Genomic DNA, 42,656 nt, shown 5'->3' with positions numbered 1-42,656 from the left:
AGTCAGCGCATCTGGTGACTGAAACTCCGCATTCGCGAGCAAGCCCGCTCCCACATTTTGATCGCGTACGATCTTTACAGCGCGAACGGCAGCGGAGTCTTGACCTGCTGGCGTTGCGCCAGGCGCACTTGAAACTCGCGCGGGTCGTGAATCAGCACGTCCTGCCCGGCGAACGATTCAGCCGCAATCAGGCGTGACAGCCAGAACCGCACACAGGCCACACGCAGCATGGTCGGCCACAGCTCTGCTTCCTTGGCGGTGAACGGCCGCAAGCCCGCATAAGCCCCCAGCAACGCCCGTGCCCGTTGGCCGTCGATCACGCCGTCGGCGTCCGAGCACCAGTCGTTCAGGGCGATCGCCACGTCGTACAGCATCGGCCCCGAGCAGGCGTTGTAGAAGTCGATCAGCCCGGTCAGGTGCGTGCCTTCGAACATCGCGTTGTCGCGAAACAGGTCGGCGTGGATGTTTGCCCGGGGCAGCGCGAGGATCTGCGCCTTGTGCGCCTCGATCTCATCCAGCGCCGCTTGCAACAGGCCGCGTTGTTCCGCGTCGAGGTGCGAGATCAGCTGCGCGCCTTCGCTGAGCATCCAGTCCAGCCCGCGATCGGTCTTGCGTTCCAGCACCTTCTCGCCTTGGGTGGCCAGGTGCAGGTGGCCGAGCAATTCGCCCACTTGCACGCAATGCTGGGCGTTGGCGTCCTTGATGTGCTTGCCCGCCAGGCGCGGTTGCAGCAGCGCCGGTTTGCCCGCCAACTCGCGCAAGGCCACGCCGTCGGTGGTACGCAGGGCGTAAGGCACTGGCAAATCAGCGTCGTGGAGCACGTCCAGCAGTTCGATGAAGAACGGCATTTCCTGCACGGGGCCGCGCTCGACCAGGGTCAGGACAAATTCGCCCTGTTCCAGGCTGATGAAGAAATTGGTGTTTTCACTACCAGCGGCAATCCCCTGGAAATCAAGCAGGCGGCCGAGCCCGTAAGGGGCAAGAAAGGTTTCCAGCTCGGGCCGAGCCAGGGGGGTGAACACAGACATGGTTAAAACTGCCGTTACGGGCGCTGCGGGGAGCAGCGCCGATTAAAGTTAAGAAATCATTTCCATTCGAAGATCTTCCATGACGGGATCAGCATATCCGGCTGGTCAGAGCGGATGAAGTTCGCATCGGTTCCGTCCGCGCGCACCAGGAAGTAAGGCGGAAAGCCTTTCTGGGTCACCTTGATCGCGTACAGGAAGCCATTCTGGCGGTATTCCTGAATGGTCTTGTCGCCTTCCGTGCGAATGGTGACTTCCGGGTCGCCCGAAGGGGCAGTATCTGCCGCCATGGCCACCATCGGAGTGAGTGCAATCAAGCCGGTCAACAACAGGCGATTTACTGTACGCATGATAACCTTGTCCCTTTGTCGTCATTGGTCCGGCTATTCTAGCGCCTGACCCGCCGAAAAGGTTGATCCTGCTCATGAGCCAAGCCCCCCTCGTCCTGGTGGACGGTTCTTCTTACCTGTACCGCGCCTTTCACGCGCTGCCGCCGCTCACCACTTCCAAAGGCCTGCCTACCGGCGCGGTCAAGGGCGTGTTGAACATGCTCAAAAGCCTGCGCAAGCAATACCCGAACAGTCCGTTCGCGGTGGTGTTCGACGCCAAGGGCGGGACATTTCGCGATGAGCTGTACGCCGAATACAAGGCCAACCGCGCGAGCATGCCCGATGACATGCGCGTGCAGATCGAGCCGCTGCACCAGAGCGTGATCGCCCTGGGCTTCCCGCTGCTGTGCGTCGAAGGCGTCGAAGCGGACGACGTGATCGGCACCCTGGCCCGCAGCAGCGCGGCCGCCGACCGTCCGGTGGTGATTTCCACCGGCGACAAGGACATGGCGCAGCTGGTCGACGGGCACATTACCTTGGTCAACACCATGACCGGTAGCGCCATGGACGTTGAGGGCGTGAAGGAGAAATTCGGTGTCGCTCCCGAGCAGATCATCGATTACCTCGCGTTGATGGGCGACTCGTCCGACAACATCCCGGGCGTTCCGGGCATTGGTCCGAAGACGGCTTCCGGCCTGTTGGTTGGTGTAAATGGCGGTTTGAAAGAGCTCTACGAGCAGCTCGATATCGTGCCGACCTTGCCGATTCGTGGTGCCAAGACCCTGGTCGCCAAACTGGAAGAGCATAAGGCGAGTGCGTTCCTGTCCTACGAGCTGGCGACGATCAAGATCGACGTGCCGCTGGATGTGGGCCTGGATGATTTGCACCTGATCGAGCCGGATCGCGAGAAGCTGCTGGAGCTGTACACGCTGCTGGAGTTCAAGAGCTGGATTGACGAGATTCAACGCGATGCCAAGCGCGTCGAGTTGAGCGCTGCTCCTTCGGCCGCGGTCGCCGAGGAAGCGGTTGAGGTGGTCGCGCCGGTTTCTGTGGAGCCGGTGTACGAAACCATCCTCACCCAGGCCCAGTTCGATGTCTGGCTGAAGAAGCTCAACGACGCCAAGCTGTTCGCCTTTGATACCGAGACCACCGGGATCGACGCCCAGAAAGCGCAACTGGTGGGTGTGTCGTTTGCCGTGCAGGCCCATGAAGCAGCCTACATTCCGCTGACCCACTCCTACATCGGCGCGCCGGAACAGCTGGATCGGGACACCGTGCTGCTGGCCCTGAAGCCGTTGCTCGAAGACCCGGAAAAACTCAAGGTCGGCCAGCACGCCAAGTTCGACATGAACATCCTGGCCAACTGCGCCATCGGTGGTGACCCGGCACTCGGCATCACCGTGCGCGGCATTGCCTTCGACACCATGCTTGAATCTTATGTGCTGAACTCCGTGGCGACGCGCCATGACATGGACAGCCTGGCGAAGAAGTACCTGGACCACGACACCGTCAGCTTCCAGGACATCGCCGGCAAAGGCGCCAAGCAGCTGACCTTTGACCAGATTGCCCTGGAGCAAGCCGGCCCTTACGCGGCGGAAGACGCGGATGTGACCCTGCGTTTGCACCAGGAACTGCACAAGCAGCTTGCCGCTATTCCTACCCTGGCCAGCGTATTGTCCGACATTGAGATGCCGCTGGTGCCCGTGCTGGCGCGCATTGAGCGTCAGGGCGCCCTGGTGGATGCCGCCTTGCTGGGCATCCAGAGCATCGAGCTGGGCAACAAGATGGTCGACCTCGAGCGCCAGGCGTATGAGATCGCCGGCGAGGAATTCAACCTGGGCTCGCCCAAGCAGTTGGGCGCGATTCTCTACGAGAAACTCGGGCTGCCGGTGTTGAAGAAGACCGGCAAGGGCCAGGCCTCGACGGCCGAGGAAGTCTTGGCCAAATTGGCTGAAGACGACTACCCACTGCCGAAAGTGCTGATGCAGTACCGCAGCATGAGCAAGTTGAAAAGCACCTACACCGACCGTTTGCCGGAGCAGATCAACCCGCGCACCGGTCGCGTGCACACCTCCTATCACCAGGCCGTAGCAGCAACCGGGCGCCTGTCCTCCAGCGATCCAAACCTGCAGAACATTCCGGTGCGTACCGCTGAAGGCCGGCGTATCCGCCAGGCATTTGTCGCGCCCAAGGGCTACAAGCTGCTGGCGGCGGACTACTCGCAGATCGAGCTGCGCATCATGGCGCATTTGTCGAAGGACGAAGGCTTGCTGAATGCGTTCCGCGACGACCTGGACGTGCACACCGCCACGGCGGCCGAGGTGTTCAAGGTTGAGTTGGCTGAGGTCACGTCCAATCAGCGTCGCAGTGCCAAGGCGATCAACTTTGGCCTGATCTACGGCATGGGCGCCCAGAAGCTGGGTAAGGACATCGGCGTCGACACCAAGACCGCCAAGGCTTACATCGATGTGTACTTCGCCCGTTACCCGGGGGTGCGCGAGTACATGGAGCGCACCCGTGCCCAGGCGGCTGATCAGGGTTATGTGGAAACCCTGTTCGGGCGCCGCCTGTACCTGCCGGAGATCAATTCCAACAAGCCTCAGGAGCGTGCTGGCGCCGAGCGTACGGCAATCAACGCGCCGATGCAGGGCACTGCGGCCGATATCATCAAGAAGGCCATGGTCAAGGTCGACAACTGGCTGACGGACTCGGGCCTGGACGCCAAGGTCATCCTTCAGGTGCACGATGAATTGGTGCTGGAGGTGCGTGAGGACCTGGTGGCTGAAGTCAGCGCAAGGATTCGTGAACACATGAGCGAGGCGGCAAAGCTGGATGTGCCGCTGGTGGTAGACGTCGGCGTGGGCGACAACTGGGACGAAGCGCACTAAACCTGGGGCCTGGGCCGCGGCATCATGCCGCGGCAGCGCTTTAGATCGGAAAACGCGGCGGGTTATTTCCAATAGTTTTTTGAACGTGCCGGAACTTAACCCGTGAATTGCTACTCAGAGTTACTGAATGGGTGGTGAAGCCCTTCAATGCTCCTATGTTGTGTTAAGTGTTGGCAGATATCTGGACCCCGCCCTAGCGGTCCGGAACTTGGACCCCGAACTTCCCCTCCCCATACGAAGTCCGGGGTTTTTTTTGCCCCGAGTGTTTACTCGGCGGCTTCCGAACCCTTGTCAGCCAGTTCCATCCAACCTGCCAATACAGTGTAGGCATCTTCCAGGCCCATGCGTTTTGGCGCCGAGAACAACTGGATAGTCACCGCATCACCCCAACCCTTACGGATTTCCGCCTGCACTTTGAGCAGGGTGTTTTTCGCTGCGCCGTAGGTCAATTTATCGGCCTTGGTCAGCAAGACGTGCATCGGCATGCCGCTGGCGACGGCCCAATCGAGCATCAACAGGTCGAAGTCGGTCATTGGATGACGGATGTCCATCATCAGAATCAAACCCTTCAAACTCTCCCGGCCACCCAGATACGCTTCGAGGTGACGCTGCCAGTGCAGCTTCAGCGGGATAGGTACTTTTGCATAACCGTAGCCCGGCAGGTCGACCAGACGCCGATCATCGTCTAGCTTGAAGAAGTTGAGGAGCTGTGTGCGCCCCGGGGTTTTCGAGGTGCGGGCCAGGCTGGCGTGGGTCAGGGTGTTCAGCGCGCTGGATTTGCCGGCGTTGGAACGGCCGGCGAATGCGACTTCGAAGCCTTCGTCATCGGGGCATTGGTCGACTTTGGCGGCGCTGAGCATGAAGGTGGACTGTTGGCACAGGCCGAGGATGGGATTCTTGAGTTGCATGAGTTTTCCGATGTGGGCGGTGCCGGGAATAGGTGCGGCAAGCGGTGTCGTTTCCGTTTCAGTAGCGCCAGTATATAATGCCGCAGATTTTGTGTGTGCTTTGTCCCAGCGAAGGATGAAGTTCACGGGAGCGATAGACCTTTATTGCGCATTAGAACGCAAAACGCTCTCAAACCCTGAAAAGGTCGATGTATGACCAAGTGGCTGCTGGCCTTCGGTTTCTTGATGCCACTTTACAGTGCGCAGGCTACACAGGAACCGGAGGCTGTGTACAACCGCTTTTGCGGGGCCTGCCATGCCGGACAGCTGCCCAACGCCCCTGGACGGGGTGACCAGGCAGCCTGGAAGCCAAGATTGGCTCAAGGTATGGACACGCTGGTGCAACACGTGACCCAGGGTTTCAAGGCGATGCCGCCGCGTGGTTTGTGCATGGACTGCAGTACCGAGGATTACCATGCCGTCATTCAGTTGATGGTGAGTGAACCCGGTCCATAACTCTTTAACCCTTAGCCGTAGTTGGATTAGCTGATGAACAAACTGATCGTGAGTCTGCTGTTGACCCTGGGCATCACCGGTGTTGCCCATGCCGCAGGCGACGCCACTGCTGGCCAGGCGAAAGCCGCCGTATGTGGTGCTTGCCATGGACCGGACGGTAATAGCCCGGCGCCTAACTTTCCAAAACTGGCCGGCCAGGGTGAGCGTTACCTGACCAAGCAGATGCACGACATCAAGGACGGCAAGCGTACGGTCCTGGAAATGACCGGCTTGTTGACCAACCTCAGCGATCAGGACCTGGCGGATATCGCGGCGTATTTTGCCAGCCAGAAAGGCAGTGTGGGAGCTGCTGATCCGAAACTGGTGGCCCGCGGTGAAGAATTGTTCCGCGGCGGCAACCTGGAAAAAGGCATGCCTTCCTGCCTCGGCTGCCACTCGCCTAACGGCGCAGGCCTTGCTGCCGCTGGCTTCCCGCACTTGAGCGGCCAGCATGCCCAGTACATCGGCAAACAGCTGACAGACTTCCGCGAAGGCAATCGCACCAACGACGGCGATACCAAGATCATGCAGAGCATCGCCGCGAAACTCAGCAACAAGGACATCGAAGCCGTGTCCCAATACATCCAGGGCCTGCACTAAGTGCCCCGGCTACGTTAACGCTCGATTAATCCGTCGATGCAAGCATAAAAAGGGTGGCCCAGGCTGCCCTTTTTTGTGGCCGGTGCCGTTACACTAACGAACTCATGCCCGCGTAGACCTGTCACAACAAAGGTCGCGTGAGGCGACTTTATTTGTCCAGGAGTAAAGCATGCGTAATCTGATCCTCAGCGCCGCTCTCGTCACTGCCAGCCTTTTCGGCATGACCGCACAAGCTGCCGATAATGTGCCGCTTGAAGCCGGTAAAACCTACGTTGAGCTAGCCAATCCTGTGCCGGTTTCCGTACCGGGCAAGATCGAAGTGGTGGAGCTGTTCTGGTATGGCTGCCCGCATTGCTACGCTTTTGAGCCAGTCATCAATCCGTGGGTCGATAAGCTGCCTCAGGACGTGAACTTCAAACGTATTCCTGCCCTGTTCGGCGGCCCATGGGACGCTCACGGCCAGCTGTTCATTACCCTGGACACCATGGGTGTAGAACACAAGGTTCACGCGGCTGTGTTCAATGCCATCCAGAAAGAAGGCAAGCGCCTTGTGAAGCCTGAAGACATGGCCGATTTCGTCGCCACCCAAGGCGTCGACAAAACCAAGTTCCTGGAGACATTCAACTCGTTCGCTGTGAAGGGCAAGATGGCCCAATACAAGGAACTGGCCCAGAAATACGGCGTGCAAGGCGTACCGACGCTGATCGTCAACGGCAAATACCGCTTTGACATCGGCAGTGCCGGCGGCGAAGAGCAGGCGCTGAACGTGGCCGACCAATTGATCGCCAAAGAGCGCGCAGCCAAGTAAGGGGCCCGTCATGCGTCGCTGGGGTACTGAACGTGTCGTTGGCCTGCATGACCCGAAGGTCAACGAACATCACCTGGAATCCACGGGCCTGCCGGCTGACAGTCGGTTGCGCCTGCTCAGTTTCAATATCCAGGTGGGTATCAGTACCGAGAAATACCGGCATTACCTGACCCGTGGCTGGCAGCACCTGCTGCCCCACAATGGGCGTGCCGGCAATCTGCAAAAGATCGGCGACCTGCTGGGTGACTTCGACCTGGTAGCTCTGCAGGAGGCCGATGGTGGCAGCCTGCGTTCCGGCTACATCAACCAGGTCGAGCACCTTGCCCAGCTCGGTGCCTTTCCCTACTGGTATCAACAACTCAATCGCAACCTCGGCAAACTCGGCCAGCACAGCAATGGTGTGCTCAGCCGCCTGAAGCCGTGGGCGATCGAGGATCACCCGTTACCCGGTCCAAAAGGCCGCGGGGCGATTCTCGTGAGGTTCGGCGAAGGGCCGGAAGCGTTGGTCGTGGTGATGATGCACCTCGCGTTGGGGGCACGAACCCGCACCCTGCAGTTGGCCTACATCCGCGAGTTGATTGGCAACTACAAACACCAGGTGCTGATGGGGGACATGAACACCCACGCCACAGACCTGCTACAGAATTCCCCGTTGCGCGACCTTGGGTTGCTGGCGCCGCAAGTCGAAGCCACCTTTCCCAGCTGGCGACCGCAACGTTGTCTTGATCACATCCTGCTCAGCCCGACCCTGACACTCGAAAGTGTGCAGGTACTGGCGCAGCCCATCTCCGATCACCTGCCCGTCGCGGTAGAGATTCGTCTGCCGGGTTCGCTCACGGCTGATGCATTGCCCGCGTTGAGCCCCGGCCCTCGCGGACCCCTTGCATGAGCGACGACGCCCAGCGTTGGAAAGAGAAATACCTTAAAAGCGTCGAGCAACAAGAAAAGCTCGAGCGTCGCTGGGCCGCCCGCCTCGACCTGCTGCGCCGAGGGCTGGTGCGCAGCACCCTGGCGGCAGAAGGGACCGACCGAGCGGTTGACCAATGCATGAAGGAAATGCGCGATGTGGTGCGCACCGACGACATGGACGCCGCCCTCGCTGCATTGCTGCCGCGCCTGGAAAAGGCCGTGCTGGATTCGGAGCAGCGCCGCGAAACCCGGGTTGACCAGATCGGCAGCGCGTTGACGGCCCTGGTCACTCAGTTGCAGAAACTGCCCTTGCCACGGGACGTGAGTCGCCCGCTGAAGGCTTTCGCCAAGCAGCTGGACGGTCGGGTTGGCCAGGCGCGGGAGATCCCGCTGTTGCTGAGCGAGCTGAGCGGCCTGCAGGGGCAGGCGCTGAGTAACCTGGAGCCGGAGGGCGAAACCAGCCGTTCGAGCCCGGGGCTGTTGCAGCGTCTGTTTGGCACCAAGGACGCAATCGACACGCCGGAGGTTGAAGCGCCCACGCCATCCCGCCCGGCTTCTCCGGCGCCTGCTGCGCCAAAGCCCAGGCCGGTGGATGAAGTTGAAGCGCCGGCGCAATCGGCGGAACTGGCCCAGGCGCTGCGGGCTTTTGCACCGCAGCCGAAGGTCCCGGCCCCCATCGAGTCGCCCCCTGAGCCGGTATCGCCAGTAGAGGCTACCGACGCTGTCAGCGAAGCAGTGCCTGTTGCTCCGGCCGTCGCGGTCACAGCGCCTGTCGTCGAGGCACCCGCTACGATTATCGAAACGCCAGAACCCGAGCAACCGATCGAAGCGGAGGTTGAGCTTGAGAGCGCTCTCGCCGCCATGGTCGAGGTGCCAGAGGTGCAGGCCCGTGAGCCGGAGCGGACAGAGATCGGCAGTCTTTCCCTGCCCCCGGTCCTGGCCGATGAACCGCAAGAATCGCCCGAGCAGGCAGAGCTGAACGCAGACGAGCTGCAAGCGGATCAAGCCTACGCCCTGCCCGACACCCCCGAGCCGTCTTACAGTTCGGTGGCCAAGCACATCGAAGATACCCTGCTCGGCTTACTGGAAGACCTCTCGCTGCCCGAGCGCCATCGGCCCCAGGCCGAAGCCATGCGTGAACGCCTGGCCCACGGATTGAACTGGTACGAATTGCTGCCGATCCTCGATGACCTGGCGGTGTTGATGCTGGCGATCACCGACAGCGGCCAGCACGAGTTTGAAGCCTACCTCAAGCAACTCAACGATCGTCTCGAGGCGTTCCAGGGGCACCTGCAGGTCGCCAGTGACGGCCACGCCGACAGCCGCTCGGCGGCCAGGGAACTGGATACCCAGATCCGCGAACAAGTGGATGGTTTGCAAACCAGCATGCAGGACGCCGCAGACCTCGACAGCCTCAAGCACGTGCTGGAGAGCCATCTCGAAGGGTTGCTGGGCACCATGGATGAACACCGCCACCAGCGTGACCAGCGCGAACAGGAAGTGGCTGCACGGCTCAAGGGCCTGGCCGAACGGGTCGCCAATATGGAGCAAGAGGCTCAGGGCTACCGTGAACACCTTGAGGTTCAGCGCCAGAAAGCCCTGATCGATCCGCTCACCGGACTACCCAACCGCGCGGCCTGGAGCGAGCGTCTGGAGCAGGAGGTCAACGCCTGGCACCAGCGTGGAAATAACCTGTCACTGGCCATGCTGGACCTCGATCACTTCAAGCGCATCAACGACGGCTATGGTCATCTGGCGGGCGACAAGGTGCTGAAAATCATCGCCACGGTGCTTCGCAAACGCCTGCGGCCGAACGACTTCATCGCGCGTTTTGGCGGTGAAGAGTTTGTGCTGCTGATGCCCAACTCGTCGCTGTCCGATGCGTTGGCGGTGGGCGAAACCCTGCGTGCAGCCATCCAAGCCTGCCCGTTTCACTTCAAGGGCGAGCCGGTGACGATTACGGTGTCCATGGGCATGGCGCAGTTTCAGCCGGGAGAACGCAGTGACCTGGCGCTCAAGCGCGCTGACGAGGCGTTATATCGTGCCAAGGCGGCGGGGCGTAACCAGGTGCAGGCGGCCTGACCGGAAATGTTCCATTTTGTTTAAAACATCGCATTTGGCCGCCTGGCAGCAAACGGTACGTTACACTGTTGCATTATCGTCTTAAGCGTACTATTTGCTGCCATGAAACTTCTGTGTTCTGCCTTTCTGTTTCTCCTGCTCGCCGGTTGCGCGAGCGGCCCTCGCCTGGACACCAGTCATCCGTCGGTGAACCACGACAATCGTGTGCAGTTTGTCGTCGTGCACTACACCTCGGCGTCCCTTGAGCGCTCCCTGGCGCTGTTGACCCATGGCCAGGTCAGCAGTCATTACCTGATCGGTGATGACGCCTCGGCCACCATCTATAAGCTCGTGGATGAAAGCCAGCGCGCCTGGCATGCCGGAGAAAGTGAATGGATGGGCCGCACCTGGCTCAACTCCAGCTCCATCGGGATCGAGATCGTGAACCCGGGTTATCGGGATTTGCCGACGGGCCGCGTCTGGTATCCCTATTCCGAAGCGCAGGTGCAGTCACTGGTGGTGCTGCTCAAGGACATCAGCAAACGCAACGGCATCGACCCGCGAAACATCATCGGCCATAGCGACATTGCCCCGCTGCGCAAGCTGGACCCGGGGCCGTTGTTCCCCTGGAAGCGCCTGGCGGATGAAGGGCTGGGCATGTGGCCGGACGCCAAGGCGGTGGCCCGTTACCAGGTGCAGTACGCAGCCGATCTGCCGAGCATTACCTGGTTCCAGGAAGAGTTGGCGAAGCTGGGCTATCCGACGCCGCAGACGGGCGAGCTGGATGTGGCGACGCGGCATGTGGTGGCCGCGTTCCAGATGCATTTCCGGGCGTCGCTGTTTGATGGGACGCCGGATGCCGAAAGTGCTGCGATCCTGCGGGCGTTGAATCACCAATAACGGTTGGCGCGTTGGTCCTACAGGGGCAACGCCATGTAGAACTGCGTCCCCTGCCCCGGCCGCGAGTACACCCCCATGCGGCCACCGTGCAATTGCACGATCTCCTTGCACAGCGCCAGGCCCAGCCCGGCGCCGCCTTTCTTGCGGCCTACCTGCACAAACGGTTCGAAGATTCGTCCCTGCTGGCCGTAGGCAATGCCTTCACCGTTGTCTTCAACGCTGACAATCACCCGTTCGCCATGACGACGCGCCTGCAAGCGGATCTGCCCACCGTCGGCTGTGTGCCGCAGGGCATTGCCCAGCAAATTGTCGAGCACTCTTTCCAGCTGCGCTCGATCGGCATGCAACCTCGGTAGCGGGGATTGTTCCTCAACCAGCAGCTCGATGTTCTGCGCATTCGCCTGCTCCGCGAAGCGGGCGCGGGCATGTTCGAGCAGGTCGCTGATGTCACACGGGCCCAGGGTGAGTTTCTGCAAGCCATTCTGGTAGCGCGAGAAGTTGAGCAAGTCGTTGATCAACTGCATCAGGCGCTGCATTTCCTCGTTGACCGTATCCAGCAGGTCCGCTTCGCGCGACTCCGCAGGAAACTTCGCCCGTTCCCGGAACAAGCCGAAGGCCATGTGCATGCCCGTCACCGGCGTGCGTAATTCATGGGACGCGCGCAACACAAACTCACTGCGCACTCGTTCAAAGGCACGCTGCTCGGTAACGTCATGCAGCACCATCACCGCGCCCAGAATGTGACCCTGGGTATGGCTGACCGGCGTCAGGCTGTACGTCAGCAGGCGCAGCTCACCCTCTACCTCTACTTCCAGGTCTTCAGGTGCGCGCTCCAGGTTGCCGCCGCGCAGTACCAGTTGCAGCTGTTCATCCAGTTCCGGGCGGCCCAGGGCGTCGCCAAGGCCTTGGCCCAGGCGATTCTCGTCCCAGCCGAGTTGACGTTGTGCCACCGGGTTAAGGTGTTCCAGGCGACCCTGGCGGTCGATCATCAGCAGGCCGTCGTCGATGCTGTCGAGCACCGCCTGCAGGCGTTGCTGCCCGGCGAGTAGCTCGTCGACATTGGTTGCCTGATGCTGGCGCAACGCCTCGGCCATGATGCCGAAGCGTCGGGTCAGCAGGTTCATTTCCGCTGCGGATGAAATGGGCAGCGTGACTTCGAAGTTGCCCTGGCCGATCTTGTCGGCGGCCTTGGCCAGCGCTTCGATCGGCCCGCCAAAGCGGCGGGCGATACCGTGGGCGGTAACGAAACCGATGATCAGCACCGCCAGGCCGACCAGGCCCAGCAGGCCGGCAATCAGCAGCGCACGTTCACGGGACTTGTGTTCGGTATCGTTGATGTTATCCAGGGCTTTCTTGTGCTCGGCGATCAGGCCGTTGCGCAGGATGTTGAAGCGTTTGGTGAGCTCGTCGTTGTTGCGCAGTTGCGGCGGAGCATTCTCCTTTTCATCGAACGCCTCGAGAAAGCTCAGGTAATTGGTCTTGGCCTGGTTAAAACCGCTGGTTACCGCGTCCTTTTGTTCGTGGTCGATACCTTGCTGCAACAGGGCGAAATAGCGTTGCTTGGAGTCTTCCAGCGCAGCGGTATTCGGCTGTTCATTGAGCATGATCATCAACTGGTCGCCGAGGGTCTGCCGAAGCTTGAGCCCCAGGTCCAATGTGATGAAGTTGCTGCGAATCAACGATTCCTGGGTCTTGGCCATTTGCATGACGCTCACCAGCCCCAGCAGCAAACCCAACAGGGCGACGGTGATCAGCGCGGAAATACTCAGGAACAACCGAGTGCGCAGGGTCATCGCAAGCTTCATAGGCTACAGCTCACAGGTTGTATTGTTTGCGTTTGCGATACAGCGTCGACGCATCAATGCCAAGGGTTCGGGCCGCCTGGTCCAGGGTGTCGCTGGTGGCCAGCACGGCGCCGATATGCGCCTTTTCCAGTTCATCCAGGCTCAACGCCGCACCGATACGCGGGGCATTGTTGGTCGGCTGCTCGGCCATGCCGAGGTGGCTGATCTCAACTTTTTCCTGCGGGCAGATGATGCTGGCCCGCTCAACCACGTTGCGCAGCTCACGGATGTTCCCCGGCCAGCGGTAGTTGAGCAGTGCCTCACGGGCTTCATCGCTGAAGCCGCGCGCCGGCCGCGCATATTCCTTCACGAAGCGCGCCAGGAAGCGGTCGGCCAGGGTCAGGATGTCTTCGCTGCGTTCGCGCAGGGGCGGCAGGTGCAAGGTGATGACATTCAGGCGATACAGCAGGTCTTCGCGGAAACGGCCGTCGCGAACCATGTCTTCCAGGTTCAGGTTGGTAGCGGCGAGAATTCGCACATCGGCACGGCGCGTCACCGGGTCGCCGACGCGCTCGTATTCCTTGTCCTGGATAAAGCGCAGCAACTTGGGTTGTAAAGTAAGCGGAAAGTCGCCGATCTCGTCGAGAAACAAGGTGCCGCCATCGGCCTGGTTGACGCGGCCGAGGGTGCTTTCGCTGGCGCCGGTAAACGCACCACGGCTATGACCGAACAACTCGCTTTCCATCAGTTCCGCCGTCAGGGACGGGCAGTTGATGGTGACACAGGATTTTTTCGCGCGTTTGCTCCAACCGTGGATCGCCCGGGCCAGTTCACCTTTACCGGTGCCGGATTCGCCGAGAATCAGGATGTTGGCATCAGTGCCCGCCACCTGGCGTGCGGTTTCCAGCACCACCATCATCGCCGGGCTATGGGAGTCGAGGCCGTCCTTGGGTTGGCGCACTGCGCCTTCCAGGGCTTCCAGGCGTGCCGACAGCTGGCGCACTTCCAGCTGCTTGGCCGTGGCCAGGCGCAATTGGTCGGGGCTGCAAGGCTTTACCAGGTAGTCGGCCGCGCCGGCCTGGATCGCATCCACGGCGGTGTCGACGGCCGAGTGGGCCGTGACGATCACCACGCGCATCCACGGCGCCTGGATACGCATTTGCGCCAGTACATCCAGGCCGTTGTCTTCGCCCAGGCGCAGGTCCAGGAAGCACAGGTCAAACACCTGGCGTTGCAACAAGGCATCGGCCTGGGCGGCGCTGTTGGCGGTGGCTACGGTGTAGCCTTCATCTTCCAGGCAGTAACGGAAGGTGCGAAGGATCGCGGATTCGTCATCCACTAAAAGAATGCGGCCTTGAAGTTCCTTGGCTGATTCCATCTGTCCCGCGCTCCCTTAAGAATGAATGATGTTGTTTAGTCCCGGAATAATCGGGCAAGTTGCATGGTTTATTCTGATTGATTAAAGCCGTCACCGCGCAGCTATCTGCGCTTCTTCTTACAAAGACGCCCACAAGAGGCGTTTTTGTCTCCCTCTTGCCACTTCGGCAGTCGAACGTTGCCTTCCTATCCCTTGATCCGACCAGTGACCATCGTGCATTTCGCACGGCAAGGATAGGGGCATCGTGCAGGATGCTCGTGGTGTCAAAGCGCTTTTGTTTTTAACTGGTTGATTTTATTGGTTTTTATTTTGTTAAAAAACTGGCACGCAGGCTGCAATACACCTCATACGAGTTTCATCTACGAATAATCAGAATGCGGGAGAGATACAGCATGACTCGCCAAAGCCTGACCCAACTGCGTGTATCGCCACTGCGCCTGCAACAGGGGCTGTTTGCCAGCCTGGCCCTGATGGTGACCTTGATTGGCGGTCAGCAATTGGCGCATTGGCAGCAGAGTCAGCAGCAAGTCGTGCAGTTTGAACGTCCGATGATGACCCAGACCCATTTCCGCTCCGTCGGCAGCACTGCCGCCGATGTGACAACCCCGCAATTGGCGGCGGTTGAACAGGACTCCACCCTCGGCGACCTGCCATCGCAGGAACGCTGGGTGTTCTAGGCAATACACGGTCCTCGAATCGAGCGACCGCAGGCACTACCGCTGTTACCCCTAAAAGAAGCGTAAGGAGAATCACCATGTTGAGTTGGGCAATCACATTTCTGATCATCGCCATTGTGGCTGCAGTCCTGGGCTTCGGTGGTATCGCGGGCACCGCTACGGGTATCGCCAAGATTCTGTTTGTGGTCTTCCTGGTGATGTTCATCGCTTCCTTCTTCTTTGGCCGTCGTGGTCGAGGCTAAGCATGTTCAACTCGTCCCTTAAAGTCCTGGCTGCCGCCCTGTTGTTGGGCGGCAGCGGCTTGGTGCTGGCTGCCAATGATGGCCAGTCCCGAGCCAACGAACTGCTGAGTGCGGACCCGCAGTACCGCGAGACCTGGCAGAGCGTGGTCAAGAAGGAAGAGCGCCTGCCTGAATGGGTGATGAACCTGTCGGGTAGCGCTGAACAGATGAATGCCGTTGAAGAGGATGGTGACAAGTACTTGGTCGGGCCGCTCTGTGAAACCGCAGACACATGCCTGAACAAGCGCCTGATCGTCGCTTTCAGCTTCGACAAGGAAGATGCTTACGCGATGTTGGTAGAAGTCCCGGCGGGCTTGCCCGCGGACAAATCGCCAACGCGGCACGCCGACTACCGTTTTCTTGGCAAGCCGGACGAAGGCATGCAAAAGCTGCTGATGGAACAGCTCAAGAAAGATCCGAATTGGTACTAGGTTCGGTCTGACGACGCTGTCGTCTACCGGCTTAACGTCCATAGAAAGAAGCGCCGTGCTTCTTTCTGTTTGCATCGCCCGACAAGGGTGGTGCATGACCAAGGGGCCGGGTTGCTCTGATCGTTTGGATCGGCTTGACCTACGGGGACAGGGAGTGCCTGCGCAAGGGCCGGGTCAGGTGAAAAGCTGCGACGCAAGTTCCCAAGCCGATGGTTTGTGGAACTTGCGACGGGCTTGCGGCTCCTATGCCCGCTTCTGTCATGCCGCCCATAGCGGCAATTCTCCTTTTTGCGTCCGCCCAACCATTTCTTGGTGTTTCCGCGTGACCATCTATCGAGAAAGTTTGTCTCCTGCCAGACGAGTTTTTCGATGGTATGCGTAGGAATTTTCAGGGGTTTTCAACCGCGACCGTAGATTTTCAAAAAACCCTGCGCGAGCCTGAAATGGCCGGTTCGCGGCATTTATGCCTGCCGAAATGTCGTATTCGAACTGACCGTTCAGACAGAAAAACTCAAAAAAACTCATGCCGATTCGGCATAGGGTAGGCGTTTACGGCATTAGACGTCGCCTCCTTGCATCGGAATAGTTGCGCCTTTTTTCGCCTGCCAGTGAGCCATATCGGCCAACTGCGGTGACCTTCTACGGGGGCAGATGCACACACTTTTTCGCTCTCGAGCGTTCCAGCTGCTGGCGCATCTGCCTGAGTCCACTTGAAGTAAGGGTAATGACATGAAGAAGGCAAAGCTAAGCCTCGCCTGGCAGATCCTCATCGGTCTGGTGCTGGGGATTGCAATCGGTGCGGTGCTTAACCATTTCAGTGCTGAAAAGGCCTGGTGGATCAGCAACGTGTTGCAGCCCGCTGGCGATATCTTTATCCGCCTGATCAAGATGATCGTTATCCCGATCGTGATTTCGTCGCTGATTGTCGGAATCGCCGGTGTTGGCGATGCAAAAAAGCTCGGCCGGATCGGCGTTAAAACCATCCTTTACTTCGAAGTGGTCACCACCATTGCCATTGTGGTCGGCCTGTTGCTGGCCAACCTGTTCCATCCGGGTACCGGCATCGACATGAGTACCCTGGGTACCGTCGACATTTCCAAATACACGGCCACCGCCGCCGAGGTCCAGCACGAGCACGCGTTCATCGAGACGATCCTCAACCTGATCCCGTCGAATATCTTCGCCGCCGTGGCCCGTGGCGACATGCTGCCGATCATCTTCTTCTCGGTGTTGTTCGGCCTCGGCTTGTCGAGCCTCAAGCCTGAATTGCGCGAGCCCCTGGTGACCATGTTCCAGGGCGTGTCCGAGAGCATGTTCAAAGTCACCCACATGATCATGAAATACGCCCCGATCGGTGTATTTGCCCTGATCGCGGTGACCGTCGCCAACTTCGGCTTCGCCTCGCTGCTGCCGCTTGCCAAGCTGGTTATCCTGGTTTACGTCGCCATCCTGTTCTTTGCTTTTGTGGTGCTGGGCCTGATCGCCCGCCTGTTCGGTTTCTCGGTGATCAAGCTGATGCGCATCTTCAAGGATGAGCTGGTGCTGGCCTACTCCACTGCCAGCTCTGAAACCGTGCTGCCGCGTGTGATCGAGAAGATGGAAGCCTACGGCGCGCCGAAGGCGATCTGCAGCTTCGTGGTACCGACCGGCTATTCGTTCAACCTCGACGGTTCGACCCTGTACCAGAGCATCGCGGCGATCTTTATCGCCCAGCTGTATGGCATCGACCTGTCGATTGGCCAGCAACTGATGCTGGTGCTTACCCTGATGGTCACCTCCAAAGGCATCGCCGGCGTGCCGGGCGTGTCCTTCGTGGTGCTGCTGGCGACCCTGGGCAGCGTGGGCATTCCGCTGGAAGGCCTGGCGTTCATCGCCGGTGTCGACCGCATCATGGACATGGCCCGTACCGCACTGAACGTGATCGGTAACGCCCTGGCCGTACTGGTCATCTCCCGTTGGGAAGGCATGTACGACGATGCCAAGGGCGAGCGCTACTGGAACTCCCTGCCGCACTGGCGCACCAAGCAAGTGCTGCCGGCCGGCGAGACCACTCGCGGCTGACCGCCATAACTGGCTCCTACACAAACCCCGGAAAATCCGGGGTTTGTCGTTTCTGCCAGCCCCGCTATCATTCGCCCCATCTTTCGGGGGATTCAACTGATGCTCAATGGCCTGTGGCTTGGCTTCTTTATCGTGGCGATGGTGTCTGCGCTGGCGCAATGGCTGATCGGCGGGAATGCCGGGATCTTTGCGGCCATGGTGGAAAGCATTTTCGCCATGGCCAAGCTGTCGGTCGAGGTGATGGTGTTGCTGTTCGGCACCCTGACCTTGTGGCTGGGCTTCCTGCGTATCGCCGAGAAAGCCGGGATCGTCGACTGGCTGGCCAAGGCCCTGGGGCCGCTGTTCCGGCGCCTGATGCCGGAAGTGCCTGCCGGTCATCCGGCCATCGGCTTGATCACGCTCAACTTCGCCGCCAACGGCCTGGGCCTCGATAACGCCGCTACGCCCATCGGCCTCAAGGCCATGAAGGCGCTGCAAGAGCTCAACCCTATCCCCAATACCGCCAGCAACGCGCAGATCCTGTTCCTGGTACTCAACGCGTCTTCCCTGACCCTGCTGCCGGTCACCATCTTCATGTACCGCGCCCAGCAAGGTGCGGCGGACCCGACGCTGGTGTTCCTGCCGATCCTGCTGGCCACCAGCGCCTCGACCCTGGTGGGCCTGTTGTCGGTGGCGGTGATGCAACGCCTGCGGCTGTGGGACCCGGTGGTGCTGGCGTATCTGATTCCGGGTGCGCTGGTACTGGGTGGCTTCATGGCCTTGCTGGCGACGCTCTCAGCCACGGCGCTGGCGGGGCTGTCGTCGATCCTCGGCAACCTCACGCTGTTCGGGCTGATCATGTTGTTCCTGGTGATCGGCGCGCTGCGCAAGGTGAAGGTCTACGAGGCGTTTGTCGAAGGCGCCAAAGAGGGCTTCGACGTTGCCAAGAACCTGCTGCCGTACCTGGTGGCGATGCTGTGTGCAGTGGGCGTGTTGCGGGCGTCCGGCGCGCTGGATTTCGGCCTGGAAGGCATTCGCCACGTAGTGGCCTGGACCGGCATGGACACGCGCTTTGTCGATGCGCTGCCGACCGCGATGGTCAAGCCGTTCTCCGGCAGTGCGGCGCGGGCGATGTTGATCGAGACGATGCAGACCCAGGGCGTGGACAGCTTCCCGGCGCTGGTGGCGGCGACGATTCAGGGCAGCACCGAGACCACGTTCTATGTGTTGGCGGTGTACTTTGGCTCGGTGGGAATCCAGCGGGCGCGGCATGCGGTGGGGTGTGCGTTGTTGGCGGAGTTTGCTGGTGTGGTGGCGGCGATTGCGGTGTGCTACTGGTTCTTCGGCTAAGACCTGAATCCCTGTGGCGAGGGAGCTTGCTCCCGTTGGGCCGCGAAGCGGCCCCAGTCAGTTATCGCAGGTGTGTCAGTCAAAGCTCATTGACTGGTTTTGGGGCTGCTGCGCAGCCCAACGGGAGCAAGCTCCCTCGACACAAAAGCGCGGCTTCCCAGGCCGACGGCCCAATCCACCACCTGCCTGTTCAGTACATCGCCAGCCTGACCAAACCCGGCTACCACCGCCGGCACCTTGGTATCCCCCACCGGCTGCCTCACCTCGAACCGCTTGCTGGCAATAATCCGTTGATCACTCTCGCGCACCAACCGTGCGTCCAGCCGTATCACCACTTCAACTGCGCTGCCGCGATACTCACTCTGAAACGCCTGCAACTGCCCGCCCAACTCAAAGTCCGCCTGCAGATTGGTCTCATCGGTACTGAGCAACGTCACCCGCCCATCCCGCTGGAACCCGTCCAGCAACCGGTTACGCAACAGCACGGGGGCTGGATCGCTCCAGCGGGAATTCGCATAGCTGCTGATCAAGTCACCGTTAGGCACCACGGCAATCCGCGGGCTGTCGAGGAATTCGCTGGTCTGCGGCTTCGCCACCCGCAGCGACCAGGCCACCGGGCTGGCCTGCGTGGCGGCCTGCGCCGATGGCAACCGGTACACGTCCGAGGGATCCGCCTTCGGCAGGATGGAACACGCACTGACCAATACCAGCGCAACGGGGGCGATCATTTGGTACGCACGCTTCATGGCGTGAACTCCTTGTTCTTGTCGCTGCCCAGCAGGTAACCGCTGGGGTTGGCTTCCAGGCGGCGGGAAATGGCGCGCAACGAACCCAGGGTTTCCCGCAGCTCGCGCACCGCTGGCGCCAGTTCGTTGAGACCCTGCATGCCGCTGTTCAGGGAATCCTTGTTGTTGGTCAGCAAGGTGTCGATCGTGGCCGTGCTCTGTTGAAGGGACTGCATGGCCTTCTCGGCGCTGCCAAACACCTGCTTGCCCTGGTCGTTGAGCAAACCGTTGGCGTTGCGCATCAGCGCGGTGGTTTGCTCCAGGGTGGCGCTGGCCTGTTTGCTCACCTGCATCAATTGCTGCATCACCACCTTGATGTCGCCGCGCTGATCGGCAATCGCGCCGGTGGTCTGTTGCAGGTTGTCCAGGGTATTGCTGAGGCGGTCGACGTTCTCACGGGAGAACATGTGATTGGCGTTGTGCAGCAGCAAGTTGATGCTGGTCATCAGGTCGTTGCTGTTGTTCAGCAGTCGCGCGATCGGCGATGGCGACGCAATGATTTCCGGCAGGTTGCCGTCCTTGCCCTTGAGCTCAGGGCTTTGGGGCGTACCGCCGCTGAGCTGGATGATCGAGGTGCCAGTAATGCCGGTCAGGGCCAGCTTGGCCTGGGTGTCTTCCTTGATCGGCGTCTGCCCGGCCAGGCGGATGCGCGCCAGCACCCGGCGCGGGTCTTTCGGGTCGAGGCGCAGGCTGGTGACGTCGCCCACCTTGATCCCGCTGTACTGCACGGCACTGCCTTGGGACAGCCCACTGACCGCCTCGTTGAACACCACTTCGTAATCCTGGAATGCGCTGTCGACGCTGGACTTGGCCAGCCACAGGCCAAACAGCATGGCGCCGACCACGACGATCACGCTGAACAGACCGATCATCACATGATGGGCTCGGGTTTCCATGTCATACCTCGTTGAGCAGTTGAGCGGCATCCAATGCCGCGCGGCCCCGTGGGCCATGGAAGTATTCGTGAATCCAGGCGTCGTCGGTTTCCGAGACGACATCGATGGCATCCGCCACCAGTACCTTTTTCTGCGCCAGCACCGCTACGCGGTCGGTGATGGTGTACAGCGTGTCGAGGTCGTGGGTGACCAGGAACACGCTCAGGCCCAACGCATCGCGCAGGGTCAGGATCAGTTGATCGAAGGCGGCGGCGCCGATCGGGTCGAGGCCGGCGGTGGGTTCGTCGAGAAACAGGATGTCCGGGTCCAGCGCCAGGGCACGGGCCAGGGCCGCGCGCTTGATCATGCCGCCGGAGAGTGACGAGGGGTATTTGTCGGCGGCCGACAGCGGCAGCCCGGCCAACGCCAGTTTCACTGCCGCCAGGTGCTCGGCATCGGGACGGCTGAGGCCGGCATGCTCTATCAGTGGCAACGCAACGTTCTCGGTGACCGTCAGCGAGGAAAACAGCGCGCCCTTCTGGAACAGCACGCCGAAGCGCCGCTCCACCAGCGACCGCTCGTGTTCCGACAGGCTCGGCAAGTTCTGCCCGAACACCCGCACCTGGCCTTCGCTGGGCTGGCGCAACCCAATGATGCTGCGCAGCAGCACCGACTTGCCACTGCCGGAGCCACCGACGACGGCGAGGATTTCACCCTTGTACAAGTCCAGGTCGAGGTTCTCGTGCACGCTTTGCGAACCAAAGCGGTTGCACAGCCCGCGGACTTCGATCACCGCCTCAGTGGGCGCACGGCGCAGACGACTCACCAGCCCATCTCCATGAAGAACAGTGCGGCGACCGCATCCAGCACGATCACCACGAAAATCGATTGCACCACACTGGAGGTGGTGTGGGCGCCGACGGACTCGGCGCTGCCGCTGACCTTGAAACCTTCGAGGCAGCCGATGGCCGCGATCAGGAACGCGAAGATCGGTGCCTTGACCATGCCGACGAGGAAGTGCTGCACGCCAATGTCCGATTGCAGCAGCGACAGGAACATTGCCGGCGAAATATCCAGGGCCACGGCACACACCACACCGCCGCCGATAATGCCCGAGAGCATTGCCAGGAACGTCAGCATCGGCAGCGCCACCAGCAATGCCAGTACGCGGGGCAGCACCAGCAACTCCATCGGGTCGAGGCCCAGGGTGCGGATCGCATCGATCTCTTCGTTGGCCTTCATCGAGCCGATTTGTGCGGTGAAGGCACTGGCAGTGCGGCCCGCCATCAGGATCGCGGTGAGCAACACGCCGAACTCCCGCAGGAAGGAGAACGCCACCAGGTCCACGGTGAAGATGCTTGCGCCAAAACTGGCCAGCACCGTGGCACCGAGAAACGCCACCACTGCGCCCACCAGGAAGGTCAGCAAGGCCACGATGGGGGCCGCGTCGAGGCCGGTTTGTTCGATATGCGCAACCATTGGCGTCACGCGCCAGCGCTTGGGCCGGAAAACGCCACGGGCGAAGGTCTCGAGGATCAGGCCGATGAAGCCCAGGAGTTTCATGCCGTCTTGCCAGACGGTGTAGACCGCGCCGCCGATGCGCGCCAGCAACATGATGCCGGCGGCTTCTTCGGGTTCCTTGACCGGCACACAGAAGTCGTTCAGAGAGCGGTAGACGGTTTTCAGTAACGCGCGGTCGGCGGTCGAGAGGCTGCAGTCGGTATGTTCGGCGGACTGTTCGATGCGCTCGGGGCCGAGCAATTCCACCAGCAGCGAGGCGCCGGCCGTGTCCAGGGCGCCGAGGCCGTTAAGGTCGATGCGTGCGCCAGCGTCGTACTGGCCGTCGAGCTTTTCCGACAGCTTCTTCAGGTTGGCATAGTGGGCAAGCGTCCAATCCCCTGTAATCCTCAGCAATGGAGGCTGGGTGGACGTGTCCAGATGGGCTGCACCGGCCGTTGTGCTACTGGTCATAAGCTCCGAGCTTGTTTGGCTATTCCAGAATTCCTACGTAATAGCACGATCCTGCCTACTTTGGCGCGTCTGGCGTTGTAGCGCCCTGACCGGGGTCAGTCACCTTGAAGCGCAACACGCCGATCACTTGGCCATCTTCGGTCAGCACCCGTACCTGCCAGCGTCCTACCGAGTCGGGGGGGAAGTTCTGCTTGTGGGTCCAGGCCCGATAGCCTTCCTTGCGCCCACCATGGATGTCCAGGGCGATGCGGTCGACTTCCTTGCCGTTGAATTTCCACACATGGTAGATCCGCTCGTCCAGGCCGCGCGGCGCGTTGATCGCGGTGTAGGCATACAGCCCGCTGCTGCGCAGTTGGGCGGCGCTGACTTCTTTCAGGTCATCGCCGGGCGTGCGGTCCTGCAATTGGGTGCTGATGGCCACTTCGGTCATCCACAGCGTCGCGGGCGGCACCCAAGTGCGCAGGAACCAGCCGGCGCAACCAATCGCTGCGGTAACCCCCAACAGCATCGCCCAGCCCTTGATGCTACGCAGCGGCAGGCTCACGGCCAGGCTCGGGATAGAGAGCGCCATTGCCACGCCGAGGGCCAGTTTGTAACTCTCGGCGGTGGTCAGGTGCAGGATGATCGGCAGCGCGGTCAGCAGGGCCGCAAACAGGGTCAGGGTGTGCAGTGCGAGAAACAGCGAGCGCTTGGGCGCCAGCCACTTGTAGTACAGCGGGTCGGTGATGGAGACCAACGCCGCCGCGCCCAGCAGGCCGGTAAAGATCGACTGGCCGCTGTTCCAGGTGGTGGTGACAAAAAAGAACGGCAGGACAAAAAACAGGCTTTCCTGATGGATCATCTGCGTGGCGTAGCGCAGCAGCGGTTCGGGGATTTCCCGTTTGAAGACTTTGCTGAACAGCTGGGTGAGGCTGTTTTCGAGCATCAGCCATAACCAGCTCACCAGCATGATGATCGCGATCCAGCTGGCCATGCCTTGCTGGCGATCCACCAGGATGAAGCTGCCCACACCCGAGATGAAACCGCCGAGTGCAATCACCCCTGGGTAGCGCTTCATCAGCTCGAGGATGCGCTGGATGGTGTGAGTCAGGATAGGCATTCGGCAGTTCACAGTCTTTGTAGGAAAAATCCCAGACAGAATAACGTTTTAGCCGTTTTCTCGGGGCCCGATTACGCAATCCCTTTGCGATAACGCCACACGCCTAGTAACACAATCGCAATCAGCCCCAGTGCGCCTGCGGCGATCCAGTTGAGGCTATCGTAGCTGAACAACGGTTTTTCGATGCGCCAGTAGCCGTTCTGCTTGAGCAACTCGCGCATGGCCTGGTTGGCTTGCTCCAGGCTTACAGCCTTGATGCGCTTGGCCGGGTCGCTGAAATGCCCTTTGGCGTAGTCGCCCGAGGCACTCCAGTAATAGTCGGCCAACGCGCTGTTGCCTTGAACGGCCCACGCCTGGCGGGCAATGGCGGCTTGTTGCAGGCGGGCGAAGGTGGCCGGGTCGAGGCCGTCCTTGAGCAACTGGGCCCTGAGGGTTTCCAGCACGTGCTCGGCTTCGGGCAGGTTGTCGCGTTCAAGGTCGGCGTTGAGGCTCATGAAGCCGACGCCGCCCAGCACTTCGCGCTCGCTCCATGGGCCATAGGACAAGCCGTGCTGCAAGCGCAATTGACGATACAGCGCCCAATCCAGGTAGTCCTTGAGCAGGTCGAAGGTTTCATCGTATTGGTCGTCCAGTACCGGCTCGGGGAATAACCAGTGCAGCTTGGCGTTGTCACCGACCCAGCCGTGGATCAGGTCGCGGCGGACGGCGGCGGCGTGTTGAATCTCCGGCAACGGGCGATGTTCGCTGGGGTCAACCGGATCCAGTGCGCCGTAAGTGCGTTCGAGATAGGCCGGCAGCAGCTTGTCGAGGTCGCCGACGATGATCAGGGTCATGTTGTTGGGGGCGTACCAGGCCTTGCGCAGCTTTTCCAATTGGTCGCGGGTCAGGTGCTCGACTTCGGCCCGCTCGGCGCATTTGAGCCCCAGTTCGACGGCAAGCTGACTGCTGGCCTTGTGGCCGAGGTCCTGGCGGTCCAGCAGCCGTTGCAGGTGTGAGTAATGGCCGCCGTCTTCGCGCTCCACCACCTGTTTGGCGGCATTGATGTTGGCGTCGGTCAGTTGGGTGCGGGTGATGATGGCCAGCAGCAGGTCGAGCACCTTGCGCTGGTTCTGCGCCGGAGCCTCGATGACGAAAGTGGTGTCGGCATTGCTGGTGTAGGCGTTCCAGTCGCCGCCGAGGGCTTGCATGCGTTCTTCCAGTTCACCTTCGCCGCCACCGTCGATCCCGCTGAACAGCAAATGCTCCAGCAGGTGCGGCAGTTCCTTATCTTCACAACTGAAGTCATCCAGGCCCACACCCACCACCAGGCGAATTGCCACGTGGCCGCGTTCGGTGCCCGGCTTGAGCAGCAATTGCAGGCCGTTGGGCAGGGTGTAGCCCTCGACTTGCAGGCGGTCAAAGGCAAAGGTGTGTGCCGAACCCATGAGCAGGCAGGCGAATAGCAGGCGACGCATAACAGGCTTCCTGGCGAGTGAGGTCCGTTGTTAACTGACTTCACTCGCCGTCGTACGTTCAGGGCGAATGGGTGATGTCGGCAATATCGTCCGCCGAGAGCGCACCGGTGTCGGTGGTTTCCAGCACCACATAAGCGCTGCTGCAGAACAGCGAGTTGAGACGCTTCATGTCGGCAATCAGCTCCAGGTGCAAGGAACTGGTCTCCAGGCTCTGTACGATTTTACGTTGCAAGCGGCTGACGTGGGCGTGGGCCAGGCGACGCTCCTGGGCGCGGAAGCGGCGCTTTTCCCGCAGCAGTTGCCGGGCGCTTTCCGGGTCGGCACTGAGGAACACCGAGAGCCCCAAGCGCAGGTTGGCGATCAGTTGGGTTTGCAGGCCCGCGAGTTCCTCCAGGCCGACTTCGGAGAATGAACGGCGCTGGGAGGTCTTTTGCTGCTGGACCTTGCGCAGCATGCGTTCGATCAGGTCGCCGGCCAGTTTCAGGTTGATCGACAGTTCGATGATCTCGGCCCAGCGTCGGCTGTCCTGTTCGCTGAGGTCTTCCCGGGGCATTTGGGCGAGGTAGAGCTTGATCGCGCTGTAGAGCGCCTCGACATCGTCGCTCAGGCTGCGCATTTCCTGGGTGATGGCGGTTTGCTTGCCGCGCAGCACTTCCAGCATCGAGGTCAGCATGTTGTCGATCAGGTCGCCCAGGCGCAGGGTTTCGCGGGCGGCGTTGGCCAGTGCCAGGCTTGGGGTGGCGAGTGCTGCCAGGTCCAGGTGGCGCGGTTTGGCCAGGCCGTTGACCTCTTCGCGTTCCGGGAGCAACCAGGCGCACAAGCGGGACATCGGGCCGATGGTGGGCAGCAAGATCAGGCAGCGAATAACGTTATAGAGCAGGTGGAAGGTGATCACCATGCCTTGGGCGCTGTAGTCCAGGTTATCCATCCAGCCGACCAGCGGGTCGAGTACCGGGATGATCAGCAGCAAGCCGATCAGCTTGTACAGCAGGCTGCCCAGGGCCACCTGGCGCCCGGCGGCGTTCTGCATGCTGGTGCTGAGGAAGGCCAGCACGCCGCTGCCGATGTTGGCGCCGATCACCAGGCCGATGGCCACGTGCAGGCCGATCACGCCGGCACCGGCGAGGGTCGCGGTCAGCAGGACGGCGGCCAGGCTGGAGTAGGAAATCATCGCGAACAGCGCGCCGACCAGGGCATCGAGCAAGATATCGCCGGTCAGCGAGGCGAACAGGACCTTGACGCCCTGCGCGTGGGTGATCGGGCCCGCGGCTTCGACGATCAGTTGCAGCGCAAGGATGATCAGCCCGAGGCCGATCCCGACACGGCCCATCTGCCCGGCGCGTGTCTGTTTGCGCGACAGGAAGAAAATCACCCCGAGGAAAATCAACAGCGGCGACAGCCACGACAGGTCAAAGGTCAGCACCCGGGCCATCAGCGCGGTACCGACGTCGGCACCGAGCATGGTCGCCAGGGCGGGCATCAGGCCCATCAGGCCCTGGCCGACAAACGAAGTCACCAGCATCGCCGTGGCGTTGCTGCTTTGCACCATGGCCGTCACCAGGATGCCGGCGATAAACGCCAGCCAGCGCTTGGACATGTTCTGCCCGATGACCTGGCGCAAGTTGGAGCCGTAGACCCGCAGGATGCCGGTACGGACGATGTGCGTGCCCCAGATCAGCAGGGTTACCGCGGAAAGCAGATTGAGCAGGGTCAGCATGCTGGGCCCCCTGTGTTGAGTCGTGCTCCAATCGGAGCAAGTGAATAGTGCCGCGTGCCGTTCTACGTCTTGTACTTAAGCTGTAGTTGGCGAATGGGCTCGGCGCCAGCATCGCATAGCTAAAGTCGGGATTGAAACAAAACTGTCATGAAATCAGCTTTTTGCAGATGAAAAAAAGGGGCTCTAAAGCCCCTTTTTCAGCAGCGGGTCCAGGTTATTGACCCGGAATGTCCTTGCGCAGTTTCACAGGGTCCTGCTGTTTCTTCTTTTTCGCGATGGCGGTACGCATCTTGATGTTCACCGCTTCAACCGCCAGGGAGAACGCCATGGCGAAGTAAACGTAGCCTTTTGGCACGTGAACGTCGAAGGCTTCGGCGATCAGCACGGTACCTACCACCAGCAGGAACGACAGCGCCAGCATCTTCAGCGACGGATGTTTGTCGATGAAATCGCTGATGGTGCCAGCGGCCAGCATCATCACGAGTACGGCGACGATGATCGCGGCCACCATCACCGGTACGTGGGAAACCATACCAACGGCGGTAATCACCGAGTCCAGGGAGAACACGATGTCGATGATCGCGATCTGGATGATGGTGTAGATGAACTTGCCACCGGCGCCCTTCGGCTCGTCGTGGGTTTCGTCTTCACCTTCCAGGGCGTGGTACATCTCCTGGGAGCTTTTCCACAGCAGGAACAGGCCACCGAAGAACAGGATCAGGTCGCGGCCGGAAATGCCTTGGCCGAACACCACGAACAGATCGTCGGTGAGGCGCATGACCCAAGTGATCGACAGCAGCAACAGGATCCGCGTGACCATCGCCAGCGCCAGGCCGAAGATCCGGGTACGCGCCTGCATGTGCTTGGGCATGCGGCTGACCAGGATCGAAATCATGATGATGTTATCGATGCCCAGGACGATCTCGAGGGCCGTCAGGGTGAAGAAGGCAATCCAGATTTCCGGATTGGTCAGCCATTCCATGTGTATTCCTTTGAGCGAGTGTTAGACCGCGCCAGCCTTAAGAGCCGGCGCAGTGAGTTGTACGATTATAGAGTGCTGAACAGCGGAAAAATCCCCATCAGCAAAGCGGCGACCATTATGCACAGGCACACCAGCACCGCCCACTTGAGGGTGAAGCGCTGGTGATCGCCAAATTCGATACCCGCCAGGGCTACCAGCAAGTAGGTCGATGGAACCAGTGGGCTCAACAAGTGCACGGGCTGGCCAACGATCGAGGCGCGGGCCATTTCCACGGCAGTGATGCCGTAGTGGCTGGCGGCTTCGGCCAGTACCGGCAGAACGCCGTAGTAGAAGGCATCGTTGGACATGAAGAAGGTAAACGGCATGCTCACCAGCGCGGTGATCACGGCCAGATAAGGCCCCAGCGCGTCAGGGATGACGGCCAGCAGGCTCTTGGACATGGCATCGACCATGCCGGTACCGGACAGGATGCCGGTGAAGATACCGGCGGCGAAGATCAGGCCGGTGACTGCCAGGACGCTGCCGGCATGGGCGGCGATCCGGTCTTTCTGCATCTGCAGGCATGGGTAGTTGACGATCATCGCGATACTGAAGGCCACCATGAACAGTACCGGCAGTGGCAACAGGCCGGCGATCAAGGTGCACATCAGGGCGAAGGTCAGTGCGCCGTTGAACCAGATCAGTTTCGGACGGCGGGCGTCCGGGTATTGCGAGACGCTGATTTCGCTGTGGTCGATTTCATCGCCTTGCAGGTGCAGCTCGCCCAGGCGTGCCCGTTCGCGCTTGCCGTACATATAGGCAATCACCAGGATGGCGACGACGCCGGCGGCCATGGCTGGAATCATCGGTACGAAAATATCCGACGGGTCCACGTGCAATGCACTGGCGGCGCGGGCGGTCGGGCCACCCCATGGGGTCATGTTCATCACCCCACCGGCGAGGATGATCAGGCCGGCCATGATCCGCGGGCTCATGCCGATGCGCTGGTACAGCGGCAGCATGGCGGCCACGCAGATCATGTAGGTGGTGGCGCCGTCTCCGTCCAGTGATACCACCAGGGCCAGCACGGCGGTGCCGACCGAGACCTTCAGCGGGTCGCCCTTGACCAGCTTGAGGATCTTGCGCACGGCCGGGTCGAACAGGCCGGAGTCGATCATCAAGGCGAAATAGAGGATGGCAAACATCAGCATTACGCCGGTCGGCGCAAGCTTGGTGATGCCCGCGAGCATCATCGGGCCGATCTGCGGGGCAAAGCCGCCGAACAGCGCGAACAGGATCGGTACGATGATCAGGGCGATCAGCGCAGACAGGCGCTTGGTCATGATCAGGAACATGAACGTGATGACCATGGCAAAGCCAAGGAAAGTCAGCATAGGAATACTCCAGGCGTAGCGCGGCTAGGGAATGGCGAACCGGTTGGGTCAGCGCAGAACGAAAGGCACGAGGCGTACGGGTGGAGTCGGGGCAAACAGGCGGGTACGAGCGGACATCGGGAATCACCATTGTTGTTGTTAACAACCGGTCTGTTGCCGGTAGTGGTGGGCGATCCTAGTCCCGGAAGCTTTCAGCCAGCTTTCGCTTGAGAAACGGGCTACGTTGAATGGACGACTGGTCCTGTGTGAAATAAGGATGTGGGAGACAGAGCATGCATGAGCAACACCAAGGCGGCTGCCATTGCGGGCGGGTGCGTTATCAGTTCAGCGGGGCGTTGGTGGATATTGCCCACTGCCACTGTTCGATTTGCCGACGGGTCAGCGGCGGCTTGGTGACGACCTGGATCACCCTGCCCCGTTCCGCGTTCGCCTGGGTGGCGGGAACGCCGGCGCAGTACGAATCTTCGCCGACATGCGTGCGGTATCTCTGTTCTAACTGTGGGGCGCATTTGGCGCTGGTAACGCAACTGAGTGCCGAGAGTATCGATGTGACCATCGCAACCCTGGATCACCCGGAGCTGGCCCCGGCAGATCGGCACATCTGGGTAGAGAGCCGATTGCCGTGGTTACACCTGGATGAGCAACTACCGGAAGAAGACGGAGAAGCGCTCTAGGGCAGCTCGAACCCGCCGGAGGCCTTGTGCAGTGCGCGCAAGTGCTCGCCTAGCTGCTTGAGGTTGGCTTCACATGCGGCAATCTCCGCCGCGCGGGCCGGTTCCAGCAGCGCCCTCACCTCTTTGTCCAGATCGCCGGTCAGCGACTGCAACTGCTTCTGGCGCGCGGCGCTCTCTGATTCCAGGCGTTTGGATTCTGTTGGTTGTGGCAAGCCGTAACCGCTGGTGCCCAGCAGCTCTGCCGGGCGACTGAGGAAGCCACTGTTGGCGAGGATCTGCTGCAACGTCGCGTTGGCCTTTTCCATGCCGCCGTTCTTCAGCTCGCGGGCGCCAAGGTAGCGTTGCTTGACTTCATCCTGGGCCAGCATGAGCTGCTTGCGGAAGCTCGCCTGTTCCAGCAGCAACAAGGCGGCGCTGGCGCGCAGGTCGGCTTCGGCGAACCATGGGCGGCGCTCTTCGGCACTCAGTGACAACCAATCCTCCACTTCAGCCTGTTTGATCGGCAGGCGCTTTTTCAACACCTCGAACATCGCCTGGTAGCGCTCGCGGAAGGAGTCGAAGTGATAGCCGAGGCGCAGCGCGCGTTTTTTGTCGTCCAGCACACTGGTATCGGCCAGGCCTCGGCCCTTGAGGACTTCCAGCAGGCCATTGGGCGTGATGTTGTCCAGGCCGGTCAGCTGCGGGTTGGCGCTGCCGCTGCGTAACAGTTTCAGGCTCTCGACTGCGCAGTTGTTGGAGATGAAGAAGTAGTTGCCGTCGTAGCTCCAGTGCATTTCGGCGGCATGTTCGACGGTGTCGTTGATCTCCTGGCGCGTGAGCTTCAACGGCACCGACGCCAGGCCGCGCAGCTCGGTCTTGGTGTACTCGTCGATGACCTGAGACAGCGGCAGCACGAACAGCCGCGACGGGTATTTGCCGATCAGGCCGTCCCAGCTCGACAGTTGTACGTCACCGACAAACGCGCGGTAGGACAACACCAGGTGCTGGTCCAGGTCCAGGCGGCAGTCCGGGCCCCGTGGCCGGCCGGGGGCGCAGATCACCAGGCGCAGCATGCTGTGGCCCCAGCGACTCACGAGGTTCTGGTTGGCTTCGGCCAGCAGGTAGTCGATTTCGTAGACCCGCTCGGGGTCGACCTGGCCCAGTGGAGTCTTGGCGAAGTCGTTGCCGGCGTTGAGGAAGGCGTAGGTTTTGGCACAGGTGTCCTGGGCGGGCGGCGCCCAGCCAAAGTGTTCCTTGTAATAGCGGTACAGCGAAGGCCGGCGGCAGGCATAGCTCGGGTCGAGGAGGAAGTACTCCATGTTGACGGCGACGAATTCCAGCGGGCTGGTGGTTTCGTAGATGTCCGGGCTGCGGGCGACCTGATGGTTGTTCTGTTCACGTTCGCCGCGACGGCCGACGTATTGCGGCCACCCGGCGAGGTCCAGCAGGCGTGGGTCATCGCTGAGGGTAAAGCGGCGGTCGTTCTGGCCCCGGCATTGATCGGGCAGGCCGACCAGGCCGGTGATGTTGTTCTGGCGGCTGCAACGCTGGATCAGCTTGCGGTCGGCGCTGGACCACAGGCGGGCACGGTCATAGATGTGGGTCAGTTCATGCAGCACGGTGGCGAGCATTTCCCGGCGCACGGTGCCGTGGGGGCGATTGGTTTTTTGCGTCGCGGCACTGCCGTCGGTAAGGCTTTCCAGCAAGTTGCTGTTGAGGTCCAGTTCGGACACCAGCGAAGCCTGGCCGTAGGCGTTCTCGGGCATCTTGTCGGTCCAGCCGACGTCGATGGTCCGGTCCAGTTGCTCGATGAAGCGCGGCGGCAACGCCTGCATCGCTTCATCCAGCAATGCCTGGCTCGCCTGCTGCTGGGCCGGGCTCAAGCCATCGGTCTTGAGCCGCAGTTGCAGGGCGGCCTGAGCCGCGCTGGCGCCCAGCAGCAAGGTGCCGGCCAGTAGCCAGGCGGCAATGCGCCTCACAGAGAGAGGATAGCTTCGGCGAGGACCTGGTCGCTGGCGTCGCGGGCTTCCGGCACGCGGGTTCGCAGGGTGTCGAAGGCGGCTTCCAGTTGAGCGCCACGAATCTCGCCATTGCTGGCGACGAAACTGGCGGCATCGTCGTGGGCTTCGCGTACGACTTTGGAGTCGCGGATGGACGTGGTGGTGTCCGAGGTGAAATCGATGGTACGGGCCGAGGCTCGGACGATGATGTTACTGGTGGCCTTCAGGGTTTGTGCCTGGGCAACACCGGCCAACAACAGCAGGCCGAGAGCGGCGGCGATCAGCGGGCTACGCATGGAATGACTCCGAAATACAAAGATGATTATTGGACGAGAATTGCTTGCGCCAGTTCAAGGTCACTGGCGTTAAGTTTTGGCTGGGTATGGCGCAGATAATCCAGCGCTGATTCCAGTCGGGCTCCCCGCCATTGGCCGTCAGTGGCAATGAAAGCGGCAGCGTCATCCTGGGCGGCCAGTATCAGTTTATGGTCGAACGGTGCGGAGGTCACTTTGCTGGTGGCATACGCACTGACAACGAGGCTCTGGGTGGACAGGTCAAAGGCCGGAGCTTGCGTGGACCAGCAGGTGCAAAACACTACGGGAGCGATCAACAGGCGGTATGAAAAAGCCATGGGACTCGACAACTGAAAACGAGCGCCAAGGCTAGCGCAATGCCCGGGCGAGAGCCAGCGCGGAGGGTTCGGGGAGCGCCTGGCGCCCCCTTTATCCCACCTGCGGTCAGATGGCCAGGATCGCCTGGGCCAGCTGCGCGTCAGTCGCGGTATTCAGTTGTGGAGCCTGTTGGCGGATCTGGGCCAGGGCGCTTTCCAGTTTTACGCCACGGATGGCGCCTTCGCTGGCAACGAAGCTGGCGGCGTCGTCACGGGCGGCACGTACGACCTTGTTGTCACGCAGGGAGGAAGTGGCATCGGAGGTGGCGTCTGAGGTGGCTTTCAGTGCGCCGACGATCGAATCCGTGGTCACGATCAGGCTGGAGGCGTTGGCATTGGCAGCCAGGGCCAACAGGGCTGCAGCGCTCAGCAGGTGAAGACGGGACATGGGGTGACTCCTGTAAATGAACGAAAGGGTGGCACAAAGCTACTGCTTGAGCAGCGAGACCATGGGCATCAGACGCCCGTTCTACAGGGTTCGCCACGTGGTAGCCGGATATTAGCCGCCGCTTATCTGTTCGGATAGCTTCCTGCGGTGATTACTCGCGCCAGAACGATTTGGCCAGCTCAGATGCCCGGTCGCCGTGACTGATACCCGCATCGGACAATTCCCGCGGATCCAGTTGAGCCAGCAGCCTGCGTGTGCGGGCCCGTTGCCCCCAGCAGACGAGTGCTGCAGCGGTGCGCTTGAGTAGCTGTATCAACCGAGGGTGTTGCTGGTTTTTGGTATTCATGACGCGCGCCTTTCATGAGGTCCTGGAACATCATCTTGGGCTGGAGGGTGCTACCGGTACAGATACACGCGGGTTAAATTGTACTGATTAATTGTTATGTTTTTTAAACTGTATCGGTCTGTAGAAAGCCGACTGTTTTCGCCATTGAAAATCCAAACCCCAGAAACAGCAGAACCCGCCGCCGGTTACCCGGGGCGGGTTCTGCTTTAACAATTCGGAGTGCTGGCGGTGGACCCGGTGGGTCAGGGCCAGCGGACGCTAATTAGCGCCAGAACGGCTTGCTCAGCTCTTCGTAGCGTTGTGCTTCGCTGATACCGGCGTCAGCCAGCAGACGCGAATCCAGACGAGCCAGTTGATGGCGGCTGGAGATGCGGCGCTGCCACAACATCAGGTTGGCGAGAACGCGCAGAGGCAGGGAAGCCTGGGTGTTTACAGCTTTTTCTTCGAAGAACAGATCGGAACTGAGTGTACGTTCCATGATGACATCCTTCCGCTTGTGGCGGGATTAGGTAGTGGTTTAACTGGTGCCAATGATCCTCCTCCCGCGCAAGACTCTCTAGATACAGTTCACCTGTATTGTGAGGGGCCAGTTAACTGTTTATAGGGGCTGTACTGTACGAAATTGGGGCAACTGTACCTGTCGGCACTTTTATGGTGCGTTTTAGGCGTTTATGGAGTTCGAGGTAGGATATTTCGGTAGGAAATGACCGGTACAGCAGTACAGTTTTTTATAAAAGTTGGGCTCGGAAGCTCGGGCTGATGAAACTGTGTTTGCATCAGCCCGAATCTGTATCAATCACGCCTTCAGCATATGCCCGGTTTCTTCCAGGTTGATGTGCCAACTCAGTGCTTCTCGCAGGATATGCGGGGTGTGCCCGCCCAGCACACAGGCTTGGGTGAAGTAGGTGTTCAGGGCATCGCGGTACGCCGGGTGCACACAGTTGTCGATGATGACCCGAGCCCGCTCCCGCGGCGCCAGGCCCCGCAGGTCCGCCAGGCCGACCTCGGTCACGAGGATGTCGACGTCATGCTCGGTATGGTCCACATGGCTGACCATTGGCACCACGCTGGAAATCGCGCCGGCCTTGGCAATCGACTTGGTGACAAAGATCGCCAGGTGCGCGTTGCGCGCAAAGTCGCCCGAGCCGCCAATTCCGTTCATCATCCGGGTGCCGCAGACGTGGGTGGAGTTGACGTTGCCATAGATGTCGAACTCCAGCGCGGTGTTAATGCCGATGATGCCCAGGCGCCGCACCACTTCCGGGTGATTGGAGATTTCCTGGGGCCGCAGCACCAATTTGTCTTTGTAGCGCTCCAGGTTGCCGAACACGTCGGCGTTGCGCCGTTCCGACAATGTGATCGAACTGCCTGAGGCAAAGCTCAGCTTGCCTGCGTCGATCAGGTCGAATGTGGAATCCTGGAGGACTTCCGAATACATCGTCAGGTCTTCGAAGGGCGACTCGATCAAACCGCACATCACCGCATTGGCAATGTTGCCGATGCCTGCCTGCAGTGGGCCGAGCTTGTTGGTCATGCGTCCGGCGTCGACTTCTTCTTTAAGGAAGTTGATCAGGTGATTGGCGATCGACTGGGTGTCGCTGTCGGGCGGCGTCACGGTGGAGGCCGAATCCGCCTGATTGGTGATGACGATCGCGACGATCTTCTCTGGCGGAATCGGAATCGCGGTGCTGCCGATACGGTCGTCCACGGCCACCAGCGGAATTGGCGTGCGGGTCGGGCGATAGCTCGGGATATAGATGTCGTGCAGGCCTTCCAGGTTCGGGTTATGCGCCATGTTGATCTCGACGATCACCTGCTTGGCGAAAATCGCGAAACTGGCGGAGTTGCCCACGGAAGTGGTTGGCACAATGTGGCCTTGCTCGGTGATCGCTACGGCTTCGATCACCGCGATGTCCGGTAGCTTGAGCTGATTGTTGCGCAGCTGCTCGACGGTTTCCGACAAATGCTGGTCGATAAACATCACCTCGCCGGCGTTGATCGCCTTGCGCAGGGTGCTATCTACCTGGAATGGCATGCGTCGCGACAGTACACCGGCTTCGGTCAGTTGCTTGTCCAGGTCGTTGCCCAGGCTGGCGCCGGTCATCAGGGTAATTTTCAGCGGTGATGTCTTGGCGCGTTCGGCCAAGGCGTGGGGCACGGCCTTGGCCTCACCGGCGCGGGTGAAGCCGCTCATGCCGACGGTCATGCCGTCCTGGATCAGTGCGGCAGCGTCAGCCGCGCTCATGACCTTGTTCAACAACGAAGGCAAGCGGATACGATCACGGTACATGGATTGTTATCTCGGGCTACGGAAGCAAGATGCGCAGTCTAGTGATTTCAAAAAATTTCGTCCCGCTACCATGGTCGAATGCCAGGCAGCGATTTAGAGCCTTTTGTCGGTTTTTACCGGCAATAAAAAACCCCAGCCTACTAAAGGCCAGGGTTTTGGGTATTGCGCTGGCGCAGTGTTTATTCGACGGCCTTGACCATGTCTTCGATGACCTTCTTGGCGTCGCCGAAGACCATCATGGTCTTGTCCAGGTAGAACAGTTCGTTGTCCAGGCCGGCATAGCCGCTGGCCATCGAGCGCTTGTTGACGATGATGGTCTTGGCCTTGAACGCTTCGAGGATCGGCATGCCCGCGATGGGCGACTTGGGATCGTTCTTGGCGGCCGGGTTGACCACGTCGTTGGCGCCTAGCACCAGCACCACGTCGGCCTGGCCGAACTCGGAGTTGATGTCTTCCATCTCGAACACCTGGTCGTAAGGCACTTCTGCCTCGGCCAGCAATACGTTCATGTGACCAGGCATACGGCCTGCAACCGGGTGGATCGCGTACTTCACGGTCACGCCGCGGTGGGTCAGCTTCTCGGTCAGCTCTTTCAGTGCATGTTGTGCCCGTGCCACCGCCAGGCCGTAGCCCGGTACGATGATTACGGTATCGGCGTTGGTCAGCAGGAAGGTTGCATCGTCAGCCGAGCCGGATTTCACCGGGCGCGCTTCTTTCGAGCCGGCCGGGCCGGCGGCGTCTGCCGTGTTGCCGAAACCGCCGAGCAGTACATTAAAGAAGGAGCGGTTCATCGCCTTGCACATGATGTACGACAGGATCGCACCGCTTGAACCCACCAGCGAACCGGCGATGATCAGCATCGAGTTGTTCAGCGAGAAGCCGATCCCCGCCGCAGCCCAGCCGGAGTAGCTGTTGAGCATCGAGACGACCACCGGCATGTCGGCGCCACCAATCGGGATAATGATCAGCACGCCCAGCACGAACGCCAGGGCCAGCATCAATGCGAAGGCGCTGAGGTTGCCGGTGAACATGAAGGCCAGGCCCAGGCCCAGCGTCAACAGCCCCAGCACCAGGTTCAGCTTGTGCTGACCGCCGAACTGTACCGGTGCGCCCTGAAACAGGCGGAACTTGTACTTACCCGACAGCTTGCCGAAGGCGATGACCGAGCCGGAGAACGTAATTGCACCGATGGCTGCACCGAGGAACAACTCCAGGCGGTTACCGGCGGGGATCGAATCCCCCAGGTGTTTCACGATACCCAGCGACTGTGGTTCCACGACTGCGGCGATGGCGATAAACACTGCAGCCAGGCCGATCATGCTGTGCATGAACGCCACCAGCTCCGGCATCTTGGTCATTTCCACGCGCTTGGCCATGATCGAGCCGGCGGTGCCGCCGACCAGCAGACCAACGATGACGTAGCCAATGCCGGCAGTGGCCAGCTCGGCGCCGAGCTTATAGATGAGACCCACGGTGGTGAGCACCGCCAGCGCCATGCCGAGCATGCCGAACAGGTTGCCGCGCCGGGACGTCGTCGGGTGTGACAGGCCTTTAAGGGCCTGGATAAAGCAGATCGACGCGATCAGGTAGAGCGTCGTGACCAGATTCATGCTCATGACGATGGCGCCTCTTCTTTTGCTTTCGGGGCTTTCTTCTTGAACATCTCAAGCATCCTGCGGGTAACCAGGAATCCACCGAACACGTTGACCGCCGCGAGGGCTACGGCCAGGGTGCCCATGGTCTTGCCCAGCGGTGTCACGGTGAGTGCGGCTGCCAGCATGGCGCCGACGATCACGATCGCCGAAATTGCGTTGGTCACGGCCATCAGCGGGGTGTGCAGGGCCGGGGTGACGTTCCAGACCACGTGATAACCGACATAAATCGCCAGCACGAAGATGATCAGGTTGTAGATACCGGGGGAAATAAGCTCTTCCATCGTCTGAATCCCTGCTTAGGCGTTTTTGCGGATGACTTGGCCGTCGCGGCACATCAGGCACGCGGCGACGATGTCGTCTTCGAGGTTGATTTCAAACTGCCCTTCCTTGGTGAAGACCAGCTTCAGGAAGTCCAGCAGGTTGCGTGCGTACAGCGCCGAGGCATCGGCGGCGACGGCGCCGGCCAGGTTGGTCGGGCCGCAGATGGTCACACCGTTTTCCACGACCACCTGGTCTGCCACAGTCAGCGGGCAGTTGCCGCCCTGGGCTGCGGCGAGGTCGATGACCACCGAGCCTGGCTTCATCTGAGCGACGGTCTCGGCGCTGAGCAGGGTCGGTGCCTTGCGGCCCGGAATCAGTGCGGTGGTGATGACGATGTCGGCTTGCTTGGCACGTTCATGCACGGCCAGGGCCTGGCGCTGCATCCAGCTTGTTGGCATTGGGCGCGCGTAACCGCCCACGCCAACCGCGCATTCACGTTCTTCATCAGTTTCGTATGGCACGTCGACGAACTTGGCGCCCAGGGATTCGATCTGTTCCTTTACCGCCGGACGCACGTCGGACGCTTCGATGACCGCACCCAGGCGTTTCGCGGTAGCGATCGCCTGCAGCCCTGCTACACCAGCTCCAAGAATCAGCACGCGAGCGGCTTTCACCGTACCGGCGGCGGTCATCAGCATTGGCATGAAGCGTGGGTAGTGATGGGCGGCGAGCAGTACAGCCTTGTAGCCGGCAATGTTTGCCTGGGAAGAAAGCACATCCAGGCTCTGTGCGCGGGAGGTGCGCGGCGCGGCCTCAAGGGCAAAGGCCGTGATGCCATGCTCGGCCAGTCGGGTGATGGTTTCGTTGCTGAACGGATTGAGCATGCCCACCAGCACTGCGCCGCTTTTGATCAGCGTCAGTTCGCTGTCATTGGGGGCGACCACCTTGAGGATCAGCTCGGCGCCGAATGCATCACTGGCGCTGCCAATGGTTGCGCCCGCTGCTTCATAGGCACTGTCGACGACACTGGCATTGATGCCTGCCCCGCTTTGCACAGTGACCTTGTGGCCCTGGCCGATCAGCTTCTTGATGGTTTCCGGGGTGGCAGCCACCCGCGTTTCACCGGTCTGGGTTTCGAGAGGAACACCAATGTGCACGTCAAATCTCCTGCATGATCTTTTTGCTTTGATTTTTGTAAAAGGCCAGTGCGCCACGACAGGCGAATCTGGGCGGCCGATCAGCACGATCCCGCTGAAATACAGCGGGGCGCGGCATTTTGCAGGCGAACTTTACGGCCTTCAAGAGATTATGACGGGTGACAAAAAATTAACTACAAGTCACCCCGTGACCGATTGTCGCAATGGATAGATTAAAGTCGTTTAAATACAGGAGATTAAAGAGTTTTTACCGAAATATCAGCGCTTCTCCATCGCCGACGTGAATGATTGGGCATCGCTGCAATTTTATGGCTACAGGCCAATACCTACATGGCTTAAAGGCCATTTCAGGGTCAAAAGATGCGGTCTTCTAAATTGCGACATATATATACATATGTAGGTATTTTATTTTGTTGACTACAAAGTTAATAAATTGACGAAGACCCTTTAGATATTGGGGTTGTAACGATGCGACTGATCAATCAGCCAGTCTCTGAACGCATGCAGAGAAGCTGATTCGACCTTTCTCTCGGGAATCATCAGGTAGTAAGCCTTTGAGCTCGCCAGTACCTGAGGGCTGGCAATCACCAAGTGCCCATCGCTCAGTTCCCTTTGAATAAGGAACGGCGGTATCAGTGCAATGCCCATATCGTGCATGGCTGCCTGGGACAACATGGAGAATAGCTCGTAACGCGGGCCTGTCATGTCGCGGGGTATGTCCAGCTGTTGCGCGTTGAACCACTGGCGCCAGGCATAGGGTCGAGTAGTTTGTTGCAGCAGGGGCAGTTCGGCGATTTCGTGTGCAGTGAAGTGCGTGCGATCGCCCAGCAAGCGCGGGCTGCATACCGGGAGCGGGTTTTCTCCCATCAGTTTGTGGGATTCGGTACCGGACCAGTCGGCATCGCCAAAGTAGATTGCCGCGTCGAATTCGGTATCGGCGAACAGGAAAGGCCGTGTGCGGTTGGTCAGGTTGACGGTGACTTCGGGATGCTGGTGCTGAAAGTCCTTGAGGCGTGGGATCAGCCATTGGGTGCCGAAGGTCGGGACCACCGCCAATTCAATAACGTTGGTGCCCTGCTGTCCCATGATCGAAAGGGTGTCGCGTTCCACGGCGTCAAGTTGCGTAGCCACCCGGCGACTGTAGGAAAGCCCTGCTTCTGTCAGTTTCACGCCCCGGCGCGAGCGTCGAAACAGCTCGACACTTAAAAACTCCTCAAGACTGGCGATTTGTCGGCAGATTGCGCCCTGGGTGATCGAAAGCTCCTGTGCCGCCTTGGTAAAGCTCTCGTGGCGGGCTGCAGCCTCGAAACTGACCAGCGCCGTGGTGCTGGGAATTTTTCTGCGCATGTACCGTGACCTCACAAGTAGAGAGCATCTATGCCGCTTTTGAATGTTACGGAGTGAGAAATTAGCACAAGGCTATGCAAAATCCTCGTTTGCCCTCCTCGCCTGCCCGGCCTAGGCTCCATGCACGACTTTTGATTTACTTCGCGAGGACTCACTCATGGGCGGTAAGGCAAGCTTCAACTGGATCGATCCACTGCTGCTGGATTCACAGCTCACCGAAGAAGAACGCATGGTGCGCGACAGTGCCCAACAGTTCGCCCAGGACAAGCTGGCGCCCCGTGTTCTCGAAGCCTTCCGCCATGAAAAGACTGACCCTGCGATCTTCCGCGAAATGGGTGAGACCGGCCTGCTGGGGGCGATGATTCCAGAGCAGTACGGTGGCAGTGGATTGAACTACGTCAGCTATGGCCTGATCGCTCGTGAAGTGGAGCGTGTGGACTCTGGCTACCGTTCGATGATGAGTGTGCAGTCCTCACTGGTGATGGTGCCTATCAATGAATTCGGTACCGAAGCGCAAAAGCAGAAATACCTGCCGAAGCTGGCCTCTGGTGAATGGATTGGCTGCTTTGGCCTGACCGAGCCTAACCATGGTTCCGACCCGGGCGCGATGATTACCCGCGCGCGCAAAGTGGATGGCGGCTACAGCCTCACTGGCAGCAAGATGTGGATTACCAACAGCCCGATTGCGGATGTGTTCGTGGTGTGGGGCAAGGACGATGCGGGCGACATTCGCGGCTTCGTGCTGGAAAAGGGTTGGAAAGGTCTGAGTGCTCCGGCGATCCACGGCAAGGTCGGATTGCGCGCCTCGATCACCGGTGAAATCGTCATGGATAACGTGTTTGTTCCTGAAGAGAACATCTTCCCGGATGTGCGTGGCCTGAAAGGACCGTTCACTTGCCTTAACTCGGCACGCTACGGGATCTCGTGGGGTGCCTTGGGGGCCGCGGAGTTCTGCTGGCATACCGCGCGTCAGTACACCCTTGATCGCCAGCAGTTCGGGCGGCCTTTGGCGGCTACTCAACTGATCCAGAAGAAGCTCGCAGACATGCAGACTGAAATCACCCTGGCGCTGCAAGGATGCCTGCGGTTGGGTCGTATGAAGGATGAGGGCACTGCGGCTGTGGAAATCACCTCGATCATGAAGCGTAACTCGTGTGGCAAGTCGCTCGACATTGCCCGGATGGCGCGTGACATGCTCGGTGGTAACGGCATCTCGGATGAGTTCGGCATTGCCCGCCACCTGGTCAACCTTGAAGTGGTGAATACCTATGAGGGTACTCACGACGTGCATGCATTGATCCTGGGGCGAGCGCAAACCGGTATTCAGGCGTTCTATTAATAGGAGAACGACCATGGGCGCGCTTTCGCACCTGCGGGTACTGGATTTGTCGCGAGTGCTGGCGGGCCCTTGGGCCGGGCAGATACTTGCAGACCTTGGCGCTGAAGTGATCAAGGTCGAGCGGCCCGGGAATGGCGACGACACTCGTGCCTGGGGGCCACCCTTCCTCAAGGATGCGTATGGGGAAAACACCACTGAGGCGGCGTATTACCTGTCTGCCAATCGCAACAAGGAATCGGTGACGATCGACTTCACGCGGCCGGAGGGCCAGAAGCTGGTGCGTGACCTGGCGGCGAAGTCCGACATTCTGATCGAGAACTTCAAGGTAGGCGGCTTGGCGGCCTATGGGTTGGACTATGAGTCGCTCAAGGAGATCAATCCGGAGTTGATCTACTGCTCGATTACCGGGTTTGGTCAAACCGGGCCCTATGCGACGCGGGCGGGCTACGACTTCATGATCCAGGGGCTTGGCGGGCTGATGAGCCTGACTGGCCGCCCGGAGGGTGAAGACGGCGCCGGACCGGTTAAGGTTGGCGTGGCGCTGACGGATATTCTTACGGGGCTTTACTCGACAGTTGCGATCCTGGCGGCCATGGCTCACCGGGATCATGATGGTGGCGGCCAGCATATCGATATGGCATTGCTGGATGTGCAGGTGGCTTGTCTGGCTAATCAGGCGATGAACTTCCTGACGACGGGCGTCTCTCCAAAGCGCCTGGGTAACGCTCATCCGAATATCGTTCCCTATCAGGATTTTCCTACGGCGGATGGCGACTTCATTCTTACTGTGGGTAATGATGGGCAGTTCCGCAAATTTGCCGAAGTGGCTGGGCAGCCCCAGTGGGCGGATGATCCTAGGTTTGCTACTAATAAGCTGCGAGTGGCCAACAGGGCGGTGCTGATTCCGTTGATCCGTCAGGCTACCGTGTTCAAGAGCACGGCTGAATGGGTAGCTCAGCTGGAGCGAGTAGGTGTGCCTTGCGGCCCGATCAATGACCTGGCGCAGGTGTTTGCCGATCCTCAGGTAAAAGCGCGCGGGTTGGCGATGCAGTTGCCTCATGCGTTGGCTGGTACTGTGCCCCAGGTGGCAAGTCCTATGCGCCTGTCCAAGACGCCTGTTGAATACCGCAGCGCACCTCCGCTGTTGGGTGAGCATACCTATCAGGTGCTGCAGCAAGTGCTGGGTTTGACGCCAGCGAATGTGTCGGCTTTGAGGGAGGCCGGGGTCATCTGAAGCTTCTCTTCTATATAGAGGGTTGTTGGGGCTCTCTATATAGAGGGAAGTTGGTCGGTTTTTAGCCAGAAATGCCTATTTGATAGAAAAGCTGAATTAAGGGTTGACGGCAGATTCTGGAAGTCTATAATTCGCCCCACTTCCGGCGCAGTCGAAA

The 42,656-nt window shown here is 60.3% G+C and carries 40 protein-coding genes; 15 read left to right on the top strand and 25 right to left on the bottom strand.

Features of this window, described 5'->3' with window-relative positions; all coding sequences use genetic code 11:
• Window positions 1-74: 74 nt before the first annotated feature.
• Both ACW9I6_RS10945 and ACW9I6_RS10940 read right to left on the bottom strand, forming a co-directional pair.
• Window positions 75-1,028, bottom strand: a complete 954-nt coding sequence (locus tag ACW9I6_RS10945; protein ID WP_102367835.1) for a homoserine kinase — start codon at window positions 1,026-1,028, stop codon at window positions 75-77.
• Between the two features lie 56 nt (window positions 1,029-1,084).
• A complete protein-coding gene (locus ACW9I6_RS10940; RefSeq protein WP_003214814.1) occupies window positions 1,085-1,375 on the bottom strand; it encodes a DUF2782 domain-containing protein in 291 nt (96 codons plus the stop codon).
• Window positions 1,376-1,449: 74 nt separating this feature from the next.
• Between ACW9I6_RS10940 and polA the strand changes: the two genes are divergently transcribed.
• The gene (gene polA, locus ACW9I6_RS10935) at window positions 1,450-4,242 is read left to right on the top strand and encodes a DNA polymerase I (RefSeq protein ID WP_457339280.1); all 2,793 of its coding nucleotides are present in this window, start codon (window positions 1,450-1,452) and stop codon (window positions 4,240-4,242) included.
• A 266-nt stretch (window positions 4,243-4,508) separates the two neighbouring features.
• Here polA and yihA read toward each other — a convergent pair whose 3' ends face one another.
• Entirely contained in the window at window positions 4,509-5,150 is a 642-nt protein-coding gene (yihA, locus tag ACW9I6_RS10930; protein WP_003214811.1) for a ribosome biogenesis GTP-binding protein YihA/YsxC, read from the bottom strand.
• 192 nt (window positions 5,151-5,342) lie between these two features.
• Between yihA and ACW9I6_RS10925 the strand changes: the two genes are divergently transcribed.
• The 6 genes from ACW9I6_RS10925 (at window position 5,343) to ACW9I6_RS10900 (ending at window position 10,962) form a co-directional block, all read left to right on the top strand.
• Entirely contained in the window at window positions 5,343-5,645 is a 303-nt protein-coding gene (locus ACW9I6_RS10925) for a c-type cytochrome (protein WP_003214809.1), read from the top strand.
• A 33-nt stretch (window positions 5,646-5,678) separates the two neighbouring features.
• Window positions 5,679-6,284, top strand: a complete 606-nt coding sequence (locus ACW9I6_RS10920; protein WP_003214807.1) for a c-type cytochrome — start codon at window positions 5,679-5,681, stop codon at window positions 6,282-6,284.
• Window positions 6,285-6,453: 169 nt separating this feature from the next.
• A complete protein-coding gene (locus tag ACW9I6_RS10915) occupies window positions 6,454-7,092 on the top strand; it encodes a thiol:disulfide interchange protein DsbA/DsbL (RefSeq protein WP_063033700.1) in 639 nt (212 codons plus the stop codon).
• A gap of 10 nt (window positions 7,093-7,102) precedes the next feature.
• On the top strand, window positions 7,103-7,981 hold the full coding sequence (locus ACW9I6_RS10910) for an endonuclease/exonuclease/phosphatase family protein (RefSeq protein ID WP_010168652.1): 879 nt from the start codon (window positions 7,103-7,105) through the stop codon (window positions 7,979-7,981).
• Window positions 7,978-10,083, top strand: coding sequence for a diguanylate cyclase (locus ACW9I6_RS10905; protein ID WP_457339279.1), 2,106 nt, complete (start codon window positions 7,978-7,980; stop codon window positions 10,081-10,083). Before ACW9I6_RS10910 ends, ACW9I6_RS10905 begins: the two co-directional genes overlap by 4 nt.
• A 102-nt stretch (window positions 10,084-10,185) precedes the next feature.
• Window positions 10,186-10,962, top strand: coding sequence for an N-acetylmuramoyl-L-alanine amidase (locus ACW9I6_RS10900; protein WP_003214798.1), 777 nt, complete (start codon window positions 10,186-10,188; stop codon window positions 10,960-10,962).
• A 17-nt stretch (window positions 10,963-10,979) separates the two neighbouring features.
• Here the strand turns inward: ACW9I6_RS10900 and ACW9I6_RS10895 are convergent, their stop codons facing one another.
• Together ACW9I6_RS10895 and algB are read right to left on the bottom strand one after the other, a co-directional pair.
• Window positions 10,980-12,767: a KinB sensor domain-containing domain gene (locus ACW9I6_RS10895; protein ID WP_457339278.1), complete on the bottom strand. Its 1,788-nt coding sequence runs from the start codon at window positions 12,765-12,767 to the stop codon at window positions 10,980-10,982.
• A gap of 10 nt (window positions 12,768-12,777) precedes the next feature.
• Window positions 12,778-14,124 carry a sigma-54-dependent response regulator transcription factor AlgB gene (gene algB / locus ACW9I6_RS10890; RefSeq protein WP_003214793.1) on the bottom strand — a complete coding sequence of 449 codons (1,347 nt, stop codon included), beginning with the start codon at window positions 14,122-14,124 and terminating at the stop codon, window positions 12,778-12,780.
• Window positions 14,125-14,516: 392 nt separating this feature from the next.
• On the opposite strand from algB, the gene ACW9I6_RS10885 reads away from it, so the two are divergent.
• The 5 genes from ACW9I6_RS10885 to ACW9I6_RS10865 all read left to right on the top strand — a co-directional run bounded on the left by ACW9I6_RS10885 (window position 14,517) and on the right by ACW9I6_RS10865 (window position 18,903).
• Window positions 14,517-14,801: a hypothetical protein gene (locus ACW9I6_RS10885; protein ID WP_087694545.1), complete on the top strand. Its 285-nt coding sequence runs from the start codon at window positions 14,517-14,519 to the stop codon at window positions 14,799-14,801.
• A gap of 77 nt (window positions 14,802-14,878) precedes the next feature.
• The gene (locus ACW9I6_RS10880; protein WP_003170804.1) at window positions 14,879-15,043 is read left to right on the top strand and encodes a DUF1328 domain-containing protein; all 165 of its coding nucleotides are present in this window, start codon (window positions 14,879-14,881) and stop codon (window positions 15,041-15,043) included.
• 2 nt (window positions 15,044-15,045) lie between these two features.
• Complete coding sequence (locus ACW9I6_RS10875; protein ID WP_102604421.1) at window positions 15,046-15,513, top strand: inhibitor of vertebrate lysozyme family protein; 468 nt, start codon at window positions 15,046-15,048, stop codon at window positions 15,511-15,513.
• A gap of 729 nt (window positions 15,514-16,242) precedes the next feature.
• Window positions 16,243-17,574 (top strand): glutamate/aspartate:proton symporter GltP, encoded by a 1,332-nt coding sequence (gene gltP, locus ACW9I6_RS10870; protein ID WP_017477988.1) that lies wholly within the window; start codon window positions 16,243-16,245, stop codon window positions 17,572-17,574.
• A gap of 99 nt (window positions 17,575-17,673) precedes the next feature.
• Window positions 17,674-18,903 (top strand): nucleoside recognition domain-containing protein, encoded by a 1,230-nt coding sequence (locus tag ACW9I6_RS10865; RefSeq protein WP_003214785.1) that lies wholly within the window; start codon window positions 17,674-17,676, stop codon window positions 18,901-18,903.
• Window positions 18,904-18,989: 86 nt separating this feature from the next.
• On the opposite strand, the gene ACW9I6_RS10860 is transcribed toward ACW9I6_RS10865, so the two are convergent.
• From ACW9I6_RS10860 to ACW9I6_RS10820, 9 genes are all read right to left on the bottom strand, one after another.
• Window positions 18,990-19,649 carry an ABC-type transport auxiliary lipoprotein family protein gene (locus tag ACW9I6_RS10860; RefSeq protein ID WP_457339277.1) on the bottom strand — a complete coding sequence of 220 codons (660 nt, stop codon included), beginning with the start codon at window positions 19,647-19,649 and terminating at the stop codon, window positions 18,990-18,992.
• Entirely contained in the window at window positions 19,646-20,584 is a 939-nt protein-coding gene (locus tag ACW9I6_RS10855) for an MlaD family protein (RefSeq protein WP_008439646.1), read from the bottom strand. Before ACW9I6_RS10855 ends, ACW9I6_RS10860 begins: the two co-directional genes overlap by 4 nt.
• Window position 20,585: 1 nt before the next feature.
• The gene (locus tag ACW9I6_RS10850) at window positions 20,586-21,389 is read right to left on the bottom strand and encodes an ABC transporter ATP-binding protein (RefSeq protein WP_003214778.1); all 804 of its coding nucleotides are present in this window, start codon (window positions 21,387-21,389) and stop codon (window positions 20,586-20,588) included.
• Window positions 21,386-22,534, bottom strand: coding sequence for an ABC transporter permease (locus ACW9I6_RS10845; protein ID WP_003214776.1), 1,149 nt, complete (start codon window positions 22,532-22,534; stop codon window positions 21,386-21,388). Before ACW9I6_RS10845 ends, ACW9I6_RS10850 begins: the two co-directional genes overlap by 4 nt.
• Before the next feature lie 55 nt (window positions 22,535-22,589).
• Entirely contained in the window at window positions 22,590-23,633 is a 1,044-nt protein-coding gene (locus ACW9I6_RS10840; protein WP_003214774.1) for a DUF5924 family protein, read from the bottom strand.
• 71 nt (window positions 23,634-23,704) lie between these two features.
• Window positions 23,705-25,087: a M16 family metallopeptidase gene (locus ACW9I6_RS10835; RefSeq protein ID WP_219406363.1), complete on the bottom strand. Its 1,383-nt coding sequence runs from the start codon at window positions 25,085-25,087 to the stop codon at window positions 23,705-23,707.
• Between the two features lie 58 nt (window positions 25,088-25,145).
• Window positions 25,146-26,804 carry a Na/Pi cotransporter family protein gene (locus ACW9I6_RS10830; protein ID WP_003214770.1) on the bottom strand — a complete coding sequence of 553 codons (1,659 nt, stop codon included), beginning with the start codon at window positions 26,802-26,804 and terminating at the stop codon, window positions 25,146-25,148.
• Window positions 26,805-27,018: 214 nt separating this feature from the next.
• Window positions 27,019-27,786 (bottom strand): TerC family protein, encoded by a 768-nt coding sequence (locus tag ACW9I6_RS10825; RefSeq protein ID WP_003214768.1) that lies wholly within the window; start codon window positions 27,784-27,786, stop codon window positions 27,019-27,021.
• Between the two features lie 65 nt (window positions 27,787-27,851).
• A complete protein-coding gene (locus ACW9I6_RS10820) occupies window positions 27,852-29,159 on the bottom strand; it encodes a CitMHS family transporter (RefSeq protein ID WP_003214766.1) in 1,308 nt (435 codons plus the stop codon).
• Between the two features lie 272 nt (window positions 29,160-29,431).
• Here ACW9I6_RS10820 and ACW9I6_RS10815 point away from each other — a divergent pair, with 272 nt between their 5' ends.
• The gene (locus ACW9I6_RS10815) at window positions 29,432-29,833 is read left to right on the top strand and encodes a GFA family protein (RefSeq protein WP_177028127.1); all 402 of its coding nucleotides are present in this window, start codon (window positions 29,432-29,434) and stop codon (window positions 29,831-29,833) included.
• On the opposite strand, the gene ACW9I6_RS10810 is transcribed toward ACW9I6_RS10815, so the two are convergent.
• The 11 genes from ACW9I6_RS10810 to ACW9I6_RS10760 all read right to left on the bottom strand — a co-directional run bounded on the left by ACW9I6_RS10810 (window position 29,830) and on the right by ACW9I6_RS10760 (window position 39,926).
• Entirely contained in the window at window positions 29,830-31,791 is a 1,962-nt protein-coding gene (locus tag ACW9I6_RS10810) for a DUF7844 domain-containing protein (protein WP_457339276.1), read from the bottom strand. The two genes, ACW9I6_RS10815 and ACW9I6_RS10810, sit on opposite strands and share 4 nt — an antisense overlap.
• Window positions 31,788-32,108 carry a DUF2388 domain-containing protein gene (locus ACW9I6_RS10805; RefSeq protein ID WP_003214760.1) on the bottom strand — a complete coding sequence of 107 codons (321 nt, stop codon included), beginning with the start codon at window positions 32,106-32,108 and terminating at the stop codon, window positions 31,788-31,790. Before ACW9I6_RS10805 ends, ACW9I6_RS10810 begins: the two co-directional genes overlap by 4 nt.
• A 26-nt stretch (window positions 32,109-32,134) precedes the next feature.
• Entirely contained in the window at window positions 32,135-32,443 is a 309-nt protein-coding gene (locus tag ACW9I6_RS10800; RefSeq protein ID WP_008439654.1) for a DUF2388 domain-containing protein, read from the bottom strand.
• Window positions 32,444-32,549: 106 nt separating this feature from the next.
• Entirely contained in the window at window positions 32,550-32,870 is a 321-nt protein-coding gene (locus ACW9I6_RS10795; protein ID WP_008439660.1) for a DUF2388 domain-containing protein, read from the bottom strand.
• A gap of 151 nt (window positions 32,871-33,021) precedes the next feature.
• Entirely contained in the window at window positions 33,022-33,216 is a 195-nt protein-coding gene (locus ACW9I6_RS10790) for a DUF1127 domain-containing protein (protein WP_003214754.1), read from the bottom strand.
• A gap of 262 nt (window positions 33,217-33,478) precedes the next feature.
• Window positions 33,479-33,694, bottom strand: coding sequence for a DUF1127 domain-containing protein (locus ACW9I6_RS10785; RefSeq protein WP_003214752.1), 216 nt, complete (start codon window positions 33,692-33,694; stop codon window positions 33,479-33,481).
• 318 nt (window positions 33,695-34,012) lie between these two features.
• On the bottom strand, window positions 34,013-35,506 hold the full coding sequence (locus ACW9I6_RS10780) for an acetyl-CoA hydrolase/transferase family protein (protein ID WP_087694539.1): 1,494 nt from the start codon (window positions 35,504-35,506) through the stop codon (window positions 34,013-34,015).
• A gap of 179 nt (window positions 35,507-35,685) precedes the next feature.
• Entirely contained in the window at window positions 35,686-37,122 is a 1,437-nt protein-coding gene (locus ACW9I6_RS10775; protein ID WP_003214748.1) for an NAD(P)(+) transhydrogenase (Re/Si-specific) subunit beta, read from the bottom strand.
• Window positions 37,119-37,442 (bottom strand): NAD(P) transhydrogenase subunit alpha, encoded by a 324-nt coding sequence (locus ACW9I6_RS10770; protein WP_008439664.1) that lies wholly within the window; start codon window positions 37,440-37,442, stop codon window positions 37,119-37,121. The genes ACW9I6_RS10775 and ACW9I6_RS10770 overlap by 4 nt, the downstream gene beginning before the upstream one ends.
• A 15-nt stretch (window positions 37,443-37,457) precedes the next feature.
• On the bottom strand, window positions 37,458-38,579 hold the full coding sequence (locus ACW9I6_RS10765) for a Re/Si-specific NAD(P)(+) transhydrogenase subunit alpha (RefSeq protein WP_008439665.1): 1,122 nt from the start codon (window positions 38,577-38,579) through the stop codon (window positions 37,458-37,460).
• Window positions 38,580-39,026: 447 nt separating this feature from the next.
• On the bottom strand, window positions 39,027-39,926 hold the full coding sequence (locus tag ACW9I6_RS10760) for a LysR family transcriptional regulator (protein WP_003214745.1): 900 nt from the start codon (window positions 39,924-39,926) through the stop codon (window positions 39,027-39,029).
• Window positions 39,927-40,083: 157 nt separating this feature from the next.
• On the opposite strand from ACW9I6_RS10760, the gene ACW9I6_RS10755 reads away from it, so the two are divergent.
• Together ACW9I6_RS10755 and ACW9I6_RS10750 are read left to right on the top strand one after the other, a co-directional pair.
• Window positions 40,084-41,265 carry an acyl-CoA dehydrogenase gene (locus ACW9I6_RS10755; protein ID WP_003214743.1) on the top strand — a complete coding sequence of 394 codons (1,182 nt, stop codon included), beginning with the start codon at window positions 40,084-40,086 and terminating at the stop codon, window positions 41,263-41,265.
• Between the two features lie 13 nt (window positions 41,266-41,278).
• Complete coding sequence (locus tag ACW9I6_RS10750) at window positions 41,279-42,499, top strand: CaiB/BaiF CoA transferase family protein (RefSeq protein ID WP_457339275.1); 1,221 nt, start codon at window positions 41,279-41,281, stop codon at window positions 42,497-42,499.
• Window positions 42,500-42,656: the final 157 nt, after the last annotated feature.

It is taken from the genome of Pseudomonas sp. SDO5522_S412 (assembly GCF_054071215.1).
This window is presented reverse-complemented; position numbering and strand designations above follow the sequence as displayed.

What these genes read in the sequence shown, in the direction of transcription:
- ACW9I6_RS10945 (WP_102367835.1), bottom strand. Translation starts at nt 1,028, where the DNA reads ATGTCTGTGTTCACCCCCCTGGCTCGGCCCGAGCTGGAAACCTTTCTT.
- ACW9I6_RS10940 (WP_003214814.1), bottom strand. Translation starts at nt 1,375, where the DNA reads ATGCGTACAGTAAATCGCCTGTTGTTGACCGGCTTGATTGCACTCACT.
- polA (WP_457339280.1), top strand. Translation starts at nt 1,450, where the DNA reads ATGAGCCAAGCCCCCCTCGTCCTGGTGGACGGTTCTTCTTACCTGTAC.
- yihA (WP_003214811.1), bottom strand. Translation starts at nt 5,150, where the DNA reads ATGCAACTCAAGAATCCCATCCTCGGCCTGTGCCAACAGTCCACCTTC.
- ACW9I6_RS10925 (WP_003214809.1), top strand. Translation starts at nt 5,343, where the DNA reads ATGACCAAGTGGCTGCTGGCCTTCGGTTTCTTGATGCCACTTTACAGT.
- ACW9I6_RS10920 (WP_003214807.1), top strand. Translation starts at nt 5,679, where the DNA reads ATGAACAAACTGATCGTGAGTCTGCTGTTGACCCTGGGCATCACCGGT.
- ACW9I6_RS10915 (WP_063033700.1), top strand. Translation starts at nt 6,454, where the DNA reads ATGCGTAATCTGATCCTCAGCGCCGCTCTCGTCACTGCCAGCCTTTTC.
- ACW9I6_RS10910 (WP_010168652.1), top strand. Translation starts at nt 7,103, where the DNA reads ATGCGTCGCTGGGGTACTGAACGTGTCGTTGGCCTGCATGACCCGAAG.
- ACW9I6_RS10905 (WP_457339279.1), top strand. Translation starts at nt 7,978, where the DNA reads ATGAGCGACGACGCCCAGCGTTGGAAAGAGAAATACCTTAAAAGCGTC.
- ACW9I6_RS10900 (WP_003214798.1), top strand. Translation starts at nt 10,186, where the DNA reads ATGAAACTTCTGTGTTCTGCCTTTCTGTTTCTCCTGCTCGCCGGTTGC.
- ACW9I6_RS10895 (WP_457339278.1), bottom strand. Translation starts at nt 12,767, where the DNA reads ATGAAGCTTGCGATGACCCTGCGCACTCGGTTGTTCCTGAGTATTTCC.
- algB (WP_003214793.1), bottom strand. Translation starts at nt 14,124, where the DNA reads ATGGAATCAGCCAAGGAACTTCAAGGCCGCATTCTTTTAGTGGATGAC.
- ACW9I6_RS10885 (WP_087694545.1), top strand. Translation starts at nt 14,517, where the DNA reads ATGACTCGCCAAAGCCTGACCCAACTGCGTGTATCGCCACTGCGCCTG.
- ACW9I6_RS10880 (WP_003170804.1), top strand. Translation starts at nt 14,879, where the DNA reads ATGTTGAGTTGGGCAATCACATTTCTGATCATCGCCATTGTGGCTGCA.
- ACW9I6_RS10875 (WP_102604421.1), top strand. Translation starts at nt 15,046, where the DNA reads ATGTTCAACTCGTCCCTTAAAGTCCTGGCTGCCGCCCTGTTGTTGGGC.
- gltP (WP_017477988.1), top strand. Translation starts at nt 16,243, where the DNA reads ATGAAGAAGGCAAAGCTAAGCCTCGCCTGGCAGATCCTCATCGGTCTG.
- ACW9I6_RS10865 (WP_003214785.1), top strand. Translation starts at nt 17,674, where the DNA reads ATGCTCAATGGCCTGTGGCTTGGCTTCTTTATCGTGGCGATGGTGTCT.
- ACW9I6_RS10860 (WP_457339277.1), bottom strand. Translation starts at nt 19,649, where the DNA reads ATGAAGCGTGCGTACCAAATGATCGCCCCCGTTGCGCTGGTATTGGTC.
- ACW9I6_RS10855 (WP_008439646.1), bottom strand. Translation starts at nt 20,584, where the DNA reads ATGGAAACCCGAGCCCATCATGTGATGATCGGTCTGTTCAGCGTGATC.
- ACW9I6_RS10845 (WP_003214776.1), bottom strand. Translation starts at nt 22,534, where the DNA reads ATGACCAGTAGCACAACGGCCGGTGCAGCCCATCTGGACACGTCCACC.
- ACW9I6_RS10840 (WP_003214774.1), bottom strand. Translation starts at nt 23,633, where the DNA reads ATGCCTATCCTGACTCACACCATCCAGCGCATCCTCGAGCTGATGAAG.
- ACW9I6_RS10835 (WP_219406363.1), bottom strand. Translation starts at nt 25,087, where the DNA reads ATGCGTCGCCTGCTATTCGCCTGCCTGCTCATGGGTTCGGCACACACC.
- ACW9I6_RS10830 (WP_003214770.1), bottom strand. Translation starts at nt 26,804, where the DNA reads ATGCTGACCCTGCTCAATCTGCTTTCCGCGGTAACCCTGCTGATCTGG.
- ACW9I6_RS10825 (WP_003214768.1), bottom strand. Translation starts at nt 27,786, where the DNA reads ATGGAATGGCTGACCAATCCGGAAATCTGGATTGCCTTCTTCACCCTG.
- ACW9I6_RS10820 (WP_003214766.1), bottom strand. Translation starts at nt 29,159, where the DNA reads ATGCTGACTTTCCTTGGCTTTGCCATGGTCATCACGTTCATGTTCCTG.
- ACW9I6_RS10815 (WP_177028127.1), top strand. Translation starts at nt 29,432, where the DNA reads ATGCATGAGCAACACCAAGGCGGCTGCCATTGCGGGCGGGTGCGTTAT.
- ACW9I6_RS10805 (WP_003214760.1), bottom strand. Translation starts at nt 32,108, where the DNA reads ATGCGTAGCCCGCTGATCGCCGCCGCTCTCGGCCTGCTGTTGTTGGCC.
- ACW9I6_RS10800 (WP_008439654.1), bottom strand. Translation starts at nt 32,443, where the DNA reads ATGGCTTTTTCATACCGCCTGTTGATCGCTCCCGTAGTGTTTTGCACC.
- ACW9I6_RS10795 (WP_008439660.1), bottom strand. Translation starts at nt 32,870, where the DNA reads ATGTCCCGTCTTCACCTGCTGAGCGCTGCAGCCCTGTTGGCCCTGGCT.
- ACW9I6_RS10790 (WP_003214754.1), bottom strand. Translation starts at nt 33,216, where the DNA reads ATGAATACCAAAAACCAGCAACACCCTCGGTTGATACAGCTACTCAAG.
- ACW9I6_RS10785 (WP_003214752.1), bottom strand. Translation starts at nt 33,694, where the DNA reads ATGGAACGTACACTCAGTTCCGATCTGTTCTTCGAAGAAAAAGCTGTA.
- ACW9I6_RS10780 (WP_087694539.1), bottom strand. Translation starts at nt 35,506, where the DNA reads ATGTACCGTGATCGTATCCGCTTGCCTTCGTTGTTGAACAAGGTCATG.
- ACW9I6_RS10775 (WP_003214748.1), bottom strand. Translation starts at nt 37,122, where the DNA reads ATGAGCATGAATCTGGTCACGACGCTCTACCTGATCGCGTCGATCTGC.
- ACW9I6_RS10770 (WP_008439664.1), bottom strand. Translation starts at nt 37,442, where the DNA reads ATGGAAGAGCTTATTTCCCCCGGTATCTACAACCTGATCATCTTCGTG.
- ACW9I6_RS10760 (WP_003214745.1), bottom strand. Translation starts at nt 39,926, where the DNA reads ATGCGCAGAAAAATTCCCAGCACCACGGCGCTGGTCAGTTTCGAGGCT.
- ACW9I6_RS10755 (WP_003214743.1), top strand. Translation starts at nt 40,084, where the DNA reads ATGGGCGGTAAGGCAAGCTTCAACTGGATCGATCCACTGCTGCTGGAT.
- ACW9I6_RS10750 (WP_457339275.1), top strand. Translation starts at nt 41,279, where the DNA reads ATGGGCGCGCTTTCGCACCTGCGGGTACTGGATTTGTCGCGAGTGCTG.